Source organism: Streptomyces sp. T39, from assembly GCF_008042045.1.
Classification (GTDB): Bacteria; Actinomycetota; Actinomycetes; order Streptomycetales; family Streptomycetaceae; genus Streptomyces.
The window spans coordinates 88,034-140,705 of sequence record NZ_RDBP01000029.1; the positions used below are offsets into that span (position 1 = coordinate 88,034).

At 73.8% G+C, this 52,672-nt stretch carries 45 protein-coding genes and 2 pseudogenes; 22 read left to right on the forward strand and 25 right to left on the reverse strand.

Translation table 11 applies throughout. The features are described from left to right. Nucleotides 1–55: 55 nt before the first annotated feature. Nucleotides 56–154, forward strand: a pseudogene (locus EAO77_RS41410) (hypothetical protein); the annotation flags it as partial. A 116-nt stretch (nucleotides 155–270) separates the two neighbouring features. On the opposite strand, the pseudogene EAO77_RS21055 reads toward EAO77_RS41410, so the two are convergent. Further along, nucleotides 271–3,399, reverse strand: a pseudogene (locus tag EAO77_RS21055) (amino acid adenylation domain-containing protein); the annotation flags it as partial. A 131-nt stretch (nucleotides 3,400–3,530) separates the two neighbouring features. Further along, nucleotides 3,531–4,871, reverse strand: coding sequence for a helix-turn-helix domain-containing protein (locus tag EAO77_RS21060; RefSeq protein WP_147989841.1), 1,341 nt, complete (start codon nucleotides 4,869–4,871; stop codon nucleotides 3,531–3,533). A 342-nt stretch (nucleotides 4,872–5,213) separates the two neighbouring features. On the opposite strand from EAO77_RS21060, the gene EAO77_RS21065 reads away from it, so the two are divergent. Further along, on the forward strand, nucleotides 5,214–5,477 hold the full coding sequence (locus tag EAO77_RS21065) for a hypothetical protein (RefSeq protein ID WP_147989842.1): 264 nt from the start codon (nucleotides 5,214–5,216) through the stop codon (nucleotides 5,475–5,477). Nucleotides 5,478–5,507: 30 nt separating this feature from the next. Here EAO77_RS21065 and EAO77_RS21070 read toward each other — a convergent pair whose 3' ends face one another. After that, nucleotides 5,508–8,519 carry an AfsR/SARP family transcriptional regulator gene (locus EAO77_RS21070; RefSeq protein ID WP_187283341.1) on the reverse strand — a complete coding sequence of 1,004 codons (3,012 nt, stop codon included), beginning with the start codon at nucleotides 8,517–8,519 and terminating at the stop codon, nucleotides 5,508–5,510. Between the two features lie 258 nt (nucleotides 8,520–8,777). On the opposite strand from EAO77_RS21070, the gene EAO77_RS21075 reads away from it, so the two are divergent. Both EAO77_RS21075 and EAO77_RS21080 read left to right on the forward strand, forming a co-directional pair. Beyond that, nucleotides 8,778–9,200: a nuclear transport factor 2 family protein gene (locus EAO77_RS21075; protein ID WP_261994073.1), complete on the forward strand. Its 423-nt coding sequence runs from the start codon at nucleotides 8,778–8,780 to the stop codon at nucleotides 9,198–9,200. 344 nt (nucleotides 9,201–9,544) lie between these two features. Next, a complete protein-coding gene (locus tag EAO77_RS21080; protein WP_147989843.1) occupies nucleotides 9,545–10,474 on the forward strand; it encodes a SigB/SigF/SigG family RNA polymerase sigma factor in 930 nt (309 codons plus the stop codon). Between the two features lie 73 nt (nucleotides 10,475–10,547). Here EAO77_RS21080 and EAO77_RS21085 read toward each other — a convergent pair whose 3' ends face one another. The 3 genes from EAO77_RS21085 to EAO77_RS21095 form a co-directional block, all read right to left on the reverse strand. Further along, a complete protein-coding gene (locus tag EAO77_RS21085) occupies nucleotides 10,548–10,979 on the reverse strand; it encodes a DUF2267 domain-containing protein (RefSeq protein ID WP_261994074.1) in 432 nt (143 codons plus the stop codon). A 257-nt stretch (nucleotides 10,980–11,236) separates the two neighbouring features. Next, nucleotides 11,237–11,671: an Hsp20/alpha crystallin family protein gene (locus EAO77_RS21090; protein WP_147989844.1), complete on the reverse strand. Its 435-nt coding sequence runs from the start codon at nucleotides 11,669–11,671 to the stop codon at nucleotides 11,237–11,239. Nucleotides 11,672–11,886: 215 nt separating this feature from the next. Next, complete coding sequence (locus EAO77_RS21095; RefSeq protein WP_147989845.1) at nucleotides 11,887–12,354, reverse strand: DUF5709 domain-containing protein; 468 nt, start codon at nucleotides 12,352–12,354, stop codon at nucleotides 11,887–11,889. A gap of 238 nt (nucleotides 12,355–12,592) precedes the next feature. Between EAO77_RS21095 and EAO77_RS21100 the strand changes: the two genes are divergently transcribed. From EAO77_RS21100 to EAO77_RS21110, 3 genes are all read left to right on the forward strand, one after another. Beyond that, nucleotides 12,593–13,540, forward strand: a complete 948-nt coding sequence (locus EAO77_RS21100) for a helix-turn-helix transcriptional regulator (RefSeq protein WP_147989846.1) — start codon at nucleotides 12,593–12,595, stop codon at nucleotides 13,538–13,540. Between the two features lie 340 nt (nucleotides 13,541–13,880). Continuing rightward, nucleotides 13,881–15,515, forward strand: a complete 1,635-nt coding sequence (locus tag EAO77_RS21105) for an ABC-F family ATP-binding cassette domain-containing protein (RefSeq protein WP_147989847.1) — start codon at nucleotides 13,881–13,883, stop codon at nucleotides 15,513–15,515. Between the two features lie 205 nt (nucleotides 15,516–15,720). Continuing rightward, nucleotides 15,721–15,987 (forward strand): GlsB/YeaQ/YmgE family stress response membrane protein, encoded by a 267-nt coding sequence (locus EAO77_RS21110; RefSeq protein WP_147989848.1) that lies wholly within the window; start codon nucleotides 15,721–15,723, stop codon nucleotides 15,985–15,987. Nucleotides 15,988–16,086: 99 nt separating this feature from the next. On the opposite strand, the gene EAO77_RS21115 is transcribed toward EAO77_RS21110, so the two are convergent. From EAO77_RS21115 to EAO77_RS21145, 7 genes are all read right to left on the reverse strand, one after another. Further along, the gene (locus EAO77_RS21115) at nucleotides 16,087–18,099 is read right to left on the reverse strand and encodes a S9 family peptidase (protein ID WP_147989849.1); all 2,013 of its coding nucleotides are present in this window, start codon (nucleotides 18,097–18,099) and stop codon (nucleotides 16,087–16,089) included. Continuing rightward, nucleotides 18,096–19,880, reverse strand: coding sequence for an N-acetylglutaminylglutamine amidotransferase (locus EAO77_RS21120; protein ID WP_147989850.1), 1,785 nt, complete (start codon nucleotides 19,878–19,880; stop codon nucleotides 18,096–18,098). Before EAO77_RS21120 ends, EAO77_RS21115 begins: the two co-directional genes overlap by 4 nt. 226 nt (nucleotides 19,881–20,106) lie before the next feature. After that, nucleotides 20,107–20,328 (reverse strand): DUF6479 family protein, encoded by a 222-nt coding sequence (locus tag EAO77_RS21125; protein ID WP_147989851.1) that lies wholly within the window; start codon nucleotides 20,326–20,328, stop codon nucleotides 20,107–20,109. A 568-nt stretch (nucleotides 20,329–20,896) separates the two neighbouring features. Continuing rightward, entirely contained in the window at nucleotides 20,897–21,274 is a 378-nt protein-coding gene (locus EAO77_RS21130) for an STAS domain-containing protein (protein ID WP_147989852.1), read from the reverse strand. A 179-nt stretch (nucleotides 21,275–21,453) separates the two neighbouring features. Then, complete coding sequence (locus tag EAO77_RS21135; RefSeq protein ID WP_147989853.1) at nucleotides 21,454–21,735, reverse strand: hypothetical protein; 282 nt, start codon at nucleotides 21,733–21,735, stop codon at nucleotides 21,454–21,456. A gap of 569 nt (nucleotides 21,736–22,304) precedes the next feature. Then, entirely contained in the window at nucleotides 22,305–22,853 is a 549-nt protein-coding gene (locus EAO77_RS21140; RefSeq protein WP_147989854.1) for a DUF6328 family protein, read from the reverse strand. Nucleotides 22,854–22,918: 65 nt separating this feature from the next. Beyond that, on the reverse strand, nucleotides 22,919–24,574 hold the full coding sequence (locus EAO77_RS21145; RefSeq protein ID WP_147989855.1) for an FAD-binding oxidoreductase: 1,656 nt from the start codon (nucleotides 24,572–24,574) through the stop codon (nucleotides 22,919–22,921). Nucleotides 24,575–24,642: 68 nt separating this feature from the next. On the opposite strand from EAO77_RS21145, the gene EAO77_RS21150 reads away from it, so the two are divergent. From EAO77_RS21150 to EAO77_RS21160, 3 genes are all read left to right on the forward strand, one after another. Then, nucleotides 24,643–25,296: a TetR/AcrR family transcriptional regulator gene (locus tag EAO77_RS21150; protein WP_261994075.1), complete on the forward strand. Its 654-nt coding sequence runs from the start codon at nucleotides 24,643–24,645 to the stop codon at nucleotides 25,294–25,296. 267 nt (nucleotides 25,297–25,563) lie between these two features. Next, nucleotides 25,564–26,760, forward strand: coding sequence for an NAD(P)/FAD-dependent oxidoreductase (locus EAO77_RS21155; protein WP_147989856.1), 1,197 nt, complete (start codon nucleotides 25,564–25,566; stop codon nucleotides 26,758–26,760). Between the two features lie 184 nt (nucleotides 26,761–26,944). Beyond that, nucleotides 26,945–27,898, forward strand: a complete 954-nt coding sequence (locus EAO77_RS21160) for a sigma-70 family RNA polymerase sigma factor (protein ID WP_187283340.1) — start codon at nucleotides 26,945–26,947, stop codon at nucleotides 27,896–27,898. Nucleotides 27,899–27,965: 67 nt separating this feature from the next. Here the strand turns inward: EAO77_RS21160 and EAO77_RS21165 are convergent, their stop codons facing one another. The 3 genes from EAO77_RS21165 to EAO77_RS21175 all read right to left on the reverse strand — a co-directional run bounded on the left by EAO77_RS21165 (nucleotide 27,966) and on the right by EAO77_RS21175 (nucleotide 34,472). Further along, nucleotides 27,966–29,330 carry a glutamate decarboxylase gene (locus EAO77_RS21165; RefSeq protein ID WP_147989858.1) on the reverse strand — a complete coding sequence of 455 codons (1,365 nt, stop codon included), beginning with the start codon at nucleotides 29,328–29,330 and terminating at the stop codon, nucleotides 27,966–27,968. 286 nt (nucleotides 29,331–29,616) lie between these two features. Beyond that, nucleotides 29,617–30,606 (reverse strand): TrmB family transcriptional regulator, encoded by a 990-nt coding sequence (locus tag EAO77_RS21170; RefSeq protein WP_147989859.1) that lies wholly within the window; start codon nucleotides 30,604–30,606, stop codon nucleotides 29,617–29,619. Between the two features lie 137 nt (nucleotides 30,607–30,743). Continuing rightward, nucleotides 30,744–34,472, reverse strand: a complete 3,729-nt coding sequence (locus EAO77_RS21175; RefSeq protein ID WP_147989860.1) for a S8 family serine peptidase — start codon at nucleotides 34,470–34,472, stop codon at nucleotides 30,744–30,746. 414 nt (nucleotides 34,473–34,886) lie between these two features. Here EAO77_RS21175 and EAO77_RS21180 point away from each other — a divergent pair, with 414 nt between their 5' ends. Beyond that, nucleotides 34,887–35,435, forward strand: coding sequence for a DM13 domain-containing protein (locus tag EAO77_RS21180; protein WP_147989861.1), 549 nt, complete (start codon nucleotides 34,887–34,889; stop codon nucleotides 35,433–35,435). 152 nt (nucleotides 35,436–35,587) lie between these two features. Here the strand turns inward: EAO77_RS21180 and EAO77_RS21185 are convergent, their stop codons facing one another. Continuing rightward, nucleotides 35,588–36,148, reverse strand: coding sequence for a DinB family protein (locus EAO77_RS21185; RefSeq protein WP_147989862.1), 561 nt, complete (start codon nucleotides 36,146–36,148; stop codon nucleotides 35,588–35,590). A gap of 26 nt (nucleotides 36,149–36,174) precedes the next feature. Between EAO77_RS21185 and EAO77_RS21190 the strand changes: the two genes are divergently transcribed. Next, nucleotides 36,175–37,401 (forward strand): AraC family transcriptional regulator ligand-binding domain-containing protein, encoded by a 1,227-nt coding sequence (locus tag EAO77_RS21190; protein WP_147989863.1) that lies wholly within the window; start codon nucleotides 36,175–36,177, stop codon nucleotides 37,399–37,401. A 69-nt stretch (nucleotides 37,402–37,470) separates the two neighbouring features. On the opposite strand, the gene EAO77_RS21195 is transcribed toward EAO77_RS21190, so the two are convergent. From EAO77_RS21195 to EAO77_RS21210, 4 genes are all read right to left on the reverse strand, one after another. Further along, nucleotides 37,471–37,944: a hypothetical protein gene (locus EAO77_RS21195; RefSeq protein ID WP_147989864.1), complete on the reverse strand. Its 474-nt coding sequence runs from the start codon at nucleotides 37,942–37,944 to the stop codon at nucleotides 37,471–37,473. Nucleotides 37,945–38,287: 343 nt separating this feature from the next. Continuing rightward, the gene (locus tag EAO77_RS21200; protein WP_147989865.1) at nucleotides 38,288–38,824 is read right to left on the reverse strand and encodes a hypothetical protein; all 537 of its coding nucleotides are present in this window, start codon (nucleotides 38,822–38,824) and stop codon (nucleotides 38,288–38,290) included. Nucleotides 38,825–38,936: 112 nt separating this feature from the next. Beyond that, nucleotides 38,937–39,446, reverse strand: coding sequence for a hypothetical protein (locus EAO77_RS21205; RefSeq protein ID WP_147989866.1), 510 nt, complete (start codon nucleotides 39,444–39,446; stop codon nucleotides 38,937–38,939). 204 nt (nucleotides 39,447–39,650) lie between these two features. Beyond that, nucleotides 39,651–40,121 (reverse strand): DUF1348 family protein, encoded by a 471-nt coding sequence (locus EAO77_RS21210; RefSeq protein WP_147989867.1) that lies wholly within the window; start codon nucleotides 40,119–40,121, stop codon nucleotides 39,651–39,653. 118 nt (nucleotides 40,122–40,239) lie between these two features. Here EAO77_RS21210 and EAO77_RS21215 point away from each other — a divergent pair, with 118 nt between their 5' ends. The 7 genes from EAO77_RS21215 to EAO77_RS21245 all read left to right on the forward strand — a co-directional run bounded on the left by EAO77_RS21215 (nucleotide 40,240) and on the right by EAO77_RS21245 (nucleotide 47,785). Then, nucleotides 40,240–40,794 carry a TetR/AcrR family transcriptional regulator gene (locus tag EAO77_RS21215; protein ID WP_147989868.1) on the forward strand — a complete coding sequence of 185 codons (555 nt, stop codon included), beginning with the start codon at nucleotides 40,240–40,242 and terminating at the stop codon, nucleotides 40,792–40,794. A gap of 84 nt (nucleotides 40,795–40,878) precedes the next feature. Next, a complete protein-coding gene (locus EAO77_RS40220; RefSeq protein WP_261994076.1) occupies nucleotides 40,879–41,544 on the forward strand; it encodes a hypothetical protein in 666 nt (221 codons plus the stop codon). A gap of 183 nt (nucleotides 41,545–41,727) precedes the next feature. Beyond that, nucleotides 41,728–42,177 carry an SRPBCC family protein gene (locus EAO77_RS21225; RefSeq protein ID WP_147989869.1) on the forward strand — a complete coding sequence of 150 codons (450 nt, stop codon included), beginning with the start codon at nucleotides 41,728–41,730 and terminating at the stop codon, nucleotides 42,175–42,177. 186 nt (nucleotides 42,178–42,363) lie between these two features. Then, nucleotides 42,364–42,546 carry a hypothetical protein gene (locus EAO77_RS21230; RefSeq protein ID WP_147989870.1) on the forward strand — a complete coding sequence of 61 codons (183 nt, stop codon included), beginning with the start codon at nucleotides 42,364–42,366 and terminating at the stop codon, nucleotides 42,544–42,546. 279 nt (nucleotides 42,547–42,825) lie between these two features. Then, nucleotides 42,826–43,305, forward strand: coding sequence for a hypothetical protein (locus tag EAO77_RS21235; protein WP_147989871.1), 480 nt, complete (start codon nucleotides 42,826–42,828; stop codon nucleotides 43,303–43,305). Continuing rightward, nucleotides 43,305–45,383: a SpoIIE family protein phosphatase gene (locus tag EAO77_RS21240; protein ID WP_147989872.1), complete on the forward strand. Its 2,079-nt coding sequence runs from the start codon at nucleotides 43,305–43,307 to the stop codon at nucleotides 45,381–45,383. Before EAO77_RS21235 ends, EAO77_RS21240 begins: the two co-directional genes overlap by 1 nt. A 122-nt stretch (nucleotides 45,384–45,505) precedes the next feature. Then, nucleotides 45,506–47,785, forward strand: a complete 2,280-nt coding sequence (locus tag EAO77_RS21245; RefSeq protein ID WP_147989873.1) for a catalase — start codon at nucleotides 45,506–45,508, stop codon at nucleotides 47,783–47,785. Nucleotides 47,786–47,900: 115 nt separating this feature from the next. On the opposite strand, the gene EAO77_RS21250 is transcribed toward EAO77_RS21245, so the two are convergent. The 3 genes from EAO77_RS21250 to EAO77_RS21260 all read right to left on the reverse strand — a co-directional run bounded on the left by EAO77_RS21250 (nucleotide 47,901) and on the right by EAO77_RS21260 (nucleotide 50,229). Then, nucleotides 47,901–49,109, reverse strand: coding sequence for a glycosyltransferase (locus EAO77_RS21250; RefSeq protein WP_187283342.1), 1,209 nt, complete (start codon nucleotides 49,107–49,109; stop codon nucleotides 47,901–47,903). A gap of 141 nt (nucleotides 49,110–49,250) precedes the next feature. Next, complete coding sequence (locus EAO77_RS21255) at nucleotides 49,251–49,625, reverse strand: VOC family protein (protein ID WP_147989875.1); 375 nt, start codon at nucleotides 49,623–49,625, stop codon at nucleotides 49,251–49,253. 178 nt (nucleotides 49,626–49,803) lie between these two features. Further along, the gene (locus EAO77_RS21260) at nucleotides 49,804–50,229 is read right to left on the reverse strand and encodes an arsenate reductase ArsC (RefSeq protein WP_147989876.1); all 426 of its coding nucleotides are present in this window, start codon (nucleotides 50,227–50,229) and stop codon (nucleotides 49,804–49,806) included. Between the two features lie 93 nt (nucleotides 50,230–50,322). Between EAO77_RS21260 and EAO77_RS21265 the strand changes: the two genes are divergently transcribed. Both EAO77_RS21265 and arsB read left to right on the forward strand, forming a co-directional pair. Beyond that, on the forward strand, nucleotides 50,323–50,631 hold the full coding sequence (locus EAO77_RS21265) for an ArsR/SmtB family transcription factor (protein ID WP_147989877.1): 309 nt from the start codon (nucleotides 50,323–50,325) through the stop codon (nucleotides 50,629–50,631). After that, nucleotides 50,628–51,740, forward strand: a complete 1,113-nt coding sequence (gene arsB, locus EAO77_RS21270; RefSeq protein ID WP_147989878.1) for an ACR3 family arsenite efflux transporter — start codon at nucleotides 50,628–50,630, stop codon at nucleotides 51,738–51,740. Before EAO77_RS21265 ends, arsB begins: the two co-directional genes overlap by 4 nt. A 66-nt stretch (nucleotides 51,741–51,806) precedes the next feature. Here the strand turns inward: arsB and EAO77_RS21275 are convergent, their stop codons facing one another. Next, nucleotides 51,807–52,178: an ArsR/SmtB family transcription factor gene (locus EAO77_RS21275; RefSeq protein ID WP_147989879.1), complete on the reverse strand. Its 372-nt coding sequence runs from the start codon at nucleotides 52,176–52,178 to the stop codon at nucleotides 51,807–51,809. 254 nt (nucleotides 52,179–52,432) lie between these two features. On the opposite strand from EAO77_RS21275, the gene EAO77_RS21280 reads away from it, so the two are divergent. After that, the coding region (locus EAO77_RS21280; RefSeq protein ID WP_147989900.1) for an FAD-dependent oxidoreductase at nucleotides 52,433–52,672 on the forward strand (240 nt) is incomplete at its 3' end.

Here is a 52,672-nt window from a genome sequence, read left to right on the forward strand (position 1 = left end):
GCCGGGGGAGACGGAGGCGGCGCTGCTGGGTCATCCGGCGGTGACGCAGGCAGTGGTGACGGTCCATGAGCAGCGGCTCGCCGCCTATGTCGTCCTCGGCGCGGAGGCCGAGCCCGACGGGATCCGTCTCCATGTGGCCGACCGGCTGCCCGAGCACCTGGTCCCCACGTACCTCACGGTCCTCGACCGCCTTCCCGTCACCCCCAACGGCAAGATCGACAAGCGCGCCCTGCCCGCACCCGACCCGGACCGCCCCGCCACCAACTCCGCGAGACCCGCCACCGTCGGACGCGCGAACACGTCCCGGATCGTGAGCCGGACACCCAACGCCTCCGCCACGCGATTCGTCAGCCGCGCCGCCAGCAGCGAATGCCCGCCCAGGGAGAAGAAGCTGTCATCGATGCCGACGGGACCGGTGGCGCCGAGCGTCGCGGTGAAGAGACGGAGCAGTGTCGTCTCGGTCCGGTTGCGGGGGTCGCGGATCGCGGTCCGGAGCGCGACGGGTGCGGGCAGGGCGCGCTTGTCGATCTTGCCGTTGGGGGTGACGGGAAGGCGGTCGAGGACCGTGAGGTACGTGGGGACCAGGTGCTCGGGCAGCCGGTCGGCCACATGGAGACGGATCCCGTCGGGCTCGGCCTCCGCGCCGAGGACGACATAGGCGGCGAGCCGCTGCTCATGGACCGTCACCACTGCCTGCGTCACCGCCGGATGACCCAGCAGCGCCGCCTCCGTCTCCCCCGGCTCGATGCGGAAGCCGCGGATCTTGATCTGGTCGTCCGCCCGGCCCTCGTAGACGATCCGCCCCTCGGCGTCGAATCGCGCCAGGTCACCGGTGCGGTAGAGCCGTCCGCCGCGACCGCCGAACGGATCCGGCACGAAACGGGCCGCGGTCAGGTCGGAACGGCCGAGATAGCCGTGGGCCAGGCCCTCGCCTCCGACGTACAGCTCGCCCGTCACACCGGGCGGGCAGAGGGCCAGGCGCGCATCGAGGATGTAGGCGGGCTTGTTGACCAGGGGCCGTCCGACGGGGACGGCGGCGCGGGTGGTGTCGTCCTCGTCGACGGTGTGGGTGGTGGCGAAGATCATGACCTCGGCGGGGCCGTAGCCGTTGAGGACGCGGATGCCCGGCGCCAGCCGGCGCAGCTTGTGCACATGGGCCGGGGACGCCGCCTCACCGACGGTGAAGGCGGTGGTGACCGTCTCGAACGCCTCGGGGTGCTCGTCCACCAGGAAGTTGAAGAGGGTGGCGGAGAGCAGGAGCGTGGTGACGCGGTGCCGGCGGGTGAGGTCGGCGACGAGGGCGGGTTCGGGCTTCTGGCCGGGCTGGAGGACGGCGGACCCGCCGTGCAGGAGCGGGGACCACAGCTCCAGGCTGAACGCGTCCCAGGAGACCGGCGAGGACTGGAGCCAGATCTGCCCGGGGCCGTCGGGGAGGTAGGGCTGGCCGATCAGGGTGGCGACCAGGTTCCGGTGCGAGGAGAGGATGGCCTTCGGCCGCCCGGTCGAGCCGGAGGTGAACATCAGGCAGGCGGGGTCGTCGGGGTCGATGGGCAGGCCGAGGTCGGCGGAGTCGTCCGGGGCGCTGCCGGCCGGGGCGGTGCCGCCGGGTTCCGGGGCGTGGACGGTCCAGGGGCCGGTCACACGTCCGGTGAGGCCGGGGCGGGTGACGAGGTGGGTGATGCCGGCGTCCCCGGCGGCCGAGCGCAGGCGCTCGTCGGGGAAGTCCGGGTCGAGCAGCACGTGTCCCGCGCCGGTCTTGAGGACGGCGAGCAGCGCGGTGACGAACGGGATGCCGCGTTCCAGGAGGACGCCGGCCAGGGCGCCGCGTCCGAGACCGCGGGCGCGCAGTCCGCGGGCCAGGCGGTTGGCGGCGGCGTTGAGTTCGGCGTAGGTGATCTCGCCGGCGGTGTCGACGAGCGCGGTCCGGGCGGGGTGGGCCCGGGCCTGCTCCTCGAACAGCTCGACGAGTGTGGCGTCCACCGGGTCGGCGGCGGGTCCGGCCCACGGCCCGGTCAGCCGGGCGTGCTCCTCCCCGGTGAGGACCGGCAGGGCGGCGACGGGCCGGGCGGTGGGGTGGTCCGCGGCGAGGACGGTGGAGAGGAAGGCGGCGAACCGGTCCTGGTGGGCGGCGACGGCGTCCGGGTCGACGCCGTCGACCGGGGTGTCGAAGTCGATCCGCAGCCCGTTCGCGGCGCCCAGGTCGAGGACTGCGACGGAGAGGTCGTCGACGGGACCGTTGCTGACGTTGTGGTTGACGGTGGGATGCCCGCACACGGTGAGGTCGCCGTGGAACCCCATGATGTTGAGGACGGGCGAGGCCAGCCGGCGCGAGCCGTCGATGACGCCGGTGTCGCGGCAGAGGTCCTCGTAACGGGTCAGCTGGTGGCGCAGGCCGTGCTTGACCTCGGCGGACACCGTGCGGACCAGGTCGCCGAGCGGGGCGCAGGGGTCCACCCGCAGCCGCAGCGGCACCACGTTGGACGCCATGCCGGGGGTGCTGCGGGAGAGCCGGGTGGTGCGGCCGGTCACCGGCAGCGCGATCACCAGTTCGTCGCGCCCGGTGACACGGTGGAGGTAGACGGTGAACAGTGCCACCAGCAGGACGGACCAGGTGACCCGTTCGCCGCGTGCGACGGTGCGCAGCCGCTCGGCGTCGTCCGCCGCGACGTGCACGCTGCGGCGGGCGAAGGCCAGGCCGCCGTGGGCGGGGGTGGCGTGTCCGGTGCCGCGGACGAGTCCGGCGGGCGCGTCGGGGGCCCCCGCCAGGTGGTCGCGCCAGGCGGCGCGGGTGGTGGCCGCCTCCTCGGAGCCGCGGTAGGCGGCGTCCTCGGCGAGCAGGTCCGCGAGGCTCCCGAACGGCGATTCGCCGAAGGGCTCGCCCGCCACGGCGTGTTCGTACAGGGCGACGAGGCGGGAGAGGGCCATGGAGACGCCGACGCCGTCCACGACGAGGTGGTGGAAACCGTAGAAGTAGAAGTACCGCTCCTCGCCCAGCCCGATCAGGGCGCAGCGCACGGGGGGTGTGCGGGCCAGGTCGAAGGGTGCGGTGATCAGCTCGTCGATCAGCCGCCACGCCGCGGCCTCGGGGTCGTCCGCTGCGCTGACGTCGGTGAACGGCAGATGCCGGTCGCCGGCGTCGGGGTCGATCAGCTGCCACACCTGCTCGCCGTCGTCCTCGAACCGGGAGATGCGCAGGAAGTCCGCCTCGTCGACCAGCCGGCGCCAGGCGATGTCCATCAGCACCGGGTCGACGGGGCCGTTGATCTCGCGGCATTCGGCGACGTTGTACTTCACGCCGCCGGCGTCCAGGGTGTGGGCCGTCCAGATGTCGCGCTGGGCGACGGAGAGCGGCAGCCGGGCAGGGGCCTGTGCGGGTGCGACGGGCGGGTCGAACGGCATGGGGGCTCCTGGAGAGGTCACGGCTGCTGCTGCTCGGGAAGGGCGGGGCTGCGCCCATACAACCCGTGGACGGGCGGCGGGAGCGGCAGTTGATCCGGCGGTACGGGAGCGGAACGCGGCGGCTGCGGCAGTCAGGCGGCAGCCGAGGGGGCAGGAACGGCCGCGGGGAGTGCGGCGCGCACCACGCACAGCACGCGGAAGGCGGCACGGCCGCTGTCGGTGCTGGGTCGGACGACGCCGCTGATGAGGAGGTCGCGGATGACGCGGCCGCAGTGCGGCAGCGGGCCTCCGGTGAGCCGCAGCACGTCCTCCAGGACGAACTCCTCGGCGCCGGCGGCGCACAGACCGGCGATCAGCTGCCGGTGGCCGGCGGGGAGCGCGGCGAGGGTCCGGGCGACGCGATCCTGGAGGCCGGGGCCCGAGCGGCCGTCGGCGAGGGGGTCGAGGAGGGCGGCCGGGTCGGAGCCGACGATGCCGCGCAGGGTGCGGAGATCGCAGACCGTGAGCCAGGAGGCGGCGGCGGCAAGGGCGAGCGGATGCCCGTCGAGGCGGTGGCAGACCCAGGCGATGTCGGCCATGTCCCGCTCGTCGGGGACGAGATCGGGGCGCACCCGGCGCAGCCGGCCGAGGAAGAGGCGTACGGCGGGGGCGTCCGGGCGGATGCCGGCCGCCGGGTCGGGAGCGTCCAGGGGGGAGACGAGGAAGAGCCGTTCGCCGGGGACGTTCCACGGTTCACCGGTGGTGAGGAGCAGCCGCAGGCCGGGGACCTCGCGCTGGAGACGGGCGAGCCGGGGGAAGGCGAGGTCCGCGGTGTCGACGCCGTCGAGGACGAGGAGGGAGCCGCGGTCGCCGAGAGCGACGGCCAGGGAGGGGGGCAGGTCGTCGGCGGAGCCGTCGCCGCGGAGATAGTCGGCGCAGTCGGCGGTCAGGGCGGCGAAGGACTCGCCGGCGTCCGGCAGGCAGTCGGCGACGGCTCCGGGGGCGGTGTGCCACAGGACGGGGAAGCCCGCGTCGTGCAGCCGGGCCGCGGTCTCCAGGGCGAGCCGGGTCTTGCCGACGCCGCTGAGTCCGACGAGGGTGACGAGCCGTTCGCTCCCCGAGCGCAGTTCCTCGGTGAGGACGGCGGCCTCCGCCTGGCGTTCGACGAGGGGGTGGAGCGGGGAGGGCGGTGCGGCGCGTTCGGCGGGCCGCTGGCGGTCGGCCCCGCCGCGGTGGCCGCGTCTGACCGCCTCCTCCAGGGCGGTGCGCGCCCGGGGGCCGAGGCGCAGGCCGTCGGCTATCAGGCGGATGGTGTCGGTGCGGGGGCGCTGGGCCTTCCCCTTCTCCAGGTCGCGGATGGCGCGGACGCTGATGGTGGAGAGGTCCGCGAGTTCCCGCTGGGTCAGGCCGATGCGGAGCCGGTGGCCGCGGATGAGGGTGCCGAGGGCGGCGATGGCCGCCGTGGTGCCCTCCGGGGAGAGGCCGGTCGTCATGGAGGTGCTCCCGCTGGTCGAGTGGGGGCGAGGGCCGGGGACGGGCCCGAGTCGGGCCGCTGTGTGCCTCGCCTTCTGCACTCACTCATCCTCGGGACGCGCCTATCGGAGGGGCATCCCGTCGTTAACCGGCCATGGACGGGGTGTGAGGGGCTGTTGTGATGGCTGGGACGCGTGGGTGATAGCGGCCATCGGCCCGTGATAGCGGAGGGGCGGGGGCCGGGCGGCGCGCGCCCTCCGTGATAGCGGGGTGATAAGGCAGCGAGCGGTCCCGTGAATCCGGCCGTTCCTAGCGTGGTGGTCACAAGGAAACGCCACCCCGCAGAATCCAGGGAGAGCCCGATGTCGAAGACCGCCGCCACCCGCAACGCCCTCCGCGCCGCCGCCGTCTCCGCGCTGATCGTCCTCGCCACGGGTGCCGGGATCCAGGCCGGCTGGGCCGCCGAGGCGCCGGCCTCCGCCGTCACGGCGGCCGCGCAGGACACCACCACCGACGAGGGCGAGGGCGACACCACCGGCACCGGCTCCACCGGTGGCACGGGCTCGGGCTCCACCGGTGGCACGGGTTCGACGGGCGGCACCACCGACAACAACCCCTGGGACTGAAGGGGCGCCGGACACCGGCCTCCCGTCGGGTCAGCAGACCCCGAGCAGCCGCTCCGCCTCGGCGAGCTCCCGCACCATCCGCCGCTCGCGGAACACCTCGACCGCCGGCGTCAGCACCTCCCGGGCACGCTCCGGGCGTTCGGTCCCCAGCCGGGCGAGCTCCAGGCGCGCGAGCGCGCCCCCGCTAAAATCCATGATCCGTTCCCGTGCCGACACGGCACGGTCGTAGAAGTCCCTGGCCCTGTCCGGGCGCCCCATCACGGCGAACGCCCGCCCCAGGTCGTGCAGCAGATGCCCCTCGCCGATCACGTCGCCCGACTCGCGGCACAGTTCCAGCACCTCGGTGAAGGTGAGGACCGCGAGGTCGCTCCGGCCCTGCTCCAGCAGCAACTGCCCGACGCGCCGCAGGGTCCTCGCCCGTCCCCCGGTGTATCCGATGCCCTCGTAGACGTCGAGCGCCTCGTCCAGCTGCTTCTGCGCCACGTCGATCTCGCCCCGGCGCATCCGGATGTGGGCGCTCTGGGTGAGGACGATCGCACGGCCCACCACGTCCCCGGCCCGGTCGAAGTCGGCGAGTGAGCGGCCGTAGAGCTCCAGCGCGCCGGCATCGTCACCGCTCGTGCGGGAGATGAGCGCGAGGTCGCGCCGGCACAGCGCCTCCCCCATGGGCTCGTCGAGGGCCTGGAAGACGTCGAGTGCGGAGGTCAGCGACTGGCGCGCGGTGTCGAACTGGTTGCGGCTCATGTAGAGCGAGCCGAGTGAGGCCCGGATCGCGGCGGTGCCCCGCAGGTTGCCCGCCTTGCGCACGGCGGACAGCGCGGTCAGATGGGTCTGCTCCCACAGGTCGTAGAGGCCGCGGACCTCGAAGAGGGTGACGAGCGAGGTGGCGAGGTCCCAGCTCAGGTCGTGCAGTCCCTCGTCAGCTGCGTGCCGGACCATGCCGCACAGGGCGGCCTGTTCGGCGTCGAGCCAGGCCAGCGGGTCGGCGAGCACCTCGTCGGTGTGGACGGAGGACGGCTCCCAGCGCGGGGCGTCGCCGTGCAGGACGGTGAAGTCGCCCCCGTAGACCGTGCGATGGGCCTGCTGGGCGAGGTGCATCCATCCCCCGGCCATGCGGACGAAGGCCGCCTGCCGTTCCTCGGCCGGGTGCTGGGCGGCGAGCTGTTCACGGGCGTAGACCCGGATGATCTCGTGGAAGCGGTAGCGGAAGCCGCCGGCCGGTTCGACGCCGGCGACGTCGAGCATCTGCACGTCGACGAGGGGTTCCAGCAGGTCCGAGGGGAAGGGGCGGCGGTCGTCGAGCAGGGCGCCCGCGAGCCAGCTGGGCAGGGTCGGCGCCTGTGCCATGGAGAGCAGCCGCAGCAGGCCCCGGTCGCCGGGGGCCAGCCCTTCGTAGGTGAGGGAGAGGCTGGCCCGCATGGTCATCTCGCCGTGGGCGAGTTCGTCGAGGCGGTGCCGTTCGTTGGCGAGGCGCTGCACCATCGAGGCGAGCGGCCAGTGCGGGCGGGCCGCGAGGCGGGCGGCGACGATCCGCAGGGCGAGCGGGAGGCGTCCGACCGTGCGGACCAGCGCCTCGGCGGCGACCGCCTCGTGGGCGACCCGTTCGCGCCCGACGATCCGGGCGAGGAGTTCGAGGGCCCGGTCCTCGTCGAGCACGTCGAGCTCCACCCGGTGGGCGCCGGGCAGGGCGGTGAGGCGGGCCCGGCTGGTGACCAGCACGGCGCAGCCGCGACTGCCGGGAAGCAGGGGGAGGACCTGGCCCTCGCCGGCCGCGTCGTCGAGGACGACCAGGACGCGTCGGGAGGCCAGGCGGGTGCGGTACATCTCGGCGCGTTCGTCGAGGGATTCGGGGATCAGCTGGCCGGGGATGCCGAAGGCGCGCAGGAACCGGCCGAGGACCTCGACGGGCGGGGTGGGGGTGCCGGTGGTGCCGCGCAGGTCGCAGTAGAGCTGGCCGTCGGGGAAACCGGTCTCGGCGAGGGCGTGGGCGATGTGCACGGCCAGGGCGGACTTGCCGGTGCCGGGCTTGCCGGTGACGACGGCGAGACCGACGCTGCGGCCCCCGGCTCCGGTGAGGGCGCGCTCCAGGGCGGTGAGGGATGCGGGGTCGGCGACGAAATCGGCCGCGTCGGCGGGGAGCTGGTGGGGTACCGCGTCGGTGGACGAGTCCGAGGCCGGGGCGGCGGGGGGCGGCGGCTCGGGAGCCGTCACCCCCTCCGTTCTCTGCCGAACCGTTTCCTCGACGGGTCTCTCCGCGGGGGCGTGCCGCTGGACGGCACCCGTGGGCGGCGAAAGTTCGCCGGCGAGGATCGCCGACTCCAGGTCGCGCAGCTCACGGCTGGGCTCCAGGCCGAGTTCCTCGGCGAGATAGGTGCGGGCGGTGCGGAACGCCTCCAGCGCCTCGGCCTGCCGGCCCGACCAGTACAGGACCTGGATGAGCAGGCCGTGCAGCTTCTCGCGCAGCGGGTGCTCGCAGGTGAGCCGCTGCAGTTCGCCCACGAGACGGTCGTGGCGGCCGAGTTCGAGTTCGAGCCGGATGCGCAGCTCGACGGCGGCGAGGCGTTCCTCGTTGAACTGGCGGGCCTTGTTGGCGAGCGGTCCGCTGTCGAGCCCGGAGAGGCAGTCGCCCTGCCACAGGGCCACGGCGCGGCGCAGCAGCCGTACGGCCTCGTCCGGCTCGCCGCGTTCGCGCAGCCCCCGGGCGCGCTGGACGAGGCCGGTGAAGAGGGCGGCGTCCACGTTTCCCGTGTCGGTGTGGAGGACGTAGCCCGGCGGGCGGGTGGTGATCGAGGCCTCGCCGCTGGCGGCGGCGAGCAGTTTGCGCAGCCGGGACACGCAGATCTGCACCTGGGTGCGGGCGGTCTCCGGCGGATTGTCCTCCCAGATGAGGTCCACCAGATGGTTGGTGCTGACGACGCGGTTGGACTCCAGCAGCAGCGCCGCGAGGATCACCTCCTGGCGGCCGGGAGGCACACGCAGGGGACGTTCGCCGGTCCCCTGGACCTGTAACGGCCCCAGCACCCTGAAGGTGAGCGGCGACATGTCCGGGAGGTCCTGGTCTCTCTCCGCGATGCCGTCCGCCACTGATTCCCCCACGGAAAGATGAGCCGACAGGCCACGATCGCGCCGGCACGCCGGGATGTCAGGATCAAGTGAGGACAGTCTCCACATCTCTCCCCCTTATGTCCATGCCGTGAAGATCCCGGCCCGTGGAGATCCCCCGCGGGGATAGGACGGCGATAACGCCGGGTTGGGAGCGGGGCCCAGGATCGGTACGGAACGTGAGAGGAGGCTCGACAGGTGAACAGCCATGACGACACGTCAACCGCCCTGTGGGGTCCGGTGGATCTCGTCACCGCGGCGGGCATCGACCATGTGCGGCTGGTCTACGACTACCTCGACGCCGGCGACCCGGACGCGTGCGCGTCCCTGCTGCACGACCGCGTGGTCTTCGAACTGCCCGGACTGGCGCCGGCGCACGGCCGCGCGGCGGTCCTGGAGGCGCATCTGCGGCACACCCGGCCCGCCGTCCGGCACGAGATCGACCGGGTCGTGGCGCAGGACCGGAGCGTGGTCGCGGCGGGGCGGCGCGTCGTCCCCGGCCGGGACGCACCGGAGCAGCGCTTCGTGGACGTGTTCACCATCGCCGACGACGGGATGGTGAGCGGCTGCACCCGCTACTACCACCTCGCACCGCAGGACCCGCCCCCCGCCGGGCCCTGAAGCCGCCGCCGCGCGGGCCGCCGGGCCCGGGCGCTCCCCCGGGCCGCCGCGTCCGGGCGGACAAGTCCCCGAAACGAACCCCGCGGACGCGCGGACGCCGCCGGGACGAACGAGTCGGCGGCGACGGAGGGACACAAGGTATGGCGAACCACCCCCGGGGCAGGCCGATACATCGAGCACACCGTCCCCGCGTCCGAGGCGGGGGCGGCGACCGATGCCCTGTGCACTCCGGTGCGGCGAGGCGCGCCCGGCCGGCGGGGAGATCCCGTCGCCGGGCCCGCACGACCGCGTCGCCCCGGCGGTGGGACGACAGGGCTGAACAGGAGCGACGCACGGTGAGCGGCATGCACGCGCCGGCTCACCGGGAAGGAACACTTCACGTGAGGACGCACGTCGACCACGGTGTCACCGCCCGTGCCGAGGAGACATCGCCCCCCGCGAACGAGCCGGAGCCGGCAGCATCGCTGCCGCCGGGTGCGGCCGACGGTCTGGCCGTGGCGCCTTCCGACGCCCGCCGGCTGTCCCGGGTCTTCCTCAGCCGCCTGCGCCGCCTCGACGAGGGCACGCCCTCGTACCAGTACACCCGCAACACGCTCATCGAGATGAACGTGTCCCTGGTGAAGTTCGTCGCCGGGCGCTACCGCAACAAGGGGAACGGCGACCTGGAGGACGTCATCCAGGTGGGCACGATCGGGCTGATCAAGGCCATCGACCGCTTCGATCCCGACCGGGAGACCGAGTTCACCTCGTTCGCCATCCCGTACATCAACGGCGAGATCATGCGGTACTTCCGGGACACGAGCTGGGCCGTCCACGTGCCCCGCCGGCTCCAGGAACTCCGCAGGGACCTGGTGACGGCGACGGAAGCCCTCGCCGCCCGGCTGGGCCGGGACCCCACGGTGGCGGAACTGGCCGCGCACCTCGGTCTCCCGCAGGAGGAGGTCGCCGAGGGCATGAAGGCCAAGGCCGCCTACACGGCGTCCTCCCTGGACACGCCCGCGACGGACCACGACGGTCCGCACGACGACGGCCGCGCGCTCGCGGAGACGATGGGCCTCGACGACGAGCGCCTCGACCTCTTCGAGGACCTGCACACCCTGGCGCCGCTCCTGGAGACGATCTCGCCCCGCGACCGCGACATCCTCCGGATGCGGTTCGGCCAGGACATGACCCAGCGGGAGATCGGTCTGGAGCTCGGCATCTCCCAGATGCACGTCTCCCGCCTCATCGCCCGCGCCCTGGAGACCCTGCGCGCGGGGCTGTTGCGGGACTGACCTGCCGGGAGGGGGTGACCTGCCGGAGTCTCCGGAGCGGGGCTCCGGCAGGTCACCCGAGCGCGATGGCCTTTCAGGCGGCCCTGGCGAGTTCGGCGCGGCCGAAGAGCAGGGCGTACCCGCCGGGGAGCCCCGCGAGGACGCGGTCGAGGACGTCGGGGCCCGCGAGGTGGGCGACGACGCCGAGGACGGCTCCGGTGTCCCAGCGCGCGGTGGCCTGGGTGCCCCCGAGGCGGCCGGCGAGATCCTTGACGAAGCCCCATCCGGACAGCTGCTCGACGCCGGGCGCCTGCGAGGTGAACTCCCGGGCGGCCTCCTCCGGCAGGCAGGCGGCGAGAGCGACCCGCTCGTCGCCGGTGACCTGACGGCCGAGTGCGGCGAGGACGGCCCGCACGGTGCGCTCGGCCCGTGCGCGCGTGGGATAGGCGCCGTCGTACCGGACGCGCTCCAGCATCTGGTCGAACGTCATGCGCTGCGTGGCGGGTGCGGTGGCCTGGACGAGCATGGTGCGGGAGTGCCTTTCTCGGTCGGGGGCGGCGCGCCGTCGCCGCCCGGATGACGCGTCGAGGTGGGGAACCGGCCGGAGGCGGCCGGTGGGCCGCGCCGGGGCACGTGCGGAGGGCCCGGGCGCGGCGCGTCCGGGCCCGTCCGTTCGGTGTCCCGGGCGGACGGCCCGGTGGGTGCGGAGCCGGGAGCCTCGGCCGGAGGCGGCGGCGTGCCGCCCATGTCGGGGGTGTGCGGCCGAGGCCCGGCCGGCGCCGGTCAGCCCGCGATCTGCTGCCGGCCGGAGCCCGTGCCCACGGAGATGCGGCGGGGCTTGGCGCGGTCGGCGATCGGGATGCGGAGGGTGAGGACGCCCGCTTCGTAGTCGGCCGTGATGCGCTCGGTGTCCAGCGTGTCGGCCAGCACGAGCTGCCGGGAGAAGACGCCCAGGGGACGCTCGGAGAGCTCCATCGTCGCGTCGTCCGCCCTCGTGACCGGTCGGCGCTCGGCCTTCACGGTGAGCATGTTCCGCTCGACGTCGATGTCGATCGCGTCGCTGCTGACACCCGGGAGGTCGAGGGCGATCACGTACTCGTCGCCTTCGCGGTAGGCGTCCATCGGCATCGCCGAGGGCCTCGACCAGGTGCCGTTCGCCCCCAGCAGCTGCTGGGTCAGGCGATCGATCTCACGGAACGGGTCGGTGCGCATCAACATCGGGAACACCTCCAGCGGTCAGGGCGGACAGCCAATGCGCTTCACCTGAGCACTGTTCTAGCATGTCATCCAGACGATGACAAGCTCGATGTCGTGCATCGGATGACAGGCGTCGCGTCATCCACCCGACGACCGGCGCGGAGACGCCGTGGGCGCAGCCGAACCCGGCGCCCGGCCCGCCCCGTTCCCGGGCGGGGCCGGGCCGCTGCGCCGCCCTAGAGGTCTTCCTCGTCCACCACGTGGACCGCCGCCTCCTCGGAGCTCGCGGCGCCGGCGTCGATGCCGACGTCCGACGCGAGCAGATCCTTCTCGGTGTCCGCGCGGACCCCGTCGTCCGGTGCCACCAGGCGTCCCGCCCGCTCGGCGCCGGCCTCCGGGTCGGCGGGCTCGCCCTCGCCGCCGGGCAGGTCGCCGATGCCGTCCCCGTCGTCGTCGGCGGTCGTGTCGGGAACCTCCTGGGCCAGGCGCTCGTCCAGCGTCTCCCCCTCGTGCTGTTCGGCCGCGGTGGTGCCCACCTTGGTCACCCCGAGCGGCTTCTCGGGAGGCGAGTACCCCTCGTCCAGGATCTCGTCGTAGTCGCGCTCGTCCACGGCGTCCTGGAGGTCCAGCGGCGCGGCGTCCTCCTGCTCCTCGTTCGAGCCCGTGGGCTGGTAGACGTCGTCCGCCATGTTCTCGTCGGTCATGGCCGCCTCCTCTCTCCGGGCCCCGCCTCCTGCCCCCGTCCACGGGCAGGAACGATCTTCACGGGGACGGTCCGGGACTGTTACCCACTGCCTCGCGTCACACGCCTGGACCGCCGGCGGGGGCCCGGCAGCAGGCGGCCCGCCCCCGCGGAAACCAGCCGCTGCCGCCCGCCCGGGCGTACCGGCGAGGGACCGGGGCAGGATCGGGCAGAGCGCCGCGACACGACGGGACCAGGTGATGGAGAGACTCTCCTTCGACAGCAGCAGCCTCGACGCGACGGAGGAGTTCCTTTCGCGGGCCTACACGCCGATGCGCATCGGCGGCCGCCCGCAGGAGACCGGCGCCCGGATCGAGCGGCGCGCCGTCGGGGACCTCGTCGTCGACAAGCTCGACTTCGACTACACGATGGCCTACGACGCCGGCAGCCTGGGCAAGGTCTGCCTGATCACCCTCCACCGGGGCACGATGGCCGACACCACGGACGGGCGCGACGCCGTGTACGGCCCCGGCGACACCTTCCTCGTCGCCCCGCCGGACCGCCCCTACACCGGGGAGCTCCGCGCGGCCCGCTACACGATCACGATGTTCGACCCCGCACTGCTCGGCCAGGTCGCCGCCAACGGCGGACGCCACGAGGGGCCGGTCGCCCTGACCGGGCTCCACGCGAAGGATCCGGCGGCGAACCGGCGCCTGGGGTCCACCGTCGCGTTCCTGCGCGACCATGTGATCGACGCCCCCGATCCCGGCGGCCTCGTGGTCGCCACGGCCGCCCGGCACCTGGCGGCGGTGGCCCTCTCCGCGTTCCCGAACTCGCTCGACGACGACACGCCCCACCCGGCGGACAGCCGTGACGCGGGCACGCGGACCCTGCGCAGGGCGATCGACTTCATCGAGGAGAACGCCCACCGGGACATCGGCCTCGCCGACATCGCCGCCGCCGCGTTCGTCACCCCCCGGGCGGTCCAGTACGCCTTCAGCCGGCACGCCCGCTCCACGCCCCTCGCCCATCTGCGGCGCGTGCGCCTCGCGCGCGCCCACCGGGATCTGGCGGCGGCCGACCGGCGCACCACCGGCGTCATGGACGTGGCGGCGCGATGGGGTTTCGCCCATCCGGGCCGCTTCGCCGCCGCCTACCGCGAGGTCTACGGGACGACGCCCTCGGCCACGCTCCGCAAAGGCCCCTGAACGGGGGTCCGGGCCGTCGGACCGGAGCCGCCGGCGCGGTGGGCGCATCGGCGGAGCACCGGAACACGGCTCCCCCGGTGCGCCGCCGCCGGTGTCCCGCCGCGCCGCGACGCCTCCCCGTCGGCGCACCCGGCTGTTACCATGGCCGTGACCTTGATCGTTTGCAGAGGAGCCCAGACATGGTGGTGGACGACGACATCTCCGGGTGATACCCGGATCCGACAGGCCACCGGCCGGTGCGCGGAAGCGCCGCCGTCGTGGCCTCGCTGTCGTCTCCTCTTCCCCCTGTCCACCCGGGGCGGGAGTCTCTTCCCTGCCCTCTCCCTCCGAGGTCACCTCCATGTCCGACGCCTCCGTCGTCTGTTCCCACCTGTCGTTCTCCTGGCCCGACGACACCCCCGTCCTCCAGGACCTGTCCTTCGCCGTCGGCCCCGGCCGCACCGGGCTCGTCGCGCCCAACGGCAGCGGCAAGAGCACGCTGCTGAAGCTCATCGCCGGGGAGCTGCGGCCCGCAGCCGGGTCGGTGACGGTGTCCGGCACCCTCGGCCATCTCCCGCAGACCCTCCCCCTGTCCCGCGATCTCACCGCCGCGGAGGTCCTGGGCGTCGCTCCCGTGATCCGGGCCATCGACGCCGTGGAATCGGGAGACGTCGACGAGAAGCACTTCGAGACCATCGGCGACGACTGGGACATCGAGGAGCGCACCCGCGCCCAGCTCGACCGCCTCGGCCTCGCCGGCCTCGCGCTGGACCGCACCCTGCGCACCCTCAGCGGCGGCCAGATCGTCTCCCTCGGCCTGGCCGCGCAGCTGCTGCGCCGGCCGGACGTGCTGCTGCTCGACGAGCCCACCAACAACCTCGACCTCGACGCCCGGCGCAAACTGTACGACGTGCTGGGCGACTTCGGCGGCTGTCTGCTCCTGGTCAGTCACGACCGGGCCCTGCTCGACCGCATGGAACGCATCGCCGAACTCGACCGTGGCGAACTGCGTCTGCACGGCGGCAACTTCACCGCGTACGAGCAGGCCGTGGCCGCCGAGCAGGAGGTCGCCGAGAAGAACGTCCGCAGCGCCGAGCAGCAACTGAAGCGGGAGAAGCGGGAGATGCAGCAGGCCCGCGAGCGCGCGGAACGCCGGCAGAGCAACGCCGCCCGCAACCTGAAGAACGCCGGGCTGCCCCGCATCTTCGCCGGCACCATGAAGCGCGGCGCGCAGGAATCGGCGGGACGGGCGGGGCAGATGCACGCCGGCCGCGTCGGCGAGGCGCAGGCACGGCTGGACGAGGCGGGGCGGGCCCTGCGCGACGAGCAGCGCCTCGCACTCGACCTCCCGGACACCCAGGTGCCCGCCGGGCGGAACCTCTTCCTCGGCCGGGGGCTGCGCGTCCGGCTCGGTGACGCGGACGTGTTCCCGGGCGCCGGGGTCGACCTCACCGTGCGGGGACCGGAGCGCATCGCGCTGACGGGTCCCAACGGTGCCGGCAAGAGCACGCTGCTGCGGCTGCTGAACGGCGACCTGGCACCCGACGGCGGCGAGGTGCGGCGGGCGGACGGCCGCATCGCCTACCTCTCGCAGCGACTGGACCTGCTGGACGACGGCCTGACGGTCTCCGAGAACTTCGCCGCCCACGCTCCGCAGCGGCCGGAGGCCGAGCGGATGAACCTGCTCGCCCGCTTCCTCTTCCGCGGTCCCCGCGCCCATCTGCCGGTCGGCGTGCTCTCCGGCGGCGAGCGGCTGCGCGCCACCCTGGCGTGCGTGCTGTGCGCGGAACCCGCTCCCCATCTGCTGCTCCTGGACGAGCCCACGAACAATCTCGACCTCGTCGGGACGGGCCAGCTGGAGAGTGCGCTCGACTCCTACCGGGGCGCCTTCGTGGTGGTCAGCCACGACGAGCGGTTCCTGCGCGAGATCGGGGTGAAGCGGTGGCTGCGGCTGTCCGGCGGCGCGCTGACGGAGACGGGTCCCCCCGAGGTGTGACCCGCCGGTGATCCGAACCGGCCCTCGTCCGGGCACAGCGCCCCGGACGAGGGCCGTCGGATCACCGAGGGCGGCCCCTGCCCCTCGCCACGTCCCCCTCCGCCCGAGGGCGGCGTCACCTCGCGTGCCCGCCCCGCGCCGGGGGGGCATCCGGTGGGCCGGGCGGGGTAGCCGGAGGCGGAGAGTCGTCCGCGAAGGAGCCGTCATGGATGTGTCGGGAGTTCTCAGCGCGCTGGTCGCCGGAACGGCGGTCGGCGCCCTGGGGCGGCTGTTCCTGCCCGGGCATCAGCACATCGGTGTCCTGTGGACCCTGGTCGCCGGCATCGCCGCCGCCCTCGTGGGGTCGCTGCTCGCGGCGGCGTCCGGCGTGGGCGACGGGGCGGGCGGCGACTGGCTGGAGTTCCTCGTGCAGGTGGTTCTCGCGGGCATCGCCGTCGCCGGGCTCGACCGCTGGCTCCGGGCGAGCCTGTAGGGCGCACGGCGAGCGGGCCGCGGGCGCGCGGCATGCCGAGGCACGGATGACGGGGCCGGGCGGGGAGCCGGGGCATGCCGGCGGGCCGCCCCGGACCCGTCAGCGTGCCTCCGCCGCCCCGGTGAGATGCCGCTGCATCCAGTCCGCGGCGGTGCGGCGGAACAGCCGGCGGGTGTGGCCGTGCCGGAAGTCGTGTCCCTCGTCGGGGAGGACGAGCAGTTCGGCGGCGAGACCGCGCTGCTTGGCCGCGCGGACGATCTGGCGGGACTCCTGGGGCGGCACGTTGGTGTCGTGTTCGCCGTGCACGGCCAGCAGCGGCACGCGCAGGGCGTCGACGCGGCTCATGGGTGACAGGGCGCGCAGCAGTTCGCGGTCGCGTTCGGGATGGCCGTACTTGTGCGCGGCGGACTCGGCGAGCCACGGTTCGGTGCCCTCGAAGAAGGTCCCCAGGTCGGACATGCCGCAGACCGTGATGCCGGTGCGGAAGAGGTCGGGGTGGTGGACGAGGGACGCCAGGGTGAGGTAGCCGCCGTAGGAGTGGCCCATGACCGCGAGCCGGGTGGGGTCGGCGAGGCCGCTGGTGACGGCATGTGCCGCGCAGTCGGCGACGTCGTCGATCGCGGCGAAGCGTCCGGTGCCGAGGTCGGCGTCGACGAACGACCGGCCCCAGCCGGAGGATCCGCGCACGTCGGGGGCGAAGACGTCGAGGCCGCGGCCGAGCAGTTCGTGGTAGAGCGGGTCGAAGACCGGACGCTCCTGTTCCTCCGGTCCCCCGTGCAGGTGGACGACGCAGGGCGCCGGGTCGCCGGGCCCGCGGCCGGGGGCGCGGTAGTACCAGCCGCCGAGCCGCAGCCCGTCGCGGGCGGTCGGCCGCTGCGCGGTGGGCCGGACCGGCGGGCGGCCGGGCGGGACGGTGTCCTCGTCGCGGGAGGACCAGGGGGTGCGGGCGGGCGGTGCCGCGGGCGGCACCAGCCAGATCCCCGGCCGCCGCTGGGACCCGGAGAGCGCCAGCAGCATCCCCGACGGTCCGGCCGGGGCGACCCGGGTGACCACCTCGTGCTCCAGCGCGATCGGACGGGCGGGGCCGTCGCCGTCCAGCGCGAGCGTCTCCAGTTCCCCGGCGCCGGCGGCGTTCCAGGACACGGCCGCGCGCCCGTCGTCGGGGAACGCCAGCAGGTCCATGTCGGAGCCCTCGCGCTCGGCCGCGACGGACAGGCCGGCGGGTTCTCCGTGCTCGTCCAGGCCGAGGGCCATCAGGGCCGCGAACTCGCGGTCGTGGTCGCTGCGCAGCCACGCGGTGCGCCCGTCGGCCGAGAACCGGCCGATCCAGGGGTCGCCGTCGGCGGCGGCCAGCGTGCACGTCGCCCTGCGGTCGGCGGTGTGCCAGACCACGGCGCGGCGTCGCCCGCGCGGGCCGCGCCGCAGCAGGGCGAGCCGGCCGTCCGGGGTCAGGTCGCAGACGCGCAGGGTGGCCGCCTCCTGCTCCGTCGCCAGCAGGACGGGCGAGCGCGCACCGTCCGGGTCGACGAGATAGGCGCTCAGCACTCCGGCCGGCGCGCCGCCGGGGTGCCGGGCGCGGCTCTGCGCCGCGTGCGCGTCGTCCAGCAGCACGGCGGTGCCGTCGCGGTGCGTCCAGGCCTCGTCGGCCCGGGCCCCCGCCGCTTCGGCGGGGGCCGCGTCGCCCACGGGCTCGGCGACGGTGACGGCGAGGGCAGCACCGTCGCGGGTCCAGCACCCCAGGTGGGCCGAGCTCCCGGGGACGGCCCCGGCCACCACCCGCCGGCCCGAGCCGTCGGGGCGGACGCACAGCACCCGGGTGTGTCCGCTGCCGCCCGGTGCGACGGTGTAGGCGATCCAGCGGCCGTCCGGCGACCACGACACCTCGGTGACCGGCTCCGGGTTCGTGTCGAGGAGCCGCGCCTCCCCCGCGTCGGGCGGTCCGGCCCACAGCTGGGGGACGCCGCCGCGGTCGCAGATGAAGGCCACCTGCCGGCCGAGCGGGTCGGCGGACGGGTACCAGCAGCCGTGGGCCGCCGCCGACGGCGTGTCCCGGCCGCCCGCCGTGTCGGCGAGCAGCTCGGGTACGGGGGCCCCGGACGCGCCCGGGGTCATCGGATCCCGTGCGTCTGGAGCCACATCTCCAGCAGCGCCACCTGCCACAGGGCGTTCTGGCCGCGGTGGGTGCGGTGGTCGTCGGGCCGGCTGAGCAGGCCGGCGACGAAGTCCTCCCGGTAGATGCCCCGGGCCCGTGCCTCCGGTGCGGCCATCGCCTCCTTGACCCGGGTCAGCACCGGGCCCGCCATACGCCGGATGGCGGGCACCGGGAAGTAGCCCTTGGGCCGGTCGACGACGCTGCGGGGCAGGACGGTGCGTCCCGCCTCCTTGAGGACCCCCTTGCCGCCGTGCGCCAGCTTGAGTTCGGGCGGACAGGCGGCGGCCAGTTCCACCAGTTCGTGGTCGAGGAACGGCACCCGGGCCTCCAGGCCCCAGTCCATGGCCATGTTGTCGACGCGCTTGACCGGGTCGTCGACGAGCATGACGTGGGTGTCGAGCCGCAGGGCGGCGTCCAGGGCGGTCTCCGCGCCGGGCGCGGCCATGTGGTCCTCGACGAAGGCGCCCGAGGCGTCGTGGCCCGGCAGCACTCCGGGGCGCACGATGCGGGCGAGGTCCGCGTGCGGCCGGTCGAAGTAGACCTCGGCGTACCGCCGCGGCTCCTGCTCGCGGGTCGCGTCGGCCATCGCGGGGTACCAGCCGTAGCCGGCGAACACCTCGTCGGCGCCCTGGCCGCTCTGGACGACGCTGACCTCCTTGGCGACGCGCTCGGAGAGCAGGTGGAAGGCGACCACGTCGTGGCTGGTCATGGGCTCGCTCATCGCGGCGACGGCGCCGTCGAGGGCCGTCGAGACCCGGTCGGACGGCACCATCAGCTGGTGGTGGTCGGTGTCGTAGTGTCTCGCCACCAGGTCGGACCAGCGGAACTCGTCGCCTTCCTCGCCGCCCTCGGAGTCGAAGCCGACGCTGAAGGTCGCCAGGTCGCGCTGCCCCTCCTCGGCGAGGAGGGCGACGATCAGGCTGGAGTCCAGGCCGCCCGAGAGCAGCACACCGACGGGGACGTCCGCCACCATCCGGCGGCGCACGGCGGTGCGCAGCGCGTCCAGCACCGCGTCGCGCCAGTCGTCGGCGTCCATGCCCGCGTGTTCGGGGCGCCGCGTGTAGGACGGCTGCCAGTAGACGTGGTCGCGGTGGGTGCCGTCCGGCTCGACGACACGGACGGTCGCCGGGGGCAGCTTGCGGACGCCGTTGAGCACGGTCCGCGGGGCGGCCACGGTGGACTGCCAGCTCAGGTACTGGTGCAGGGCCACCGGGTCGAGCGAGGTGTCCACACCCCCGGCGGCGAGCAGGGCCGGGAGAGTGGAGGCGAACCGCAGACGGCCGGGGCTCTGTGCGAGGTAGAGCGGCTTGATGCCGAGACGGTCGCGGACGAGGACCACCCGCCCGGTGTCGCTCTCGACGATGACGATCGCGAACATGCCGATGAGGTGGTCCACGAAGTCCGTGCCCCAGTGCCGGTAGGCCTTGAGGACGACCTCGGTGTCCGAGGTGGTGGTGAAGCGGTGGCCCAGGCTCCGCAGTTCCTCGCGGAGCTCGCGGTAGTTGTAGACGCAGCCGTTGAAGACGCCCGTCAGCCCGTTCTCGGAGTCGGTCATGGGCTGGCCGCCGCGCTCCGACAAGTCGATGATCTTGAGGCGGCGGTGGCCGAGTGCGACCGGCCCCTGCGACCACATGCCCCGGCCGTCGGGACCGCGGGGCGCGAGGCGGTCCGTCATCCGCTCGACCGCCGCCAGGTCCGGACGTCCACCGTCGTAGCGGATCTCACCGCTCAGGCCGCACATGGTCCACCCTTTCCGTCACCGGTCGACTGTGTGAGGGGCGTCGTGCCCGGCCTCCCGGGGGAAGTGCCGGGGCGACGCCGTCGGGCCCGCTGCCGCGGAACCCGTGCGCCGACCGGGCGCCCCGCACGGCCTCGGTCCGGCCGGTGGGACGGGGCGTCCTCCTTCGGAGTGCCCGGATCGGTTCGTTCCACGCCCGGGCGGGGGGAGCCGGGCGCGGTGTGCCCGGTCACGGGCGGTCGTCCGGGCCGGGCGTCGTCCAGGAGTCCTTCCTGGCCGCGGCGGGTCCGGTCTGGTCGGTCGTGGCGGGTCGCGGCGCGGGGTCCTTGCGCTGGGCGGCACGGCGGCTGCCGAGCCAGAACGCGCCGAGCAGAAGGACGACGACGGCGACACCGACGATGAGGAGGAGCGACGCGGAGCCGCCGGCTGCGAGAGAAGTGGATGCGATCATGACTGCCGTCTACCCGGCATCGGCCCGCGCATTGCGGTCCGATGCCGGGCCGTGTGCACCGGGCCGCGGTGCCCGCCGCCCCGTAGGACGGCGAGGTGCCGGCGCCACCGCCCCCGCGGCCGCACCGGTGTCCCCGAGGGGCGGGGGCTGCCGGGAAGCCGGTGCGGGACGCACGGCGGCGGGTGGGGCGGTCCGTCGGGGCCCGGCCGGCACGGGCGACCGACGCCAGCACGGCAGCGGACCCGGCCGGGGTGGTGATGCCCGGCCGGCACGGGCGACCGACGCCAGCACGGCAGCGGGCCCGGCCGGGGCGGGCGACCGGCACCAGCACGGCTGCGAACCCGGCCGACACGGGCGACCGACGCCGGCACGGCAGCGGACCCGGCCGGGGCGGGCGACCGGCACCAGCACGGCAGCGGACCCGGCCGACACGGGCGACCGACGCCGGCACGACAGCGGACCCGGCCGGGGCGGTGATGCCCGGCCGGGCCCGCGAGGTCCCGCTCGCCCGTAGCCGGCGGCGCGGATGCCCGTCGTGTGCGACGGGCATCCGCGCCGCCGGCTCGTCTCAGGCGGCCTGCGCGGCGGGCGGTGCGGCGAGGCTCCCGCACGCCCGCTCCAGGCTGGGGTGGACGGGGATCGACGCCTCTCCCCCGCCGGTGAGGGCGAGAAGGCGCCTGATCTGGTCCGGCGGCGAGACCAGGACGAGGGTGCCGCCCCCGTCCACGACCGCGCGGCGGTGGAGCCGGAGCAGCGCGTTGAAGCCCGAGGAGTCGCAGAAGCCCACCTCGCTCAGGTCGAGGACGAGCGCCGTGCCCTTGCCGACGGCGTCCAGGCCCCGCCGGTAGAGCACCGGGGCGGTCTGGAGGTCGAGTTCGCCCCGCGCGGCGAGGACGACGCAGCCGTGGTCGTGCCGGACGAGGTCGATGCTGACGGAACTGTTCATTCAAGGCCCTTCCGCCCGAGGTGAAGCGACACCGGTGTCCGCGCGCCCCGGCGTACGCCGGGGCACCGCTCGGCACTCGTCTACCTCGGTCCTGGTGTTCTACGCCTCGGTCCTGGTGTTCTACGCCTGCGCGGGCGGCCCCGGTACCGGCGGCCCGGGTGCGCCTCGGTTCGCCGGCCTCAGCGCCGGTAGCGGGTCGGCGGGAACGGGTCGCGTTCCCCCCGGGTGGCCGCGGTGGTCATCTCGCCCGTGCCCACCTGGCGTTCGACCTCGGCCCGTGCCTCGCGGTACACGGTGTCGGACTCCTCCGGCGCCCGGGCGGGCAGCCCGGCCTCGCGCCGGTCCCGCAGCGTGCGGCGCTCCAGTTCCGCCTCGTCGGGCCGCCGTGGCAGGCCCCGGCCCTCGCCACCGCGCAGCGGGTCGCTCCCGACCTCGCGGTTGGACTTGTGGTGATGCGCCATGCGTCCGCCTCCTCACTGGGCGCCGGGCCACGCCCTGCGCGGGCATGGACGCGGCCGTGGCGCCGTCCGTCCGTCGTTCCATCGTGCGCCGCCACGGGTCCTGCCGCGCGGGCGCGGCCAGGGCCTGCGACGATGCGCCGGCGGGAGCGTCGCGCGGCGCCCACGGGAGCGGCTGCGCCGGGACGAGGTCACCGGAGCCCGCTCCGCCGCGTCGGCCGGTGACACCGCCGCCCGCACGGCGAGCCGGACGGGAGAACGCCGACGCACCCCGTCAGCGGGCACGGGAGCGGGTCGAACAGGCCGGCCTCCGGATGTCCGCGGCTTGAGCAGCGGCTCGCCGCGTCGCGCGAGGAGTTCCGCTCCCGCGGCGCGGGCGTGGCGGGAGGGCCGGGCACGCCAGGCGGCGGGCCCCGTCCGTGGCAGGCCGACGTCGCGACGGCGTGGGCCGCCGGGCGGCCGCCCTTCCGACGGTGGGTGACGGCGGAGCGCGCGAGGCGGCGTGCCCGGGACGGCCCACGAGGAGGCTCCCGCGGCGCACAGCGCCGCGGGAGCCTCCTCGTGGGCCGTCGTCAGCGCGGGCGGCGGCCCGCCCTGCGGCGGATGCGGAGAGGGATGACGACCCAGCAGACGGCGAACCAGAACATGACGGTGGCGACGAGCGCCGTGGCCGCCGCGCCCGGCAGGACCACGTCGAGTATCAGCATGAGGGTGCAGCCGATGGTGAGGGCCAGCATCACCATGCCGCAGGCCATGAACCGCCCGGCCGCCTGGACGACTTCGTGCTTCATGCGCAGCCCGGACAGGATGCGGTGGATCGCCACGGGCGCTATCAGCGCCGCGGTCGACGAGGCGCCCAGCACGACCGTCGCCACGTACAACCCCTGGTCGAAGCCGTCCAGTTCGCGGAAGAGCGGGGTGAAGGCGACACTCAGCAGGAAGCCGAAGAGGATCTGCACACCGGTCTGCGCGACCCTGGTCTCCTGGAGGATCTCGTTCCAGCGGCGGTTCACCCGCTCGTGCGGGGTCTCCGGTTGCTCCCGGTCCGAACCGTCCGCGTCGTGGGGGCCGTTCGGCTCCGCGCGGTCGATCTCTCTGTCGGGGTGGTCGGTCATCGTCATGCGTCCTCCTCCAGGTGACTCTGCGGCTACCCGGCCGCCCGCCGGATACGCCCTCCGGCCTGCAGTCATCCCTGACTCCGCCGCCGGGCCGCGCCTCGCCGCCGTGCGGCGGCGGCCGGCGGATCGACGAGGACGCCGGGGTTGAGGATGCCCCCGGGGTCGAGCGTCCCCTTCACCGCGCGGAGGGCCGCGGCGAACGGTTCGGGGCGCTGGCGGTCGTACCAGGGCCGGTGGTCGCGGCCGACCGCGTGGTGATGGGTGATGGTGGCGCCCGAGGCGATCAGCGCGTCGGATACCGCCGCCTTGATCTCGTCCCACTGCTCCACCGTCCTCCCCCATGTGCCGGAGGCGTACACGCCGAAGTAGGGTGCCGGGCCGTCGGGGTGGACATGGGTGAACCGGCAGGTGACGACGCCGGTGACACCGGCCCGGCGCATCGCGTCGCGGGCCGCGTCGTCCACGGCGGCGCGGACGGTGCCGAACCGGTCCCAGGTGCACGCGGTCTCGAAGGTCTCCACGATCATGCCCTGGGCCGCGAGCGCGTCGCGCTGGTACGGCATCCTGAGGAACGAGGAGCGCCAGGTGTCGGCCGCCGTGCCGGCCCGGGGGCGTTCGCCGCCGCCCTCGGTGAGGCGCACCGGTCCGGTCGGGGTCCCGCCGTGGTCGCGGCACAGCTCCAGGGCGCGTTCCGCCCGGGCGGTGACGGGGTGGTCCGCGGACTCGAAGCCGAGCACGAGGACGGCTGTCGGGGACCCGGCGTTGAGCTGCGCCTCCATGGGGTCCAGGAGGCGGCAGTTGGCGGGGTCGAGTCCGGACTGCGCCACAGCGCGCACCGCGTCCACGCCCTCCTCGTACCGGGCGAAGGCCACCGACGCGTCCGCCCGCAGGCGGGGGCGGTCCTGAAGGCGGACCCAGGCGCGGGTGATGACACCGAGGGTCCCCTCGGAACCGAGGAACAGCCGGTCGGGGGACGGCCCGGCTCCCGAGGCGGGCAGCCTGCGGGACTCGACCGTGCCGGACGGGGTGACGACCCGGAGCGATTCGACGAGGTCGTCGATGTGGGTGAGCGTCGTCGCGAAGTGGCCTCCGGCCCGGGTGGCCAGCCAGCCGCCGAGGGTGGAGAACTGGAAGGACTGGGGGAAGAAGCGCAGGGTGAGGCCGTGCGGCCGCAGTTGCTCCTCCAACGCCGGGCCGAGGACACCGGCCTGGACGAGTGCGGCCCGGCTGGTGCGGTCGACCTCCAGGACCCGGTTCATCGCGGTCAGGTCCAGGCTGACGACGCCCCTCCAGTCGCCGTCGATCCTCGGCTCGACGCCTCCCACCACCGAGGAGCCGCCCCCGAAGGGGACGGCCGCGATGCCCGCGTCGCCGCACCAGTCGAGCACCTGCACGACCTCGGCCTCCGACGTGGGCCGCACGACGAGGTCGGGCACGTGCGGCAGCCTCCCCAGCAGCGCCCTGACCACATCGCGGAACGCCTGCCCGTGACTGTGCGCCAGCCGGTCCCGTATGCCGTCGCAGGCGAGCGGCGCCAGTGCCCGCGGCGCCCGGATCCTGCTCGGGCCCACGCCGAACGCCTCGACGGGCGGCGGCTCGTGCACGGTCAGGTCCGCGCCCGGCAGCAGTTCCGCGACCCGGCGGGTCAGCGCGTCGCGTTCCGCGCCGGTGACGGCGTCCTCGACGTTGCCCCATCCCCACCAGGAACGCGTCCCGCCTCGCACGATCCGTCCACCACCGATCTGAACCAGGGGTAAATTACCGATCGGTCAATCTGGCATAGGATGCCGCCATGGGCAAGGAGGACGGGCGAAAGAGGGTCACCAGCGGCGCGGGCACCAAGGGCATGCCCCGCAGGGAGCGCGAGCTGCTGATCCTCGAAGCGGGGGCGGAGGAGTTCGGCGCCAAGGGGTACGCGCGCGGTTCGACGGCGGCGGTGGCCGCGCGGGCGGGGATCAGCAAGCCCATGATCTACGAGTACTTCGGGTCCCGGGACGGCCTCTACCTGGCCTGCCTGGACCGGGCGGGATCCCGGCTCGTCGCGGCCGTGGCCTCGGCCCAGGACGGCTCACCGGACGCCGCGCGTGCCACGCGCACCATGGAGGCGATCTTCCGGGCGCTCGAATCCCGTATGCGCGACTGGGAGCTGGTCCACGACACCACGCTGCCCGAAGGCGGCGACCTGCACACGGCGGCCGTCGTCCACCGGCGGGAGCTGAGCCGCATGGGAGCGGTCGGAGTGGCCGAGGTCCTCGGCGCCGCCGCGGTCACCGAGCCGCTCGACGCCGATCTCGCCACGCACCTCTGGTACGGGACGGTGGGCGCCGCGATCCGCTGGTGGCGGCATCACCCCGAGCAGTCCGCCGACGAGATGGCCGCACGCTTCGGGCGGGTCGCCGGAGCCCTTCTCGCACCGGCCGGGGGCGGATCGCCGTCGGCGGGGTGAGCGGCATCCCGGCACCGGGCGTCCGGCCGGCCCCCACCGCCGATCGGTCAGCCGCTGCGGTGGAGGGCGTCCGTGGCGCAGGGCGGGCCCGGCGAGGAGCGTGCCGGGGCCGCCCAGCGCCGCGGACGCCCACGCACTCGGCAGCTGAGCCGAAGGCCGGGTGGAGGGCCACCACTCGTATGACCCACGTCACAGATGATTCCTGTCAGACTTCGCGGCGCTGTCCCGTCAAGTCACCGGAAGCAAGCGACTCGACAGGAGCGGGACATGAAGCATCGCATCGTCGTCCTCGGTGCCGGCTACGCCGGGGCCCACGTGGCCGGGTCCCTGGCCCGCCGGCTGTCCCCGGGGGACGTCGGGATCACCGTCGTCAACGCCGAGCCGGACTTCGTCCAGCGGCTGCGGCTGCACCAGCTCGCGGCCGGTCAGGAGATCGAGGCTCCGCGGCTCGCCGACGTCTTCGCGGGCACGGGGATACGGCTGCGCCTGGCCCGGGTCACCGCCGTCGACCCCGAACGCCGGGCCGTCACCGTGGCCGACGCCGCCGGCGGCGGGGAGATCGGTTACGACACGCTGGTCCATGCCCTCGGCAGCCACGGGGCCGACCACGGCGTCCCCGGCGTGGCCGAGCACGCCTTCGACGTCGCCGGCCGGCCGTCGGCGCGGCGTCTGCGCGAGCGCCTGGACGTTCTGAGCAGGCGGGACGAGGGGGGCAGTGTGCTGGTCGTCGGCGACGGGCTGACCGGGATCGAGACCGCCACCGAGATCGCCGAGTCCCGGCCCCGCCTGTCGGTGACGCTGGCCGCCCGCGGGGAACTGGGTGCCAGGCTCTCCGCCGGGGCCCGCGGCCACCTGCGCCTGACCTGCGGCCGCCTCGGCATCACGGTGCTGGAGAACACCGCCGTCGCGGCCGTCGAAGCGACGCGAGCGCTGTGCGCCGACGGCACCGTCCTGGCCTCGGACGCCACCGTGTGGACGGCCGGGTTCGCCGTCGGCGACATCGCCCGCGTCGCCGGGCTGGAGGTCACCGAGGACGGGCGGATCGTCGTCGAACGCACCATGCGGTCGGTCTCGCACCCGGACGTCTACGCCGTCGGCGACAGCGCCCACGCCGTGGGCGACAACGGCCTGCCGCTTCCGATGTCCTGCGCCACGGCCGGCTACACCGGCCGACGGGCCACGGACGCGATCGTGGGACGCCTGACCGGCCGCGAGACCGCGGACAGCAAGCTGGAGTACCTGGGCAACCACATCAGTCTCGGGCGGCGGGACGGGATCCTGCAGATGGTCGACGGCGAAGGGCGGGCGAAGCCGACGTACATCGGCGGGCGGAAGGCCGCGCGCATCAAGGCGGGCGTCCTCGCGATGTCGCTGTGGGCCACCTCGCACCCGACCTTCGGTCTGCCCAGGCGCAGGCACCGCCTGACCGCCGTCGCGCCTGTGTCCGCCGGGGCGGTCGTATGACCCGCCGTCCGCGCCGCGCCCCGCGGTGTCCCGGGTCCGGGCGTCACCCGGCGCGTGGTCGTCGCCGGCGCGCCCACCGCGGCACGCGCCCGCCGCCTGACACGGCGCACCCGACGGCCTTCCGGCGACCCGTGCCGTGAGACATCCGCATCCTCCCCATCCGAGCGCACCTGAGGTGGTCCGCGTGGACAGCACCGCCACTGACCGTTTCGACACCGGCCGGTTCGAGGCCGGCCGGAACAGGCTGGCCTCCCTCGCGTACCGGCTGCTGGGCTCCGCCACCGACGCCGAGGACGCCGTGCAGGACGCGTTCCTGCGCTGGCAGGCCGCCGACCGCCGGCGGATCGAGGAGCCGGAGGCGTGGCTGACCAAGGTCGTCACCAACCTGTGCCTCGACCGGCTGCGCTCCGCACGGACCCGCCGCGAACGCACCGTCGGCGCCTGGCTGCCCGAACCCCTCCTCGACGGCGACCCGATGCTCGGTCCGGCCGACACCTTCGAGCAGCGCGAATCGGTCTCCCTGGCCGTGCTGATGCTCATGGAACGCCTCTCACCCGTGGAACGGGCCGTCTACGTCCTGCGCGAGGCGTTCGCCCACGGCCACGCCGAGATCGGGGAGATCCTCGGCATCACCGAGTCCGCGAGTCAGCAGCACCTCCACCGGGCCCGGCGCCGCATCGGCGCCGGGCGCCGCCCGGGCGGCCGTGCCGACCCCGCATCGGCCCGCGGCATCGTCGAGGAGTTCCTCGCCGCAGCCTCCTCCGGCCGCACCGAACGCCTGGTGGCACTGCTCACCGACGACGCGACCGCGATCTCCGACGGCGCCGGCCTGGCCGCGAAGCTGCTCCGGTTCGACACACCGCAGCGCATCGCCTCCGTCGTACGGGCCGGTTTCACACCCACGCCGGCGAAGCGGCGGCTCGCCGGCGGCACGCCCGCCCTCCACTACGCGGTCGTCAACGGCGCCCCCGCCATCCTCTTCGTGCCGGGCGACCGCGTCGTCGGCGCGGTGACGTTCGACATCGCCGGCGGCAGGATCGCCACCGTGCGCGGGATCGCCGCCCCCGCCCGTCTCGTCCGCCTCGCCGGCGCCTGGCGGCAGCACGAACCGGAGGCGCCGCTCGTCGCCGAGTGGTGAACGCGGCGCCGGCCGCGGCCCGTTCGGTGCCGGCGTCACGAAGGGTCCCGGCACCGGCGTCCGCGCGTCAGTAGCCGGTGCCGGCCTTGACCCGGGCCCGCTCGGCTTCGTGGGCCGAGCCCTTGTCGTCCAGGGTGCGGCACGCGTCCTCGATGTCCTGGCTCAGGCGGTCGACCTGCTCCCTGCTCAGGGTCTCCTTGACCAGGGCTCGCAGGATCTTCACGCGCTGCGCGTCGGGCGGGAGCGTGTAGGCGGGGACCATCCAGCCCCGCTCGGCGGAGAGCTGCCAGGCGATGTCGGACTCGTCGTAGGCGTGCTTGCCGGCGAGACGGAAGGCGACCAGCGGAAGCTGTTCGAGATCGCTGCCGATCACTTCGAAGCGGCCGCTGCCGCTCAGGTTGTCCGCCAGGGCGCGGGCGTTCTCCTGCATCATCTTCATGACGTAGGTGTAGCCCTGCCGGCCGAGCCGTACGAAGTTGTAGTACTGGGCGAGCACCATCGAGGCACCGGTGGAGAAGTTCAGCGTGAACGTCGCGTCCCTCTTGCCCAGGTAGTTCTCGTAGAACACGAGGTCCTCGGCGAGGTCGGACTCCTCGCGGAAGACCAGCCAGCCGATTCCCGGATAGACCAGGCCGTACTTGTGTCCGGAGACGTTGATCGAACGGACCTGTTCCAGCCGGAAGTCCCATGGCGAGTCCGGGTAGAGGAAGGGCCACACGAAGGCCCCGCTGGCACCGTCGACATGGATCGGGATGTCGAGGTCCCGCTTTCGGCGGATGTCCCGCAGCAGTGTGTCGATCCCGACCACGTCGTCCTTGTGACCGGTGAAGGTGGTGCCGAGGACGGCGACGACCCCGATCGTGTTCTCGTCGAGGTGCGGCTCCACGTCCTCCGGGCCGATCGTGTACTTGCCCTCGGACAGCGGCACGATGCGCGGTTCCACGTCGAAGTAGCGGCAGAACTTCTCCCAGACCACGTGCACGTCCCCGCCGAAGACCAGATTCGGCCGGTCGGCCGGCAGGTTGGCCGCCTGCCGGCGTTCGCGCCACTTCCACTTCAGCGACAGGGCTCCGAGCATGATCGCCTCGGACGAGCCCTGGGTGCGGCATCCGGTCGTTCTGCCCGGAGCGTGGAAGAGGTCGGCGAGCATGCGCACGCACCGCTGCTCGATCTCGGCCGAGATGGGGTATTCCGCGTGATCGATGAAGTTGCGGTGGAGGTTCTCGGCGATGAGGCGCTGCGCCTCCGGCTCCATCCATGTGGTGACGAAGGTGGCGAGGTTGCGCTGCGGGTCGCCCTCCATGGCGAGATCCACGTCCACGAGCCGCATCGCGTCCGTGGCGGACATGCCTCCCTCGGGAAAGGCGTCCGAGGGAGCGGGCGCGGTCAGGAATCGGTTGCCGAAAAGGGCCGCGTCGTCGCGCTTGGTCATACGGCGATTCAAACAGCGTCCGCGCCGCCCGGATGAGGGACACGCCGCGGCCGAGCGGCGGGACGCCGCTCGCGCAGGTGGGCCCGCGCGGCGGTCCCGCCCACGGCACCGCGGCGCGTCACCCGGCGCGCCGCACGGGGGCGGGCCCGCTCGCCCCGGACGTCTCACCAGTCCCCGGACGAGGAGCGGGTGGTCCTCCCCGTCACGTCCGGCCTCCGAGGGGCGGACCAGCCACCCGTCTTCCGCTCCTTCGGCCCGGGCCGGAGGCACGGGAGCCCGCTCCCGGTCACACGGGCTCCGTCCAGCCGTGACGGACGGCGTGGGCGCCCAGCTGCATCCGGGTCCGCACACCTGCCACGTCCATGAGGCGGCGCAGGCGCCGGTGCAGCGTGCGGGGCGACAGCCCGAGTTGGGCCGCGGTGGTCAGGTCCGTGAGGCCGGCCAGGAGCAGTGTGAGGATCTGCCGGTCGAGGTCGCTCGGCCCCTCCTCGCCGCGTTCGGCGGCGATCTCCCCCGCGCCGGCGCCCGGCAGCTCCAGCGGGCGGGCCGCGCGCCACACCGTCTCGAACAGCGCGTCCAGCGCTTCGAGCAGGCCGCTGCGGTGCAGCAGCACGGCCCCGGGCTCCCCGGCCGGTGTGACCGCGAGCGGGACGAGGCCGAGGTCGGCGTCGGCCAGCACGAGTTTCATCGGCACCTGGTCGGCGACCCGCAACTGCACCCCGTTGCGCAGCGAGTCCATCGCGTCGTGGACGATGCCCGGCTCCGCCAGCACGGCCCGGTCCAGTACGGCCCGGAAGCGGACTCCCCGGCCGAGAGCCATGGGCTCGGCCGTGTTCTCGTCGGGAGGCAGGGCGACGAACGGCGCGGTGATGAAGGAGCGGACCTCCGTGCGGGCCGCCTGCTGCACCTGGAGGAAGCGATGGCGGATGGCGTCGACACCCGTGACGACCTCGATCAGATCGCTGATGCTGCTCCCGGTCATGGCCGCCCGGTGCTCCTCGGCGAAGCTCGCGAGGGCCTGTTCGGCCGTCCGCAGCCCGTCCCGGCGCTGGCTGATGAGGGCTCCCAGTGCCACCGCCGGCGGCGCGGCGGTGAAATCGCCGTCGGGCGAGCCGGTCACCAGCCCCCAGCCCACCAGCCGGGTCAACGCCCCCTCGACGCGGGGCACCGGCACTGCGAGCGCGCCGGCGAGCAGGGGGGCGGGGGAGCCCGGCCGTCCGAGCAGCGCCCGGTAGACGCGCTCGTCATCGGCTCCGAGGCCCAGGACATCCAGCATCGGCGACCGACTCTCCTCCGTTTGCCGCAGCGGGGAGAGTATGCGCCATGGCGGCAGACCCCCGGAAGTCCCTGGTGGGGGAGGTGCCGACGGGAAGGGCCCCGGGGCGTCGCCGCCCCGGGGCCCGTCGGTGCGGTTCATCGCAGACCGTACGCCCGGATGATCTCGTTCTCGACGCCGAAGCCGCTGTCCGTCGCGGCACTCGCGCGCAGCGAGACGAAACCACCGGCCTTCGGCGTCCTGAACACCCCGGTCCAGGAGCCGTCGCCGGCCTTCGCCAGGGTCACCTTCCGCCAGGTGGCGCCGTCGTCGTACGAGACGTCCAGCGTCACCCGGGTGACGGTGCCCGGCACGGTGCCGCGGCCCATCGACACCGGCGAGAGCGCGATCCGCTGGGTCGCGTTCGTCCTGAGGTCGCCCCGCAGGTCCGTCTCCAGCCGGTAGTCCAGGTTCAGCACCGGGAACGGCTCGAAGGAGTCCGAGTCGACGGTGCCGGAGCGGAAGGCCCACTCCGTGTGGGTGCGCGTGGACAGCCGGAAGAGGTCGCCGGGCCGCTCCACGTCGAGCACGGCGCGGTAGGGGAGGTCGCCCGGCGGGACCTCCTCCCACTGCATGTCTCCGCTGACCGGGTTGTCGTGGATCAGTGTGTCGCCCTGGTAGATCCGCAGGTGGGAGGGGGTCTCGCCCCAGGGCAGGTAGCCGCCCAGCCGCATGGTGCCGCTGGCGGAGGCCCAGGCCTGCACGTTCCACGTCATGTGGTTCTGCCAGCGGGAGTTGTACACGCCGAAGGACTCGCTCTGCGCGGGCCGGGTCGCCGGAGCGAACCAGTCCAGCCGGGTGGTGCTGCCCTTCGCGTAGGTGTTGTCGCCCGACACCATCGACCACGGCAGGGCCGTGTCGACGCCCTGTGTGTGGAACTCCCGCCAGACCTGGCCCGGCGTCACCCACTCGGTGCGGGTGCCCGGGTGCTGTTCGCGCTCGGGGAGGTTGAACGACGGGCTGAGGGTGAAGTCGGACCGGTAGCCCTCCGCGGCACGGGTACCCGCGGCCGCGTAGTAGCGGGCGTCGATCCGGGCGAGGTCGGCCCGGGACGGCTTGTAGACGAGCGCGCGGTCCGGCACCCGGCCGGGGTAGTCGCGGGTCAGGTCGTAGACGAACGGCGTGTGCTCGGTCTGCTCGACCGTCAGCCGCAGGACACCGGCCCTGGCCACGGCGACCAGGGTCCTGCCCGCGTCGCGGTGGACGGCGGCGACCGGGACGGCCGACTCCCCGACGTACTCCATCAGCGGGCCGACACCGTCGTTGACCACGATCAGCGCCTTCGCCCCGGCCTCGGCCGCGGCCTCGGCGCGCTCCTGCGGCGAGACGGCGTCGCTGCGCTCGACGACCGCGACCCTGCCCTCGGCCTTCGTCCTCGCGTACGCCGCCGCCGAGCCGTCGCCCGCGTACACGACGCCCAGCGTGTCCCTGGCGGTGCCCAGGGCACTGCCCGCCTGCACCCGCGCGTCGAAGCGGAGCAGTCCGCCCAACGCGCTCAGCGCGAGCTGCGGTTCGCCCTTGCGCCAGCGGGTGGTCAGGATGAACTCGCCCCGCTCCATGGTCTCGGTCGGCGCGACGTAGACGTCGTCGTACGTGGGCGGCAGCACGTAGGCGCTGCGGTAGTCCAGGTACGGGTCGTGTCCCGCGTAGTGGACGTTGAAGTCGACCTTCCGCTGACGGTCCTCGGTGCGCTGCGGCGCCTCGGTCTCCAGGAGACGAGCCTTGCTCGCGTCGAGCACGACCTCGGCCGACCCGCCCTCCAGGACGGTCTCCGGGTCGACCAGCACGGCCAGACCCGAGCGGTCCGCCTTCTCTCCGGCGACATCGAGGTATCCCGCCACCGTGTACAGACCGGGTGCCATGCGCATGGTCGTCGAGCCCTCGACGTAGACCGACCACGGCCAGACGTCACCGGCCAGGTTGATGCCGACCCAGCCGGAGGCGGGCTTGCCGTCGCGGCCGACGAGCGTGATGTTCAGGTCGTATCGCTCCTCCTCCCTGAGCAGCGCCACGGACGTGCGGGTCACCCGCTGCCCGGTGGCGGCGTCGGTGGCGACGACGTATCCGGCGTGCCGGCCCGCGGAGGCGGTCCGCGGGTCACCGGTCACCGGCACGGCGGCGATGCCGCCCGCGGGGACGGTCACCGAGGAGGCCCCCAGCGTGAAGGGCCCCTCGCCGCCGGTGAGCGCCAGGTCCAGGGTGACGTCCGCGGAACCGGTGTTGGTGAACGTCAGATCCTTCGTGACGGCCACGTCGCCCGGCTCGTGCGGCCAGGTGTGGTTGCCGAAGAAGAGCGATCCGGTGGCACGGACCGAGGTGCGCACGGCGGCGGCCACGTCGAGCCGGCCGGTGCCGACCTCGTACGGCGAGTACCCGCCGTCCAGGCCCTTCGCGGTGCTCGTCAGATGCTCCTTGAGCTGCGCGCCGGTCCAGTCCGGGTGCTGCTGGGCCAGGACCGCCGCCGCGCCGGCCACGTGCGGGGTGGCCATCGAGGTGCCGCTGATCGTGCGGTACGGGCCCTCGCCGCCGTCGGTCATCTCCTGCGAGCGGGCCGCGGTGATGTCCACGCCGGGGGCGGCGATGTCCGGCTTCATGCCGCCGGACACGGCCAGCGGGCCGGTGCTGGAGAAGGACGCGAGCCGGTCCTCCTTGTCCGTGGCGGCCACGGTCAGTGCCGAGGCCGCGGCCCCCGGGGCGGAGATGCTCTCGGGGCCCGCGTTGCCCGCGGCGACGACGAACAGCGTGCCGTACCGCTCCGAGAGCGCGTCGACGGTCTGCGACATCGGGTCGCTGCCGTCGGTCGGGTAGGAGTCACCGAGGCTCATGTTGACCACGTCCGCGCCGGATTCGGCGGCCCACTGCATGCCGGCCATGACCCACGAGTCCTGACCGGAGCCCTCCGCGCCGCCGAGCACCTTGCCGACGAACAGGTCGGCGCCGGGCGCGACGCCCTTGTGGTCGCCTCCCGACGCGGCGCCCGAGCCGACGATCGTGCCCGCCACGTGTGTGCCGTGGCCGTTGACGTCGGTGACGCCCTCGCCCGGCACGAAGCTGGCCGTGCCGTCGATCAGACCGGCGAAGTCGGGGTGGCCGACATCGATGCCGGTGTCGAGCACCGCGACCTTCACGCCCTTGCCGGTGTAGCCGGCCGCCCAGGCACCGGGCGCGCCGATCAGCGGCACGCTCTCCTCGAGGCTGGGCTTCACCCGGCCGTCGAGCCACAGCTTCGCCACGCCCGCGCCCAGCGTCGAACTGCCCTGCGGCGCGACGGTGTTCCAGAAGGTGCGGGTCCGGCGCTTGTCGGTGCTGAGCACGGCGCCGCGGATGCCCTCCAGTCTGCGGGTCAGCCTGCTGCCCCGGGGGGCCGCCGGCTCGGCGGCCGCGCGGGAGGTTGTCCCGGAATACGTCGCGATCAGCGGCACCGCCGCCGAACCGGCGTCGTCGTAGCCCATCTCGATCAGGTCCGTGACGTTGAACAGCCGCTTGTCGAGCCTGCCCGCGCCCAGCAGCGGCGCCGCCTCGTCGGGGACGACGAGCAGATCGCCCTTGATCTTCTGGAGTTTCACGCCGCCGACGGCGCCGACCGGCCGGTCGACGTCGGCGGTCTGCCGGCCGTCGGCCGCCGTGGTGACCGTGACGACGTCCCCGGTGACCAGGGTGACCTTGTGGGTCGCCGAGGGCTCGGCGGGGACGGCGGGCCGTGCCGGGGCGGCCTGTGCGGGCGCCTGCAGGACGGTGAGGACCGAGGCCAGCAACGGCACCGCGACGGCTGCGGAGACGAGCCGTCGCCCGCGCCGGAAGGCGGAGGGCTGAGAGGGGGAGGACATGGCACGGGTCTATCCGGCCGCGGGCACCGCCGGACAGGCCTTGCCGCGGCAAGTCCTCGCCATGGCAAGGACTTGCCGGTGACGAACCGCGCGAAGCCGGACGGGAGGGGGCGCCGGGGTCCCGCCGCAGGGCCCGCCGGACCTCCGCCGTCAGCTCGGATCGTGGTGGGTGACGCTTCGGGATCACCGTCGTGGAGGGGTACGGACTCTCGGAGACGAGCAAGCGTGAACTGCGCGACGAGGGCGGCCGTGTGAGGGGCGCCGCCCGGTGAGCGAGGCGCCCCCGCCACACCGCCGGCACCGCCGCCTGAGCCGTCACGGCGGCGCCGGACCGGACGGACGCGCGAATCCGCGCCCGTCCGGCCGCGGCACGTGGAATGCTCACGCCACGGAGTCGGACGAAGGAGGACCGGGGTGACGGGCGCGCGACGACGGTGGGCGGCGGCGGTGGTGGCCGCCGGAGTGCTGGCGGCGGCAGGGCTGTACTGGTTCCAGCCGTGGAAGCTGTGGCAGGACACGAAGGTGTACGAGTCCCTGCCCGCGGCCTCGTCGCCCGGCAGCGGCGAGGCGACGGAGCCCGGTCGGCCCGCGCCCGAGGGCGGCGACCGGCCCGTGACGGTCGCGAGCGGGGAGTTGATCAGCCACGAGCACGCGACCACGGGGACGGCCCGGCTCGTGCGGCTGGCCGACGGTTCCCACATCGTCCGGCTGGAGGGTCTCGACACCAGCAACGGCCCGGACCTGAAGGTGCTGCTGACCGACGCGCCGGTCACGAAGGGCCGGGCGGGCTGGCACGTCTTCGACCAGGGCGAGCACGTCTCCCTCGGCAAGCTCAAGGGCAACCGGGGGAGCCAGAACTACCCGCTTCCCGCAGGCGTCGACCCCGCGGCGTACAGCAGCGTCAGCATCTGGTGCGACCGCTTCGACGTGTCGTTCGGGGCCGCGGAACTGATCGGCTCCTGACGCCGCCCGCCCCGGCTCGCACCCGGGTCGCACGGCCGGGCCGGGCCCGGCCATGCGTGGGCGGGCCCCCGACAGAGGCGTCGGCGGGCCCACAGGGCGTGCGCACCGCCGAGGTTCCCGTCCGCCGTCCCCGTAGCCCCCGCAGGCGGGCGCTACTGCCCCACGCGGCCGTCGACGCACTCGCGCAGCAGGTCGGCGTGGCCGCAGTGGCGGGCGTACTCCTCGACGCGGTGCACCCACAACTCCCGGACGGACGTGTCCTCGTACTCCAGGCGGGCGCCCAGGTCCGCGTGGGCGGCCAGCGCCGCGTCCGTCGCCGCCTGTTCACGGGAGAGATCGGCGAAGGCGCTGTCCACGAGTTCCCGCTCCGCGAGAGCGCCCTCGAAGTCGCCGTCCTTCTCCCCGTACAGCCGGGGCGCCCGTTCCTCGGGCACGATCCAGTTCCGCCAGTCCCGCTCGACCTCGGCGAGATGGCGGACCAGCCCCAGCAGGGACATCGTCGAGGGGGGCACGGACCGGCGCGCCAGCTGCTCCGGGCTCAGTCCCTCGCACTTCATCCGCAGGGTCAGCCGGTAGCCGCTCAGGAAGTCCTTCAGCGTCTCCAGCTCACCGTCCGGACTCGCTCCGCCACTGTTGCGGGGGTCGTCGTCCGGGTCCGCCCACATGTCGGGGTAGACGCTCGCCTGGGTCCAACGCTCGGGTAGGTCGCTCACCGGCTGGATGATCCCCCTCACCGGACTTGCAGGCAACCGAATATCCGGCGAGCTGTCCCGCCATGGGCGGCGGGCGTCCGGACGCGCAGGCACCGGCGCCCCTCCCCCTCCGGCTGATCAAGGACGTGCGGACGCTCACCTTCGAAGCGAGCGACTCCAGCCCCGTCTCACCTCTATGCTCGGCGACCGTGGTCTCGGACACGCACCAGGGGACGACCTCGTCCGCCCTCGCACGGCTCAACTTCCATGCCGCACGGCTGCTCGGCGTACCCGACACGGGATACCGGCACCTGCCGGGCCTGGCGCCCGAGCACCTCAACGACGACCGGTGCCGTACCCCCGCCTCCACGAGCGTCCGTATCGCGGAACTGGCGACGGGGCACACGCCGTGGCCGGAGCTGTCCCGGCTGCTGGCACGGGAGTCGGGCATCGGAAGCCTCGGTGTCTGGGACTACCTGATCACGTCGGCACCGACCCCGCTCGAAGGGATCCGGGACGCCTCCTCCTACTTCGCCACCGTCGCCGACGTCGCCACGGACACCCTCCGGATCACCGAGGACGGCGCCCATACCGTCATCAGCCATGTCAACCGGGCGGACCTCGCCCACGAGGCGGCCTGCGCCGTGCGCGCCTACGCCCTCGGTCTCTACCAGCGGCGCCTCAGCGAGGCCGCGCAGCGCCGGCTCGTCCCCCTGCGCGTCACGCTGGCCGCCGAAGCACCGGGCCGGCACGGCGCCTTGAGCGAGCTGTACGGGACCCGCACCATCGACTTCGAAGCCCCGCACACCTCGATGACCTTCCTCACCGCCGACCTGACGACGCCCAGCCCCTGCGCCCAGCCGGGGCTGCCCGCCCTGCTGCGAGGCCACGCCGAGCGGGCCCTCGCCACCGCCGTCCCCCTGCGCGACTGGCTCGACCTCTTCCGCACCGCGCTCGCCGCCGCTCACGACCGGGGCACACCGACCCTGGCCGCGGTCGCCCACCGCCTGGACGTCAGCCCACGGACACTCCAGCGCCGCCTCGACGAGCACGGCACCACATGGAACGGCGAAGCCGAGACGCTGCGCCGCGACCGCATCACGCAGTTGCTCCACCACACCGACCTCACCGTGGACGCGATAGCCGTCCGAAGCGGCTACGCCGACGCACGAGCCCTGCGCCGTGCCGTCCAGCGGTGGTACGGCACCACTCCCGCCGCGCTGCGCCGCGAGGGGACGGCGCCCGCCCGCGCGGTCGTGACCGAAGGCGTGTGAACGCCCGGGTGTGACGGACGGACGGGCTCCCTGCCGGCCACGGCGGACGTCCGCCCCCGTTCCGCCGGGTCACTGGGGCGCGAGGTACCCGCCCCACGTGTAGTTGCCGCTGTACGGCGGCAGCCACGAACCGGACTGCATGATCGCCGGTGCGTTTCCACCGTTGCGCAGGGAGCACTGGCTGACGTACCTGCCGGTGTACGGCATCTCCGCGCTGATCGTGCAGTACCAGGTGTACGTACCGGCCTGGAGGTAGATCCTGCGGCTGGCCAGGCTTCCGTCCACGTGGGCGCCGTTGCTTGCGTCCGAGGTGGACAGGGCCCAGACGTAGGTGCCGTCGGCCAGGTAGATGCTCCGGACCTGCGAGGTGATGGCGCTGGACTCGGGTGAATCGGTGATCCACTGGGTGCGGTTGAGGTAGGCCGTGGACGCCGCGGAGGCCTGAGTGACCGTCAGCAACAGCGCGGCCGCGGCGGCCGCGACCGACGCCGCCCACCGCCGTCGGCCCGTTGCCGGGGCGCCGAGGATGCGATGCGTATTCATGACTGCTCCCAGAACGGTCCGGTGACAGGGCAGGCGGTTCGCACTGCCGGGAATGCCGCCACGCTACGGCCGCGGGGATCACCCGGCACGGGACATCACGCGCCGGTCAGGGGACCCCGCGTGCCACGGGGCCTGCGGCGTGACGTCGCAGGGCGGGCCCCGGAGGCCGGGGGTTCCGGGAGCAGGCGCGGACCGCCGCTTCCCGTGCGCCGGGGCCGCGATAGTGGTTCCTGTGCCCGGCGCCGGGCGCAGGGCACGGCGCCGGGTGCCCGCCGGGAGGGCCGGCCGGTCGAGGAGGGTCGGCGACGCGGCCGGTTCCAGGTGTCCAATGGCCGACGCCGGGTCAGGCACCGCCGGAGGCGTGCGCCTGCAGAAAGGCCCCCGCGTGGGCCGCGGCCTCCTCCTTCGTCGCGTGCCGCGCGCCGTCGGCGGTTCCGCCCCGCACCCCGTCCGCGCCCGTGCCGGCCCACCGCCAGCCGCCGGACGCGGGGTCCCGCGCCAATTCGGCGGACCCTCCGCACAGTTCGACCCTGCCGTCCGTCCGTGCGGTCGTGGTCGCCGGCCGGCTGACGGCGTCGGGCCACTTCTTGCGGGCGCCCTGCCGCGTGATGCCCCAGACGGCGCCCATCTGCTCGTAGCTCGCGCCGTAGGACCCGGCCGTGCCCGCCGCGATCGCCGTCAGCCGTTTGACTTCGGCGTCCACCACCTTCCATGCGGCCAGGACGGAGAGCGTGACCTCGACGGGGTCCGCGTCCCACATGCGGTCCTCGGGCTGCCCCGTCGTGCGGGAGCGCACGGCGGAGGCCAGGGGGTGGAGGGCGTCGTGCAGCGCAGTGTCGAGTGCCGCACGTTCTTCGGGGGTGATCTCGAAGGAGGCCATGTGGCAACCATAGTTAACGTCGCCTCATGTGTAAACCGAAGTTGTCGCACGGTCCTCCGGGGTCGCGGCGCGGACGTCACCCCCCGGGCGGCATGCGTCGCCAGACCTTCCGTCACAGATGCCGGCTCTCGTGGTAGATCCGCCGGTGCCACCACCCGTCCCCGCGCCACGGCCGGCGGTGGGCGAAGGGGTCGGGGAGGGTCCTGCGGGACAACTCCTCGTCGAGGGGCGCCAGCAGCGCCGCCAGCTCCTTCCGGGCGCGCGGCGGCAGTCGTCGCAGGACCAGTTCGAGGACGTCCCGCGCGGCGGCGACGTCGTCCTGGAGGTCGCACCCCGTGCAGCCGCAGATCGACAGTCTCAGATACAGCGGGCGGCCGGGGAGGGCGAGGAAGCGGCGGTAGGACTCCAGGGCCGTGGCGGTGGCACCGGGCCACAGGCCCTCGTCGTACGGCCGCCGGCACTCGGTCCGGTGGACGGCCGACACCGAGCGCCCGGAGAGGCGGTCCAGACGGGTCGGCCAGGGGACGGGGAAACTCTCGTTCCACCAGGGGCGCGCGCCCCGGTGGAACACCGGGGGCTCCTTCTGCAGCGCCCGCAGGGCGCCGGGCCGCTTACGCGGCATGGGCCTTTCGGTCAGTGATCATGGGGGCGATGGTGACACCGGGCCCGGTCTCCTGTCCAGAGGCGGGCGCCTTCCCCTGCCCCCCGCCCGGAGCACCGGCGCAGCGGGAGGGGGTGTCCGGGCCTATCCCCTCGACGACGCGGGCGTCGGCCGTGCGGTCGAGGCGTTGTGATCCCGGCTGGTACCGGTGGCCATCGCCGTCTGTCAGAAGCCGAGGTCGCTGAGCCCCGGGGAGCGGTCGGGGCGAGGGCCGAGCGGCCAGAAGCAGGTGCGCTCCGATGCGGCGATCGGCAGGGTGTTGATCGAAGCGTGGCGGGTGTGCATCAGTCCGTGCTCGTCGAACGCCCAGTTCTCGTTGCCGTACGAGCGGTACCAGTTCCCTGCGTCGTCGCGGTGCTCGTAGGCGAAACGCACCGCGATGCGGTCGTCGCCGTAGGCCCACAGCTCCTTGATCAACCGGTAGTCGAGTTCGGTGTTCCACTTGCGGGTCAGCAGCGCGACGATCGCCTCCCGCCCGGTGGCGAACTCCGAACGGTTGCGCCAGCGCGAGTCCACCGTGTATGCCAGCGACACCCTTTGCGGGTCACGGGAGTTCCATGCGTCCTCGGCGAGGCGGACCTTCTCGACGGCGGTTGCGTGGGTGAACGGCGGGACGGGCGGGCGGGTGTCGCTCATGCCGGCTCCTTGCTCAGGGTGCACCGTCGCTCCGGTGCATCCGTCCAACGGGGAGAACGAGCGTTCTCCCCGTGTCCGCTAAAGTAGAGAACGCTGGTTCTCCAGGCAAGGGGCAGATATGTCGGATCACGGAGCGGCGCAGGAACGGGCACTCGACGCAGCCGAAAGCCTCTTCTACCGCCGTGGCATCCAGGCTGTGGGAATGGACGCCGTCCGCAACGCCTCCGGCGTGTCCCTCAAGCGCCTCTACCAGCTGTTCCCGTCGAAGGAGGCGCTCGTGCTGGCGTTCCTGCAACGGCGGGACGAGCGGTGGCGGCAGGCGCTGGCCCACCACGTGGAGGCACACCCCGCACCGGACGAGAGGATCCTCGCGGTCTTCGACTGGCTGCACACCTGGTTCTCGGAACCGGACTTCCGCGGGTGCGCCTTCATCAACTCGTTCGGCGAGCTGGGCGGGATCTCGCCCGGGGTCGCCGAGCAGGCCATGCTGCACAAGCGTGCCTTCCGCGAGTACCTCGCGGCCCTCGTCACCGCCGCCGGGCGTCCGGCGGACCTCGCGGACCACGTCGCGCTGCTGGCCGAAGGAGCCATGGTCACGGCCGCGATCACCGGCAGCCCCGGACCGGCTCGCCAGGCGCGCAGCGCCGCACGCCTGCTCATGGGCGCGTCCTGAAGGGTGAAGCGGCGCCACGGGTGACCGTCCTGGAGCGGCCGGCACGGCGGGGGCCGGGGCGGCGCTCTCCGTAGAGTGGGGAGTGTGCCGCTCTCCGTACATGCCCTCGCCCACAGGCTGTTGACCGTCGAGGCCGTCGCCGAACTGGTCGGTCTGCCTGCCGAGCCGAAGATCCCCGACGAGGCCGTGGCGGAGGCGGTGCGGCGGCGCGGATGGAGCTGGGAGCACGACCTGGTCGGCGACGCGTTGGTCACCGGGCACGGCCATGTGCTGTGCAGCGAGGGATACATCCCCTTCGGGGCCCCCGGGGACCGGCAGTTCCTGGTGTTCGGCGAGGTCTACCCCGTCGACCCGGACGACGACGACATGCTCAACGGACCATGGCTGTTCGGCCTCATGGACGACTGGCAGGGGCAGCCCGGCTGGACCGGGACGCGGCCGGCGACCGTAGAGGACTGCGAGGACGTACTGGCCGGTGCGGCCCGGGCCGTGACCCTGTGTCTCGGCTCTGCTCCCGAACGGACCGTCGTGTCGGACGCCGCCGTCGTCACCGGCCCCGCCATGACCCACCGCGTGTGGCGCACCCCCACCCACGCCCTGATCCTCGGCCCCTGCGCCGACAACGGCCCCTACGGCTACCTCACCCACCTCCAACTGTCCTGCACCCCCCTCGCCTGCGGCCCCGACCTGCCGCCCGCGACGGACGAGGACGCCCTGGAGAAATGGATCACCGCTCACGTCGACTGGTGACCGGTGCGGTCGCGGCGTGCACGCCCCCTTCGCCCCCGGGCAACCGGCGCCCGCTTCCGGGGATGTCGGCCCGCATACGGTCCGCGGCCATACATCAGGGCGATCGGGGCACCGGAGCGGGCAGGGAAGATCTCCCCTCGTTCGGCCGGGTACCCCCGGCCGGTGGACAGGAAGGAAGTTGTCGTGTCGCAGGTCGAAGAGTCCGTCGAGGTCGCCGTTCCCGTCCGCACCGCATACGACCAGTGGACCCAGTTCGAGTCGTTCCCGAAGTTCATGGACGGTGTGGAACGCATCGAGCAGCGCACCGACTCGGTGACGCACTGGGTGGCGAAGATCGGAGGGGTCACCAAGGAGTTCGACGCGAAGATCACCGAGCAGATCCCCGACGAGCGCGTCGCCTGGACGACGCTCGGGGGCGAGGTCGAACAGGCCGGCGTGGTCACCTTCCACCGCCTGGACGACGCGCGGACGAAGGTCATGCTGCAGCTGGACTACGACCCGGACGGCATCGCGGAGAACGTCGGCGACAAGCTCGGCTTCGTGCAGCGGCAGGTCACCGGCGACCTGAAGCGGTTCAAGGAGTTCATCGAGGATCGCGGCCACGAGACCGGTGCCTGGCGGGGAGAGATCTGACCCCGGCCCCCGCACGCTCGACACCGCACCGGCCGGTGCGCCGACGGCGCCGGTGCGGGACCGAGGCGACGGCCCGCGCCCTCCGGCGCGGGCCGTCGCTTTCCGGACACCTGGTACGCGCATGCATGCCGGTCCCGGGGGAGTGGCACCCGCACCTCCAGGGACCGGCCCGACGAAGGAGCCCGCATGAACGACAAGAAGCACGAGACCGCCATGGACGAGGTGCTTCGCGAAGCCGAGAAGGCCGCAACCGGCCGGAACCGCGCACGGCGCCGGGACAAGGACTCCGAGGAGGCGGATGCCCTGTCGCCCAGCGTCGAAGCCCAGGAATCGGTACAGAGGGACGACGGACGCCGCGGCGACCGCTGATCCGCACGGTGTCGTCCGGGGTTGCCTCCGCGCGACGGAGCGACCGCCCGCCCGCCGGGGCGGCGGGGGACGGCCCGGCATCGGGCGTCCGCCCCGCGCTCGCTCGTGCGGCGTTCCGCGGCGCGGGGAAGGCCCGGACCGCACAGGCCGTGCCCCCAGGTCCCGGCTCGTGAGGTCGGGTCCGCGCTGCCGCCTTCCGCGTCGGCGACCGCGATGGGCGCTCGGTCACGGCCGGGCCGACGGACTGCCGTCACCACCCACTGGGCGTATTGTCCGATTATGAGTGATGCTCGGTGCGACTGGTGCGGTGCGTCCCTGCCCGCCCCGGCGGCACGCGGTCGCCGGTACTGCCGCGCCGCGCACCGGCAAGCGGCCTGGCGGGCCCGGCGCCGGTGGGAGCGCGCCGCGCGCGAACGGAGCGAGATGGCCGTGGCCGCCACCGGTCTCCTGGCCCGCGTGCAGGCCCTCGTCGCCGAGCAGGGGAGCGGGCTCCCTCCGGCGGACCTGAGCGGCGGGTGCCACTGCGCCGCGGCGGCCGACGTGCCCCAGTGGGCCGCGCAGCTGGTCCGTTCGGCGGTCCGGGCCGACCGGAGGGCAGGGGTGAGCTGGGCACAGATCGGCGGCGCCCTCGGCATCAGCGGGGAAGCGGCCAGGGCTCGTTACGGGCGGACGCGCGCATCCCGGCGCTCCGTTCCGCCGGGCGGCGCCGCCCGGCGCATCGCACCACCGGCCCCTTCGCGGGTGCGGGCGGGCAGCTGATGGACACCGCCCTGACCGACCTGCTGGGGGAGTGCGGTGCGTCCGCCGGGCTCCTGTACGTCCTGGCACCGGACGGCGACGCCCTGTGGCTCGTGGTGATGACCGGTGCGCCGCCGGAGATGGCGGGCCCCTGGCGGCGCGTGGCGCTGCACGACCCGGTGCCCGTCGCGGACGCGGTGCGCGAGCGGCGCCTGGTGTGGGTCGGCGGGCAGGAGGAGATGGCACGCCGTTACCCGAGGCCGGCGCTCGTGCTGCCGTACGACTTCGCCCTCGCCGCAGCGCCGTTGACCACCGGCACGACGATCCGGGGCGGGCTGGTCCTGCTGTGGCCGCACGCCCACCCGCCGACGCTCAGCCCCGAGGAGCAGGACGCCATCGACGCGGGCTGCCGCCGGTTGGGCCACCTCCTGCTGCAGGCGGCGGACCGCGGCGATCCGCTGCCGCTCGGCCGGACGCGGATCCTGCCCCCGCCACCGGGCCCGGCCCTCTCACCCGCCGAGGCCCAGGCCGTCGCCGGATTCCTCGACCGCCTGCCCGGAGGCTCGTGCGCCCTCGACCTCAACGGCCGCATCACCTTCGTCACCCCGGCCGCCGCCCGCCTCCTGGGCGCCGATCCGGACGGCCTGGTCGGAGCGCTGCCCTGGGAGGCCCTGCCCTGGATGGACGTCCCCCAGGTCGAGGACCGCTACCGAGCCGCCATGGTCAGTCGGCAGCCCCAGGCCTTCACGGTCCTGCGCCCGCCGGACAGCTGGCTGTCCTTCGAGCTGTACCCGGACGCCACCGGCGTCAGCGTCCGCATCACCCCCGGCGCGGCCCAGGACACCGCTCCTCCGACGGCGGCGCCCGCCGCCGGCCCCGGCCGTGCCACCGTGCTCTACCACCTGATGCACCTCGCCACCACCCTCACCGAGGCCGTCGGCGTGCGGGACGTGGTCGACCAGGCCGCGGACCAGCTCATGCCCGCCCTGGGCGCCCAGGGCATGGTGCTCATGACCGCGGAGGACGGCCGCCTGAGGATCCGCGGCCACCGGGGCTACCGCGACGAGCTGATGAGCCGTTTCGACAACACTCCGCTGAGCCCGGACATCCCCGCCGCCGACGTGCTGACCACCGGCGACCCCGGCTTCTTCCCCACCATCGCCGACCTGCGGCGCGCCTACCCGGCCACCACCCACGAGGACGGAATGGCCGCCTGGGCCGTCCTGCCGCTGATCGCCTCGGGCCGCCCCATCGGCTCGCTCCTCCTCGCCTACCGGCACCAGCACCCGTTCGCGCCCAGTGAGCGGGCCGTCCTCACTTCCCTGGCGGGCCTGGTCGGCCAAGCGCTGGACCGGGCCCGGCTCTACGACAGCAAGCAGGAACTGGCCCACCGGCTCCAGTCCGCCCTCCTGCCCCACACCCTGCCCCGCGTCCCCGGTCTGAAGGTCGCCGCCCGCTACCTGCCCGCCGCCCGGGGCCTCGCCATCGGCGGCGACTTCTACGACCTCATCCGTCTCGACGCACACACCGCGGCCGCGGCCATCGGCGACGTACAGGGCCACAACGTCGACGCCGCGGCCCTCATGGGGCAGGTCCGCACGGCCGTCCACGCCCACGCCACCGTCGGCGCTCCGCCCGACCACGTCCTCGCCGCCACCAACCGGCTCCTCACCGACCTCGACCCCGGCCTGTTCACCAGCTGCCTGTACGTCCACCTCGACCTCGCCCGGCAACGCGCCTGCCTGGCCACCGCAGGCCACCCGCCGCCCCTGCTGCGCCACGCGGACGGACGCACCGAACTCCTGCGGGTCCCGCCCGGCCTCCTCCTGGGCATCGACCCCGACACCCCGTACCCGACACTCGAATTCGCGCTGCCACCAGGATCCGTGCTCGCCCTCTACACCGACGGCCTCGTCGAGGCCCCCGGGGTCGACCTCGACGACGCCATCGCCGCACTGGCCGGACTCCTGGAACAGACGGATCCGGCCGACCTCGACGCCATGGCCGACACCCTCATCCGGCACGCCCCCGCCCCCGGCGACGACATCGCCCTGCTCCTCCTGAGCCCCCGGGCGCCGGACCGGGCGGCCGGCCCCTGACGGCAGCTCACCGCACGACCGGCCCTGCGTTCGGGGACAGATCCGGACAGACCAATACCCGGTTCGAACGCACCGGTACGGGACACAGGTGTAGGGCACCGTCCCCTGTGTCTGGAGAAGCGATGTCCGAGAAGAACCCGGTAGAGGCGGTCGCCGACGCGATCGCCGACGTGCTGCACACCGGCCCGGCAGCGGCCGAGGGCCCCGAGGAGGGAGTCCCGGGAAAGCCGGGCCCCGTTTCCCCGCAGGTGGCCGAGCCGGTGGAACCGGTCGAGCCGCTGCCCCCGAAGGCCGACCAGAGCGGCCCGGAGACCGTCGGCCCGACCGGGCAGCCCACCGGCGCGGAGCAGGCGAGGGTCGCCCAGAGCGGCGCGTACCTGACCACCGCGCAGGGCACTCGCGTGCGCGACTCCGACCACTCCCTCAAGGCCGGCCCGCGGGGACCCGTGCTGCTGCAGGACCACCATCTGCGAGAAAAGCTCATGCACTTCGACCACGAGCGGATCCCCGAGCGCGTGGTCCACGCCCGCGGCTCCGCCGCCCACGGCGTCTTCCAGTCGTACGGCACCGCGCAGTCGGTCACCAGGGCGGCGTTCCTCGCCAAGGACGTCGAGACGCCGGTGTTCGTGCGGTTCTCCACGGTCCTGGGCTCGCGCGGCTCCGCCGACACCGTGCGCGACACCCGCGGCTTCGCCACCAAGTTCTACACCGAGGAAGGCGTCTTCGACCTGGTCGGGAACAACATCCCCGTCTTCTTCATCCAGGACGCGATCAAGTTCCCCGACGTCATCCACGCCGGCAAGCCGCATCCGGACCGGGAGATCCCCCAGGCACAGAGCGCGCACGACACCTTCTGGGACTTCGTGTCGCTGCACACGGAGGCGACCCACCACACCCTGTGGAACATGTCCGACCGCGGCATCCCCCGCTCCTACCGGATGATGGAGGGCTTCGGCGTCCACACCTTCCGCCTCGTCAACGCCGAAGGCGTGACCACACTGGTGAAGTTCCACTGGAAGCCCAGGCTCGGTGTGCACTCCCTGGTGTGGGAGGAGGCGCAGATCATCGCCGGGGTGGATCCCGACTTCCACCGCCGCGACCTCTTCGACGCCATCGAGTGCGGGGCCTTCCCGCAGTGGGAGCTGGGCATCCAGACCTTCCCCGACAACGACGACCAGATGTTCGAAGGGATCGACCTTCTCGACGCCACGAAGATCGTCCCGGAGGAGCTCGCGCCGGTACAGCCCGTCGGGCTGCTGACGCTGAACGCGAACCCGTCGAACTTCTTCGCCGAGGTGGAACAGGTCGCCTTCCACACCGGCCACTTGGTCCCGGGCATCGACGCCACCGACGACCCGCTGCTCGCCGGACGGAACTTCTCCTACCTCGACACGCAGATCACCCGCCTCGGCGGCCCCAACTTCCCGCAGCTGCCGATCAACCGCTCCCACGCGCCGGTCAACGACATGCAGCGCGACGGCATGCACCAGACCGCCGTGCACCGTGGCGTGGCCCCCTACAAACCCAACAGCCTCGACGGCGGCTGCCCCTTCTTCGCGGGCGCCGACACCGGCGCGTTCATCGAGGTACCGGTGGAGCTGCCGGCAGGACGCAAGGTGCGCGAGGCCCCCGCGTCCTTCGCCGACCACTACTCCCAGCCCCGGATGTTCTGGCTCAGCATGAGCCCCGTCGAGCGCGAGCACATCATCGCCGCCTACACCTTCGAGCTGGGCAAGTGCTACGAACAGGCCGTCAAGGAACGCACGCTCGCCGTGCTCGCCAACATCGACGGCGAACTGTGCGCCCAGGTCGCGGCAGGACTCGGCCTGCCGACACCCGCCGCCACCGAGCCCCTGGCCGACGTCGGTCCCAGCCCCGCCCTGTCGCAGGTCGGCCGCACCTGGCCGCTGGACGGACGCGTCGTCGGCATCGTCGCCGATCCGTCCGCCGACCTGAGCGGCGTGGGCGAGATCCGCGAGGCCGTCCTCGACGCCGGCATGGTGCCGCTGGTCATCGCCCCGGCGGGCGGAGTGCTCGACGCCGATGGTGCCGCGGTCACCGTCCAGCGCACGTTCGCCACCGCCCGCTCCGTCGAATTCGACGCGCTGGTCTTCGCGGGTGTCCCCGCGGCCGGCGCCGACGCGTACGGCGCCCGCGACGCGAAGGCGGGTTACCCGAGGCCCGCCACGACCGATCCGCGAGTCCTGGCGCTGCTGATCGAGGCGTATCGGCACGGCAAGGCCCTGGCCGGCTGGGGTGGTGCCCGTACCCTCTTCGAAACCGCCGGCATCGCCGCCGACGCCCCCGGCGTCGTCGTCGCGGACGATCCGGGCGGTGTCCGGCCCCTGATGGAACTGCTCGCCGCCCACCGCGTCTGGGAGCGGTGCCCCGGCGCGGTGTGACACCCGGCCGGCGGGGTGCGGACCGACGCCACGGTCCGCACCCCGCCGGCCCGCGGCCCGCCCTGTCGTGCCGGACCCGCACCTGCGCGGCACGGCGTCCCCGCGCGGTGGGGTGTCAGCGTGCCAGTCGGTCGAGGGCGGCGAGTACCGGTGCGACGCCGTCCTCCGCGGCCAGCCGTCCGGCGAGCACGCGGGCCCGTTCGCGGTGGGAGTCGTCCGCGGTCGCCCGGCGCACAGCGGCGGCGAGGGCGTCGGAGGTGAGCCGGCGCAGGGGAAGGACTCCGGGCGCGGTGCCCAGGGCCGTCAGGCGTGACGCCCAGAAGGCGGCGTCGAACTGGACGGGCACGGGCACGGTGGGGACCCCGGCGCGCAGGACGGCGCCGGTCGTGCCCGCTCCGGCATGGTGGACGACGGCGGCCATCCGGGGGAAGAGCAGCGAGTGGGGCACTTCGCCGACCGTGAGGATGTCGTCGCTCCCGGCGCTCAGCCCCGCCCAGCCGCGTTGCACCACGCCGCGCACGCCGGCCGTGCGGAGTGCGGTGACGATCTCGCGGCTCACCCGCCCGGGATCGGGAACGGTGGCGCTGCCCAGGCCGACGAAGACCGGCGGGTCACCGGCGGCGAGGAACTCCTCCAGCTCGGCCGGGAGCCGCCCGGTGTCCGGGGGCCACCAGTACCCGGCCACCTCCAGACCGGGCGGCCAGTCGCGGGGCCGGGGGACGACGAGCTCGCTGTAGCCGTGCAGGACCGTGCGGACCCGCGGGGGCCGGGACGGGTCCGGCGCCGCCAGCCCGTGGCGCCGCAGCGACCGGACGGAACGGGCGAACACCAGCTGCATCGAGGCCGTCACCGCCCGCCCGCTCAGCCGGTTCCCCACGGTGCCCCACGACCGCGTGCCCAGCACCGGGGCGACGAACTCCCCGGTCGGGTGGAGCGGTTGGAGAGGCAGCCCTACGGCGGGCAGCGACCGGCGCTCGGCGATGGCGTGGCCGAGTGGCCCCAGCGCCCCACCGACCAGCAGGACGTCGGCCGTTCCCGACGCCTCCACCAGCGCCTCCGTCAGAGCGTCGGCGGCCTCCCGGGCCATGGACACCAGCCGTACGAGCTTGCCCGCACCCGTCCTCGCGTCGTGCAGCCGCCGGCCCCGCCGGGAGTGCAACTCGGCCCGGGGATCGACGGGCAGCGGATGGAAACGCACTCCGGAACCGGCCGCGAGCGGCTCGAACACCGCGTGGGCGGCGAGCGTCACCTCGTGCCCGGCCCGGACGAGACCGGCGCCCAGACCCGCGTAGGGCGCGACGTCACCCCGCGATCCCGCTGTCATCACCACGATGCGCACACCGCCAGTGTGGCCCATCACCGGCGGGCGGCCCGGAAGGACGTGCCGTACCTGCCCGGCCGCTCAGCACTTCGGCGGCGGATGCGCAGCCGGCCGCACGGTCCCGACGGCGGACTCCGGCGGACTTCAGGCGCCCGGCAGGAAGAGGCAGAACAGATGGCCGTGGGGGTCGCGGAGGACCCGGACGTCCTTCTCGGGCTGGTGCTCCTCCAGCGTCGCGCCGAGGGCGCACGCCCGCTCGGTCTCCGCTGCCAGGTCGTCGACCTGCAGGTCCAGGTGTGCCTGCATCTGCTGTGTGCCGGGGCGCTGCGGCCACGTCGGGGGAGTGTGGTCGGTCTCCAACTGGAAGCTGAGGCTGGGCCGTTCCCGTTCCGGATCCTTCAGACGGACCCATTCCGGTGCGCGCTCCGCCTCCTCCCAGCCCAGCATGGCCCGGTAGAAATCCGCGAGCGCGGGGGGATCAGGTGTACCGAGGACAAAGGCACCGAGCGATGTCGTCATGTCTCCAGTCCTGCCCTCCGCGCCTGCCTCCACACACCCGCCCGGTTCCTCGACGGTGCCCGCCGGGCGAGGCCCGCCGGGCCCGAGGGAGATCTCCCTGACCGGCGGGCAGCGCGCGGGAACGGTCGGGGCCACGGGCACGTGGCCCGGGCCCCCGCCGGTCAGATGAGGGCGTCGTTCACGCCGTCGTCCCCGCCGCCGGCGCCGGGGCGATCTCGGCGATCAGGGCCTCGACGAGGGTCCTGATCTCGTCGCGGATCGGGCGGACGGCCTCGACGCCCTGTCCGGCCGGGTCGTCGAGTGTCCAGTCGAGGTAGCGCTTGCCGGGGAAGACGGGGCAGGTGTCGCCGCAGCCCATGGTGATGCAGACGTCCGACGCGCGGACCGCGTCGACGGTGAGGATCTTCGGTGTCGCGGCGGAGATGTCGATGCCGACTTCGGCCATGGCCTCGACGGCGGCCGGGTTGACCTGGTCGCCCGGGTCGGAGCCGGCGGAGCGGACCTCGACGCGGTCGCCGGCCAGGTGGGTCAGCCAGGCCGCGGCCATCTGGGATCGGCCGGCGTTGTGGACGCAGACGAACAGGACGGACGGCTTGTCGGCCATGGTGATCGCTCTCTCCCGTCGCACGGCGGACCCGGCCGCCGATGACTCCGCAGCCCGTCGTATCAGCGGGCGGTGATGTGACAGTATCAGCGCATGCTGACTTCAGTCGATCCTGATGTGATCCGGGCGCTGGGCGATCCGCTCCGCCTCCGGATCGTGACCCTGCTGGCGCGCGAGACGCTGTGCACGACGCACCTGGTCGAGGAGACCGGAGCCAGGCAGACCAACCTGTCCAACCATCTGAAGGTGCTGCGCGACGCAGGGCTGGTGGAGACCGAACCGTGCGGCCGCTTCACCTACTACCGGCTCAGGCCCGACGTCCTGGCCGGGCTGTCCGGGCGGTTCGCCGCGCTGGCCGACGCCGCCCGCACCGCTGCCGAGAACAAGAGGGCCTGCCCGTGACCTCCACCGAGCCCGCCACCGCCCCCGCTCCGGCCGGCGGAGGAGACGACTCGATCGTCAGCAAGCTCTCCACCCTCGACCGCTACCTCGCGGTGTGGATCCTGCTGGCCATGGCCGTCGGTCTGGGCCTGGGCCGCCTCGTCCCGGGGATGGACGAGGCGCTCGCGAGGATCGAGATCGGCGGGATCTCCCTGCCGATCGCGCTCGGCCTGCTGGTCATGATGTACCCGGTCCTCGCCAAGGTCCGCTACGACCGGCTGGACCGCGTCACCGGCGACCGCAGGCTGCTGATCTCCTCGCTGGTCGTCAACTGGGTCGTCGGTCCGGCGGTGATGTTCGCGCTCGCCTGGATCTTCCTTCCCGACCTGCCCGAGTACCGCACCGGGTTGATCATCGTCGGGCTGGCCCGCTGCATCGCCATGGTCATCATCTGGAACGACCTCGCCTGCGGCGACCGTGAGGCCGCCGCCGTCCTGGTCGCACTCAACTCAATGTTCCAGGTCCTCGCGTTCGGCCTGCTGGGCTGGTTCTATCTCGATCTGCTGCCTGGCTGGCTGGGCCTGGGCGACGGCGAGGGCCTGGACGTCTCCATGGGGGAGATCGCCCTGAACGTGGTCGTCTTCCTCGGCGTCCCGCTGCTGGCCGGCTTCCTCACCCGCCGGGTCGGTGAGAAGAGGATGGGCCGCGAGGGCTACGAGCAGCGCTTCCTGCCGAGGGTCGGACCGTGGGCGCTGTACGGACTGCTCTTCACGATCGTGATCCTCTTCGCCCTGCAAGGGAAGACGATCACCTCCCAGCCGCTGGACGTCGCCCGGATCGCCCTGCCGCTGCTGGTCTACTTCGCTGTCATGTTCTTCGGCGCCTTCCTGCTCGGCAAGGGCCTGGGCCTCGCCTACGACCGCACAGCGACCCTGGCGTTCACCGCGGCGGGCAACAACTTCGAGCTGGCCATCGCGGTCGCCGTCGCCACCTTCGGCGTCACCTCCGGCCAGGCCCTGTCCGGCGTCGTCGGACCCCTCATCGAGGTCCCCGTGCTGATCGGCCTGGTCCACGTCGCGCTCGCCTGGCGAAGGAGGTTCGCCGCCGGTGCGGTGACGACGGCCCCGTGACGCGGCACGGGGACGCGGCGGCGGCCGGGCGGGCTCGCCGGACCGCTGATTCCCCTCCGCCGGGCGTCAGGCCGTGGCGGGTACGGTCAGCAGCTTGCCCATCGCGGCGAGCACGGCCGGCTCGACCCGGTAGTACACCCAGGTGCCGCGCCGCTCGGAGCTGAGCAGACCGGCCTCCTTCAGCTTCTTCAAGTGGTGGGAGACGGTCGGCTGGGAGACGCCGACGTCGGAGATGTCGCACACGCACGCCTCCCCGCCCTCGTGCGAGGCCACGGCCGAGAACAGCCGCAGCCGGACCGGGTCGCCGAGCGCCTTGAACATCCGCGCCGCCGTCTCGGCCTCCACGGCGGTCATCGGGCGCTCGGCCAGCGGCGGGCAGCACGGCACCACATCCGGACCGTCGGCTTCGAGCAGCGGCAGCACCTTGACGTTCGACATGCGTCTATGTTGACACACGTCGAACCAAAGCGTCGCGGGGTGTCACGCCGGATGTCCGCCGCCTTCCCCGCCGCAGGCGACGACGGGGAAGGCGGGGAAGGCGGGGAAGGCGGGGAAGGCGGCGGCGTAGCGCCGGGCGGGCCGTTTCCCCCGCTTCTCTAATTCGATGAATGTCTATGTTGACGTTCATCGATGCGAGTGCCATGCTGGGAGTGCAATCCATCGACAGACGTCGAAACAAGCTAGGAGTCGCCGTGACCCCGCCCGCCACCACCCAGCTGCCCGTCATCGTGATCGGGGCCGGCCCCGCCGGTCTGGCAGCCGCCGCCCACCTCGTCGGCCACGGGCTCGATCCCCTGGTCCTGGAGGCAGGCCCCGCTGCCGGCGCCGCGGTGCGCGAGTGGGCCCATGTGCGCCTGTTCTCCACCTGGGGCGAGGTCGTCGACACGGCCGCCCAGAAGCTCCTGGCCCCCGCCGGCTGGACGAGCCCCGCC

What these genes read in the sequence shown, in the direction of transcription:
- EAO77_RS21060 (WP_147989841.1), bottom strand. Translation starts at nt 4,871, where the DNA reads ATGACGACCGGCCTCTCCCCGGAGGGCACCACGGCGGCCATCGCCGCC.
- EAO77_RS21065 (WP_147989842.1), top strand. Translation starts at nt 5,214, where the DNA reads ATGTCGAAGACCGCCGCCACCCGCAACGCCCTCCGCGCCGCCGCCGTC.
- EAO77_RS21070 (WP_187283341.1), bottom strand. Translation starts at nt 8,519, where the DNA reads ATGTCGCCGCTCACCTTCAGGGTGCTGGGGCCGTTACAGGTCCAGGGG.
- EAO77_RS21080 (WP_147989843.1), top strand. Translation starts at nt 9,545, where the DNA reads ATGCACGCGCCGGCTCACCGGGAAGGAACACTTCACGTGAGGACGCAC.
- EAO77_RS21085 (WP_261994074.1), bottom strand. Translation starts at nt 10,979, where the DNA reads ATGCTCGTCCAGGCCACCGCACCCGCCACGCAGCGCATGACGTTCGAC.
- EAO77_RS21090 (WP_147989844.1), bottom strand. Translation starts at nt 11,671, where the DNA reads ATGTTGATGCGCACCGACCCGTTCCGTGAGATCGATCGCCTGACCCAG.
- EAO77_RS21095 (WP_147989845.1), bottom strand. Translation starts at nt 12,354, where the DNA reads ATGACCGACGAGAACATGGCGGACGACGTCTACCAGCCCACGGGCTCG.
- EAO77_RS21100 (WP_147989846.1), top strand. Translation starts at nt 12,593, where the DNA reads ATGGAGAGACTCTCCTTCGACAGCAGCAGCCTCGACGCGACGGAGGAG.
- EAO77_RS21105 (WP_147989847.1), top strand. Translation starts at nt 13,881, where the DNA reads ATGTCCGACGCCTCCGTCGTCTGTTCCCACCTGTCGTTCTCCTGGCCC.
- EAO77_RS21110 (WP_147989848.1), top strand. Translation starts at nt 15,721, where the DNA reads ATGGATGTGTCGGGAGTTCTCAGCGCGCTGGTCGCCGGAACGGCGGTC.
- EAO77_RS21115 (WP_147989849.1), bottom strand. Translation starts at nt 18,099, where the DNA reads ATGACCCCGGGCGCGTCCGGGGCCCCCGTACCCGAGCTGCTCGCCGAC.
- EAO77_RS21120 (WP_147989850.1), bottom strand. Translation starts at nt 19,880, where the DNA reads ATGTGCGGCCTGAGCGGTGAGATCCGCTACGACGGTGGACGTCCGGAC.
- EAO77_RS21125 (WP_147989851.1), bottom strand. Translation starts at nt 20,328, where the DNA reads ATGATCGCATCCACTTCTCTCGCAGCCGGCGGCTCCGCGTCGCTCCTC.
- EAO77_RS21130 (WP_147989852.1), bottom strand. Translation starts at nt 21,274, where the DNA reads ATGAACAGTTCCGTCAGCATCGACCTCGTCCGGCACGACCACGGCTGC.
- EAO77_RS21135 (WP_147989853.1), bottom strand. Translation starts at nt 21,735, where the DNA reads ATGGCGCATCACCACAAGTCCAACCGCGAGGTCGGGAGCGACCCGCTG.
- EAO77_RS21140 (WP_147989854.1), bottom strand. Translation starts at nt 22,853, where the DNA reads ATGACGATGACCGACCACCCCGACAGAGAGATCGACCGCGCGGAGCCG.
- EAO77_RS21150 (WP_261994075.1), top strand. Translation starts at nt 24,643, where the DNA reads ATGGGCAAGGAGGACGGGCGAAAGAGGGTCACCAGCGGCGCGGGCACC.
- EAO77_RS21155 (WP_147989856.1), top strand. Translation starts at nt 25,564, where the DNA reads ATGAAGCATCGCATCGTCGTCCTCGGTGCCGGCTACGCCGGGGCCCAC.
- EAO77_RS21165 (WP_147989858.1), bottom strand. Translation starts at nt 29,330, where the DNA reads ATGACCAAGCGCGACGACGCGGCCCTTTTCGGCAACCGATTCCTGACC.
- EAO77_RS21170 (WP_147989859.1), bottom strand. Translation starts at nt 30,606, where the DNA reads ATGCTGGATGTCCTGGGCCTCGGAGCCGATGACGAGCGCGTCTACCGG.
- EAO77_RS21175 (WP_147989860.1), bottom strand. Translation starts at nt 34,472, where the DNA reads ATGTCCTCCCCCTCTCAGCCCTCCGCCTTCCGGCGCGGGCGACGGCTC.
- EAO77_RS21195 (WP_147989864.1), bottom strand. Translation starts at nt 37,944, where the DNA reads ATGAATACGCATCGCATCCTCGGCGCCCCGGCAACGGGCCGACGGCGG.
- EAO77_RS21200 (WP_147989865.1), bottom strand. Translation starts at nt 38,824, where the DNA reads ATGGCCTCCTTCGAGATCACCCCCGAAGAACGTGCGGCACTCGACACT.
- EAO77_RS21205 (WP_147989866.1), bottom strand. Translation starts at nt 39,446, where the DNA reads ATGCCGCGTAAGCGGCCCGGCGCCCTGCGGGCGCTGCAGAAGGAGCCC.
- EAO77_RS21210 (WP_147989867.1), bottom strand. Translation starts at nt 40,121, where the DNA reads ATGAGCGACACCCGCCCGCCCGTCCCGCCGTTCACCCACGCAACCGCC.
- EAO77_RS21215 (WP_147989868.1), top strand. Translation starts at nt 40,240, where the DNA reads ATGTCGGATCACGGAGCGGCGCAGGAACGGGCACTCGACGCAGCCGAA.
- EAO77_RS21230 (WP_147989870.1), top strand. Translation starts at nt 42,364, where the DNA reads ATGAACGACAAGAAGCACGAGACCGCCATGGACGAGGTGCTTCGCGAA.
- EAO77_RS21235 (WP_147989871.1), top strand. Translation starts at nt 42,826, where the DNA reads ATGAGTGATGCTCGGTGCGACTGGTGCGGTGCGTCCCTGCCCGCCCCG.
- EAO77_RS21240 (WP_147989872.1), top strand. Translation starts at nt 43,305, where the DNA reads ATGGACACCGCCCTGACCGACCTGCTGGGGGAGTGCGGTGCGTCCGCC.
- EAO77_RS21245 (WP_147989873.1), top strand. Translation starts at nt 45,506, where the DNA reads ATGTCCGAGAAGAACCCGGTAGAGGCGGTCGCCGACGCGATCGCCGAC.
- EAO77_RS21250 (WP_187283342.1), bottom strand. Translation starts at nt 49,109, where the DNA reads ATGACAGCGGGATCGCGGGGTGACGTCGCGCCCTACGCGGGTCTGGGC.
- EAO77_RS21255 (WP_147989875.1), bottom strand. Translation starts at nt 49,625, where the DNA reads ATGACGACATCGCTCGGTGCCTTTGTCCTCGGTACACCTGATCCCCCC.
- EAO77_RS21260 (WP_147989876.1), bottom strand. Translation starts at nt 50,229, where the DNA reads ATGGCCGACAAGCCGTCCGTCCTGTTCGTCTGCGTCCACAACGCCGGC.
- EAO77_RS21265 (WP_147989877.1), top strand. Translation starts at nt 50,323, where the DNA reads ATGCTGACTTCAGTCGATCCTGATGTGATCCGGGCGCTGGGCGATCCG.
- EAO77_RS21275 (WP_147989879.1), bottom strand. Translation starts at nt 52,178, where the DNA reads ATGTCGAACGTCAAGGTGCTGCCGCTGCTCGAAGCCGACGGTCCGGAT.